The organism is Bradyrhizobium sp. HKCCYLRH3073 (genome assembly GCF_051167995.1).
GTDB lineage: Bacteria > Pseudomonadota > Alphaproteobacteria > Rhizobiales > Xanthobacteraceae > Bradyrhizobium.
In genome coordinates this window covers 106,584-164,254 of record NZ_JBNPUD010000009.1, presented here as the reverse complement: position 1 = coordinate 164,254, position 57,671 = coordinate 106,584, and the positions used below count along the sequence as shown (strand labels likewise).

The following is a 57,671-nucleotide window of genomic DNA, read 5'->3' as shown; positions in this document are numbered from 1 at the left end:
TGGTAGAGATGATCCACCCGCGCGGTATTGAAGGACGATGACCGCCGCTTGATGCCGTGCACAGTGTAGCCAAGGCCGAGCAGATATTCGGCCAGATAGGCGCCGTCCTGGCCCGTGACGCCCGTGATCAGGGCCACGCGGCCGCTGCAATCCTTCCCCGCCATACTCACTCCAACACCGTCGCGCCCCCTCGGGCCGAAGTTCCCGGCGAGCAGTCCACAGCCGAAGCCGCCGGTCAAGCTCGACGGAAAACAAGGCGTTGGATCAATCCCGTATCGGCGCGACGCAAGGCGGGATCTAGTCCCCGTAGCAGCGCAGCCGGTCGAGATCGAGCACGGTCACCCCGCCATATTCGACGCGCAGCAGGCCCTCCCGCTCCAGCGTCTTGAGGCATTGATTGGCGTTCTGCCGGGACAGGCCCGACAGCGCGCCGATCTCCTCCTGGGTGATCTCCAGGTGGCGGGTCGTATTCGGGTAGAGGATCGGATTGAACAGTGACGCGATGCTGCGGGCGAGCCGTGCCGTCGCATCCAGCGTGCGACCGACCTCCACCAGGCCGATGAACTGGCCGAGCCGCTCGTTGAGCTGGGTGACGAGGAAGCGATTGAAGCCGACGCTGTTCTCGAACAGCCACATGAAGGTCGGCCGCTCCATCAGCGCGACGCGCGTATCGCGCAGCGCCACGACGTCATAGCGGCGCGGCTCGTTCTTCAGCACGCTGCCCTCGCCGAACCAGGCGCCGGCCGACATGCCGGCGAATGTCGTCGCCTTGCCACCGCGCGACACCGTGCTCATGCGCGCCAGACCCGTGACGATCCCGGTCCAGTGGTCGAATTGGTCGCCGCGGACGAAGATGTGTTCGTTGGCCGCAAACGACCGCTCGACGACGCCGGCCGCGGCCGTGTCGATTTCCTCGGGCTTCAAATGGCGGGACCAGGGCGCGATGCGCAGAAGGGTATCGGGAGAGATCAAGCCGTCATCTCGTCTCGTCGAAGCTTGCGGCAGCCATATTGCATCGCAACAATCCAGCGGTGAATTTAGCCTGGGAAATGTCAGGCGCAAGACAGTTCCTGATAGCGCTTTCCCCTATCGAGGGCCACCGCCTTCGACTCGCGCCTCCGATGAGGTGCATCCGAGATGCGGCAAAATGCGCCCGCCCGGGTGGCCCGTCATTCGTCGGATGGCGCGGAACCGATGCCCGGGATAGGATTGCAGCCGACGCGACGAGCTCAACGTCGCGCGACACGATGCCTTGAAGAGCGCGCCAAGCGCCCAAGACAATTCGGGAGGACGACTTGGACTATACGTTGGAAGCGCGCGGAGTGTCGCTGCGTTTCGGTGGGGTGCGGGCCCTGACCGACGTCAGCTTCGGCGTGCGCGAGGGCGAGTTGTTCTCGATCATCGGCCCGAACGGTGCCGGCAAGACCTCGATCGTCAACTGCATCTCCGGCCGCTACAAGCCGACCGAGGGCCGCCTGCTCCATCGCGGCCGCGACATCACCGGCCTGCCGCCGAGCGCGCGCGCAAATATCGGCATCGGCCGCACCTTCCAGAACCTCGCCCTCTTCCACCACATGAGCGTGCTCGACAACATCATGGTCGGGCGCCATCACCTCTTGAAGAACAACTTCCTCACCGGCTCTCTGTATTGGCTCACCGGCGCGCGGCGCGAGGAGCTGAAGCACCGCGAGAAGGTCGAGCAGATCATCGACTTCCTCGACCTGCAGTCGGTGCGCAAGGCGCCGGCCGGCACGCTCTCCTATGGCCTGCGCAAGCGCGTCGAGCTCGCCCGAGCGATGGCGCTGGAGCCGCATCTCATTCTCCTCGACGAGCCGATGGCCGGCATGAACTTCGAGGAGAAGGAGGACATGGCGCGCTACATCGTCGACCTCAACGAGGAATACGGCATGACCGTCGTGATGATCGAGCACGACATGGGCGTGGTGATGGACATTTCCCACCGCGTCATGGTGCTGGATTTCGGCCGCAAGATCGCCGAGGGCGACCCGGCCGCGGTGCTCGCCGATCCCCACGTCAAGCGCGCCTATCTCGGCGAGGAGGACGAACTGCTGGTCGATCCCGACGAGGCGCCGTCCATCGCGGAGGACGCGGCATGATGGACTATGCGGGTCGCGTCCGGCAGGCCGACACCTATCCGAAGCTGCTGCGGCTGAACGCGAAAGAGCACGGGACGGAGATCGCGCTGCGCGAAAAGGATCTCGGGCTGTGGCGCACCTTCACCTGGGCCGACTACCAGGCGCGCGTGCGCGATTTCACGCTCGGCATGGTCGAGCTTGGGCTCGGCAAGGACGCCGTGATCGGCATCATCGGTGACAACCGGCCCGACTGGGTCGCGGCGGAGATCGCAACGCATGCGATCCGGGGCTACAGCCTCGGGCTCTATCGGGACGTGCTCGACGACGAGGCCGCCTACCTGCTCAATTACGGCGAGGCTCGGTTGGTGTTCGCCGAGGATGAGGAGCAGATCGACAAGCTGCTCAACCTCGCCGAGCGCGTGCCGGCGCTCGAGCATATCGTCTATTCCGATCCGCGCGGCATGCGGAAGTATGACGATCCCAGGCTGATGCCGGCGGACAAACTCGCTGAGCTCGGCCGCAATCGGGCCGCGCGCGAGCCGGATCTGTACGACCGCATGGTCGATGCGACCGTCGGCGACGACGTCGCCATTCTCTGCACCACCTCGGGCACGACCTCTCATCCGAAGCTCGCGATGCTCTCGGCCGCGCGCGTGCTCAAGCACTGCGCGACCTATCTCGCGTTCGATCCGAAGGGGCCGGAGGACGAATACGTTTCGGTGCTGCCGCTGCCCTGGATCATGGAACAGGTCTACGTGCTCGGCAAAGGACTGCTCTGCCGGATGAAGGTCAACTTCGTCGAAGAGCCCGACACGATGATGAACGACTTCCGCGAGATCGCGCCGACCTTCGTACTGTTTGCACCAAGGGTGTGGGAGCAGATCGCGGCCGACGTCCGTGCCGCCGTCATGGACGCCTCGCCGCTGAAGCAACGGCTCTACCATCTGGGCATGTCGACCGGCCTTGCGGCGCTGGAAAAGGGCCAGCATTCGAGCCTTGCCGACATGCTGCTGTTCCGTGCGCTGCGCGACCGGCTCGGCTTCACCCGGCTGCGCTCGGCTGCCACCGGCGGTGCCGCGCTCGGGCCCGATACGTTCAAGTTCTTTCGCGCCATGGGCGTGCCGCTGCGCACGCTCTACGGCCAGACCGAGCTGCTCGGGGCCTACACGCTGCATCCGGACGACAAGGTCGATCCCGACACGACCGGCGTGCCGATGGCTGACGACATCGAGATCAGGATCGACCAGCCCGACAGCCAGGGCATCGGCGAGATCCTGGTACGCCACCCGAACATGTTCCTGGGCTACTACAAGGCCCCGGAAGCCTCGACCGCCGACGTCAAGGACGGCTGGATGCATTCGGGCGACGCCGGCTATTTCAACGACGCGAAGCAGCTCGTCGTCATCGACCGCATCAAGGACCTCGCCGAGACCGCGCGCGGCGAGCGCTTCTCACCGCAATATATCGAGAACAAGCTGAAGTTCTCACCCTATATCGCCGAGGCCGTCGTGCTCGGCGCCGGCCGCGAGCACCTCGCCGCGATGATCTGCATCCGCTATTCGATCATCTCGAAATGGGCCGAGAAGAACCGCATCGCTTTCACCACCTATTCCGATCTCGCCTCGCGCAACGAGGTCTATGCGCTGCTGCAGAAAGAGGTCGAGACCGTCAATGCCCACCTGCCGCCGGCGCAGCGCATCTCCCGCTTCCTGCTGCTGTACAAGGAACTCGATGCCGACGACGGCGAGCTCACACGTACGCGCAAGGTGCGCCGCAGCGTCATCAACGAGAAGTACGCCGATATCATCGACGGCATCTATGGCGGCAAGCCGGCGATCCCCGTCGACACGGTCATCCGCTTCCAGGACGGCACCACCCAGCGCATCCGCACCACGCTGAAGGTGGTGGACCTGGACAGCCACGGCCCCATGGCGGAGGCCGCAGAGTGATGTGCTTATCGTCATATTCGGTCATCCTGCGCGGGCTTGACCCGCGCATCCATCTTCTTGCGAGAGCGATGGATCGCCGGGTCGAGCCCGGCGATGACGAGCAGCGGCTTGAGCCGCAGCGAAGGTTACTGCGCATGACTGCGCCCTCTCCCCTTGTGGGAGAGGGCATCTCGGCCGGTCAACGCAAACGCGGTCGGGTGAGGGGTCCCTCTCCTCTCGCTCGCCCGCGGAGAGAACCCCTCACCCGGCTGCGCTGCGCGCAGCCACCCTGTCCCACAAGGGGAGAGGGTAAGAGCCACGCCGGCTCGGCACACCCAATCGTCATGCGCGGGCTTGCCCCGCGCATCCATCCTCTTCCGACAAAGCTGGATCGCCGGGTCAAGCCCGGCGATGACGAGTGAGAACGATCATGAACACCGCCTTCCTCATCCAGCTCCTGGTCAACGGCCTCGTCGTCGGAACGCTCTATGGCGTGGTCGCGATGTCGTTCGTGCTCATCTACAAGGCGACCCAGGTCGTCAATTTCGCGCAAGGCGAGCTGCTCCTGATCGGCGCCTGGGTGTGCTGGGCATTGCTGACGAAATATCAGGTGCCGTTCTGGGTCGGCATGCCGCTGACGCTGGTCTTCATGTTCGCGTTCGGCATCGCGATCCAGGTTGTGATCCTCCGGCCGATGATCGGCGAGCCCATCATCTCCGTCATCATGGTCACGATCGGCCTGTCGACCGTGTTCCAGGCGGCGCTGAAATGGATGTTTGGCGTCAATCCGCAGCCGTTCCCGCCAGTGTTCGCAAGCACGTCCGTCGACCTGTTCGGACTGCAGATCCAGACGGTCTACGTCATGAGCCTCGTCGTGTCGCTGCTGATGATGCTCGGCATGGCCTGGTTCTTCAAGGCCTCCAAATATGGCCTCGCGATGCGCGCCACCGCCTTCAACCAGCAGGTCGCGCAATCGCTCGGCATCTCCGTCAAGAGCGTGTTCGCGATGGCCTGGGCGATCTCGGCGACCGTGTCCGCCGTGGCCGGCGTGGTCGTCGCCGTCGTCAACGGCGTGTCCTCGGGATTGTCGGCCTACGGCATCAAGGTGTTTCCGGCGGCGATCCTCGGAGGCCTCGACTCGGTCGGCGGTGCTGTGCTCGGCGGCATCATCATCGGCCTCCTGGAGAACATCGCGCAATATGTCGACAGCCAGTATCTGCACTGGGGCAATCTGTACGAGATCGCGCCGTTCTACGTCCTGATCATCATCCTGATGATCAAGCCCTACGGCCTGTTCGGCACCAAAGACATCGAGCGGATCTGAACCATGGTCGCACGTTCCACGATACCCGCCGGTGACTTCCGCACCTCCTACGCGGCCGACACCACGATCTTCCCGACCAGGACCAGCCGCAATTTCGCGATCGCCGGTGTCATCCTGCTGTGCTTCGCGCCGCAGGTGTTCTCCGAATACTGGCTGTCGGTTTCGATCCAGATCGGCATCTTCGCGATCGCGGCCCTCGGGCTGAACATCCTGGTCGGCTTCACCGGCCAGATCTCGATCGGCCAGGCCGGTTTCTTCCTGCTCGGCGCCTTCACCTCGGCCTACATCAACAACGCCTATGCCATCCCGGTGTTCTTCGCGATCCCGCTCGCCGGCGTGATCACGGCCCTCGTTGGTCTGGTCTTCGGCCTTCCGGCGGCGCGGCTGAAGGGGCTCTATCTCGTCATCGCCACCCTCGCTGCGCAATACATCCTGCTCGACTTCTTCTCCCGGGCCGAATGGTTCTCCGGCGGCTCGGTGCCGGCTTCGGCCAATCCGTTCTCGATTCTAGGCTACGCGCTGCGCGGCGACCGGCAGTATTTTTATGTCGTGCTGGCCTATGTGCTGGTCTGCTACCTCCTCGTCACCAACCTGATGCGCACCCGCGACGGCCGGGCGCTGATCGCGATCCGCGACCATTATCTCTCGGCCGAGATCATGGGCATCAACCTGACCAAATATCGCACGCTGTCGTTCGGCCTCGCCGCGTTCTTCGCCGGCATTGCAGGCGCCCTCTATGCGCACTACCAGCTGGTGATCTCGCAGGAAGGTTTCGGCATCGAGCGCTCGATCCTGTTCCTTGCGATGATCATCATCGGCGGCACCGGTTCGATCATGGGCACGCTGATGGGGACCGCCTTCGTCGTTCTGCTGCCGGAATCGATGGAGTGGCTCAGCCATCTCCTCAAGGGCGGCGCGATCGACAAGGCGCTCGCGCTCAACAACAACATCACCTTTCTGCGCGAGATCGCGATCGGCCTGATTATCATCGGCTTCCTGATGTTCGAGCCCGACGGGCTCGCGCATCGCTGGCGCCAGATCAAGACCTATTGGAAGCTCTATCCGTTCTCACATTGATTCCAACCAACAGGGACCGGCGGCAATCCGGCCCGAACCCACCACAGGAGGAAGCACTATGACGATCAAATCATGGCTCGGCTCGGCGGCACTGGCGCTCTTGGCGGGCGCATTCGCCCCGTCGGCGCAGGCGCAGCAGATCGCGATCGGCCATCTGCAGGATCTCTCAGGCGGCACGTCCGACGTCGGCACGCCCTACGGCCAGGGCGTCGCGGACACCTTCGCCTGGGTCAACAAGAACGGCGGCATCGGCGGCAAGCAGCTCGCAGTCGACAGCAACGATTATGGCTACCAGGTGCCGCGCGCGATCGCGTTGTACAAGAAGTGGTCGGCACCGGACAACAAGGTCGCGGCGATCATGGGCTGGGGCACCGCCGACACCGAGGCGTTGACCGGCTTCCTCGCCAACGACAAGATCCCGGACATGTCCGGCTCCTACGCCGCCGCGCTGACCGATCCGGAAGGCACCAGCGGCAAGGCGAAGCCGGCGCCGTACAACTTCTTCTACGGCCCGAGCTACTCGGATGCGCTGCGCGCCGAGCTGACCTGGGCGGCCGAGGACTGGAAGGCCAAGGGCAAGCCGGGCAAGCCGAAATTCGTCCACATGGGCGCCAACCACCCCTACCCCAACGCGCCGAAGGCGGCCGGCGAGGCGCTCGCCACCGAGCTCGGCTTCGAGGTGCTGCCGCCGCTGGTGTTCGCGCTGGCGCCGGGCGACTACAGCGCGCAGTGCCTGAGCCTGAAGAGCTCCGGCGCCAACTACGCCTATCTCGGCAACACCGCGGCTTCCAACATCTCGGTGATGAAGGCCTGCAAGAATGCCGGCGTCGACGTGCAGTTCCTGTCCAACGTCTGGGGCATGGACGAGAACGCCGCCAAGACCGCGGGCGCTGCCGCCGACGGCGTGATCTTCCCGCTGCGCACCTCGGTGGCCTGGGGTGGCGATGCGCCGGGCATGAAGACGGTGCAGGAGATCTCGAAGATGTCCGACCCGACCGGCAAGGTCTACCGCCCGGTGCACTACGTCGCCGCGGTCTGCTCCTCGCTCTACATGAAGGAGGCGATCGAGTGGGCTGCGAAGAACGGCGGTGCCACCGGCGAGAACGTTGCCAAGGGCTTCTATCAGAAGAAAGATTGGGTGCCGGCCGGGATGGAGGGCGTCTGCAGCCCGTCGACCTGGACGGACAAGGACCACCGCGGCACCATGAAGGTCGACCTCTATCGCGCCCGCGTGACGGGTCCGACCGATGGCGACCTCAACGACCTCATGGCCAAGGGCGTGATCAAGCTCGAGAAGGTCAAGACCATCGAGCTGCCGCGCAAGGCGGAATGGGCTGGTTGGTAAGTTGATCGGCGACGGTTGAGTGAACTCAGCAGTCGCCCCACACACGATCGTCATCCCCGCGAAAGCGGGGATCCAGTACGCCGCGGCTCATCGATCAAGCATCGGCGTCTCTGGAATACTGGGTCCCCCGCCTGCGCGGGGGACGACAGCGGTGGACAGCCACAATGACCGAAACACTCGACACTCCGCGAACCGGCGCAGCCAGCGCGACAGCAGCCCCCCTGCTCTCCGTCCGCAACATCGAGGTCGTCTATGACGACGTCATCCTGGTGCTGCGCGGGCTCAGCCTCGATGTGCCCAAGGGCGCGATCGTCGCGCTGCTCGGCGCCAACGGCGCCGGCAAGTCGACGACGCTAAAGGCGATCTCCGGCCTGTTGAAGACCGAGGACGGCGAGGTCACGCGCGGCGAGATCATGTTCGACGGCGCGCGCATCGACGGCATCGATCCGGAGAAGATCGTTCGCCGCGGCATCTTCCAGGTCATGGAGGGGCGCCGCATCGTCTCCGACATGACGTCGCTGGAGAACCTCAAGCTCGGCGCCTTCACGCGATCCGATCGCGAGGTCGCAAGCGACATCGAGATGGTGTTCAACTATTTCCCGCGGCTGAAGGAGCGCACCGGCCTCGCCGGCTATCTCTCCGGCGGCGAGCAGCAGATGCTGGCGATCGGGCGCGCGCTGATGGCGCGGCCGAAGATGATCCTGATGGACGAGCCGTCGATGGGACTGTCGCCGCTATTGGTCAAGGAAGTGTTCGCGATCATCAAGGAGATCAACCGCGATCTCGGCGTCACCATCCTGCTGGTCGAACAGAACGCGCGCGCGGCGCTGTCGGTGGCCAGCCACGGCTACATCATGGAGCAGGGAAAGGTGGTGCTCGACGGCACCGCCGAGAGCTTGCGCGACAACGAGGACGTCAAGGAATTCTACCTCGGCGGCGCCGGCGACCAGCGCAAGAGCTTCAAGAACCTGAAGAGCTTCAAACGGCGGAAGCGGTGGCTGTGAACGTCACACTCCGTCATTCCGGGGCGCGCGGCACGCGCGAACCCGGAATCTCGAGATTTCCGGGTTCGGTCCAGTGCGCCAAATGGCTTCGCCAGTTCGCGCAGCGAACCGTCCCGGAATGACGTGCCAGGACACGAGCAATGACCACCCACTACGACGCCCTCGAAACCCGTGATCCCGCAGCCCGCGAGCAGGAGCTGTTCGCCCGCCTGCCCGACGTGCTGCGTGCGGCGATGACGGCGCCGGCGTATGCGGCGCTGCTGCAGGGCATCGATCCCGGAGAAATCACGACCCGCGCCGCGCTGGCGCAGCTGCCGGTGCTGCGCAAATCCGAACTGCCTGCCCTGCACAAAGCGGCCCCGCCGTTTGGCGGCTTCGTCGCGCAGGCGCCCGGCGCGTTCTCGCGCCTGTTCACATCGCCCGGACCGATCTTCGAGCCGGAGGCAGCGCACAACGATCCCTGGCGCGGCGCCCGCGCGCTGTTCGCGTCGGGCTTGCGCAGTGGCGACGTCGTGCTCAACACCTTCAGCTATCATCTGACGCCGGGCGGCTTCATCTTCGATGCCTCGGCGCGCGCGCTCGGTTGCGCTGTCATTCCGGCGGGACCAGGGAACACCGAGGCGCAGTTCGAGCTGATCGAGGCCTATCGCCCGATCGGCTACAGCGGCACGCCCGACTTCCTCAAGATCCTGCTCGATGCCGCCGCCAGCGCCGGTCGCGACGTCTCCTCGCTCAAGCGCGCGCTGGTGTCGGGCGCGGCGTTCCCGCCGTCGCTGCAGGCCGAGATCAAGGCGCGCGGCATCGATGCCTATCAGGCGTTCGGCACCGCCGATCTCGGCATCATCGCCTATGAGACCGCAGCGCGCGACGGCATGGTCGTCAACGAGGACCTGATCTTCGAGATCGTCCGCCCCGGCACCGGCGATCCGGTGGCGCCAGGCGATGTCGGCGAGATCGTCGTGACCTCGCTCGATCCCCACCATCCCTGGATTCGCCTCGCCCTCGGCGACCTCACCGCCGCTCTGCCCGGCATCAGCGCCTGCGGCCGCACCAACATGCGCATCAAGGGCTGGATGGGCCGCGCCGACCAGACCACCAAGATCAAGGGCATGTTCGTGCGCCCCGAGCAGGTCGCCGAGATCGGCAAGCGCCATCCCGAGATCGGCCGCCTTCGTCTGGTCGTCACCCGCGCCGGCGAGACCGATGCGATGACGTTGAAGGCCGAATGCGCATCGCCGGCAGACAGCCTCTCCGAGGCCGTGACCGCCAGCCTGCGCAGCGTCACCAAGCTCGGCGGCAACGTTGAGATCGTCGCGCCGGGCACGCTGCCGAACGACGGCAAGGTGATCGCCGACGAGCGCTGAGGTCCTGCAACCGAGGCGAAGCCCTGCGGCGACGGCATGAGCCGCGCCCTGCGCACGTCCCATGCGCAATTGTCGCCTCACGCGCGCTCTCCTATACAGCCATGTCACGTTCCCTGGAGTTCGTCCGCATGGCCTTCCCGCGCGCGTCCAAAGCCCTGTCCCGCTTCACCGTGCTCGATCTGACACGGGTGCGCGCCGGCCCGACCTGCGCCCGGCAGTTCGCCGATTGGGGCGCCAATGTCATCAAGATCGACGCCATGATGGAGGACGGCGGCGAGGCGCTCGGCGGCCCGCGCCGCGGGTCCGACTTCCAGAACCTGCATCGCAACAAGCGCGCGATGACGCTCAACCTGAAGGACCCGAAGGGCGTCGACGTGTTCATGCGGCTCGCCAAGCAGGCCGACGTCGTGATCGAGAACTATCGTCCCGACGTGAAGACCAAGCTCGGCATCGACTACGAGGCCGTACGCAAGGTCAATCCGCGCATCGTCTATGGCAGCATCTCCGGCTTCGGCCAGGACGGCCCTTATTCCAAGCGACCGGGCTTCGACCAGATCGCGCAAGGAATGGGCGGGCTGATGTCGATCACCGGCGCGCCCGGCGAGGGGCCGATGCGCGCGGGCATCCCGATCGCCGATCTCTCCGCGGGCCTGTCCTGCGCGATGGGCATCCTCACCGCGCTGCTCGAGCGCGAGGTCTCCGGCGAGGGCCAGTGGGTCCAGACCTCGTTGTTGCAGGCGCAGATCTTCATGCTCGACTTCCAGGCCGCGCGCTGGCTGATGGAGAAGGAGGTCGCTCCTCAAGCCGGCAACAACCATCCGACCAGCATCCCGACAGGCGTGTTCAAGACTTCCGACGGCTACATCAACATCGCCGCCACGGGGGGACGGATCTGGGAGCGGCTGTGCCAGACGCTTGGCGCGCCCGAATGGATCGACAATCCGGACTACGCCACCGCGCCGGCGCGCTCGAAGAACCGCGATGCGCTCAACGCCGAGATCAACGCGCGCACGCTGGCAAAGACGAGCGAGCAATGGGTTGCCGAGCTCAACGCCGCTGGGGTGCCGTGCGGCCCGATCTATGCCATCGATCAGATGTTCGCAGACCCGCAGGTCCAGCATCTCGGCATGGCGCAGCAGGTCGCCAGCGACGACGGCCGCGACATCACGCTGGTGGCGCAGCCCTTCACCTTGTCGCGCACGCCGAGCCGGATGGCGGCGCGGCCGCCGGACTTCGGCGAGCAGACCGAGGAGATTCTCTCCGAGTTCGGCTTTACCGACGGAGAGATCGCCGATCTCCGGCTGCATCGCGTCGTGTGAGCAGGTGCAATATGACCAAGCCGCGGCATCCCGCCGCTGTGGCCCAGATGTCACCACGTTGGAACTTCGACCTGGGCGGGATTGAGGCCAGAGCGAGACCGCGTTAACCTCTTCTCATCAGTTGATCGCGGACCCCCGGGGCCCGCGGGCTTGAGGAGTAGCGGGTCATGAGCGCATCGGAATTGAACGAGTTTCTGTCGGCGATGGATATCGTCCGCGACGTCAACGCCGCCGCTCTGAATCACGACGGCGCGCTGCCCTTCGATGAGACGATGCTGGACAACGAGTCCGACTGGTACCACATGCCGGTCGCGGAGAAGGCCAACTGAGGCTGACCTGCCTCGGGTTCGCGTCCTCGCTGACCTACATCACCTTTGCTCGAAGCCTTCGTTCCGAAAAGCCGGACGGAGGCTTTTTCCTTTCGAGGGTGACGGGATGAGCTGCGAACCCTGATCCACCGAATGCAAAAAAAAGCCCGACGCACGCGCCGGGCAAGGTGATCGTCTCGGGAGGAAACATCAGGGCGCGATGACCAAAGATCAGGCACCGCGCGTGAGCAGCACGACGTCTGCCCATGAATGAAGCCTACCACTGTGCTGCCTAAAATGCTGTCATCGCAAAGACACAACCTCTGGAGAAGCGCGGAAGCGATTCGAACAACGGTCCGTCGCTGCCGATCCGGCCTCTCGTAAACGTGTCGGCGGTGCCACAGTCCGATTACGATCTGCACTGCCGCTCAATTCACCCAAAAAGTCACAATTCCCGCCCCCGCAAATTTGCGTGCTTTGGACGACGGCCTGCGTCCGTCGATCGGCACCGGCCTGATATCGAGTCGCGCGAAGGGCTGAAGTGCTGATCCCAGGCAGATTGAAGAACGAGACATCGGCCGATTCACTCCGACGTACTCAGTTGCGTTGGCTGGCAGCGACGACAGCGCTACTCACCGTCATGCTCGCCAGCCCAGTCCTCGCCCAGGCGACGAGTGGCGGCGACGGCGGCGCAGCGACTGGGAATGGCGGCACGAGTTCGGCCACTGGTTCGGGCGGCGATGGCGGTGCCGGAGCCAACATTGCGCAAGGAGGCGGCGGCGGCGGCGCGGGTGTGAACGGCGGCAACGGCGGAGGTGACAGCACGGGCCAGACCCTGGGGGGCCAAGGCGGCATCGGCGCGGGCGAGCGGGGACATGCCGGCGAAAGCGGCAGCGGGAGCACCGGCGGCGGCGGTGGCGGTGGTGGCGCTCATGGCGCGGTGGTCATCACGAACGACGTCAATTCGACAACCGTAACCGGCGGCAATGGCGGACGGGGCGGCTCGACCAGCCTCAGCTTCGGAGCCGGCGGCGGTGGAGCGGGCGGCTACGGGGTGGTCGTGGATGGCAGCGGCCTGACGTACACGAACGTTGGGGTGATCACTGCTGGTGGCGGCGGTCCCGGCGGCGTCGCCAACGGCACTGGTCGTGGAGGCGACGGCGGCGATGGTGGTTACGGCGTCTATCTGACCGGCACCAGTATCCTGGTCAATTCTGGCGCGATTTTCGGTGGCGTAGGCGGCGATGGCGGCAACACCGCCAACAGCATCCAATTCCACGCCGGTGGCGATGGCGGCAATGGCGGTGCAGGCGCGGTCTTCGCAGCCGGTGGAACCTTGATCAACTCCGGGAGCATCAGCGGTGGCGCTTCAGGAAACAAGGGCGTTGGCCCAAATGCGAACGACGGCGACTACCGTCCGGCCGGGGCCGGCGTCACCGGCGCCAATCTCACCATCATCAACAGCGGCACGATCTCGGCCGGGTTCAATACCGGCGGCGTCGCCGTGACCAGCGCCAACGCAATCACCTTCACCGGCGGCAGCAACACGCTGGAGATCTGGGCGAGCTCGATCATCAACGGCAACGTGGTCGGCACCGGCAGCGACACCTTCCGGCTCGGCGGCGCTGTGAACGGCACCTTCGACGCGTCCACGATCGGCGCCTCGGCGCAGTATCAAGGCTTCTCGAGCTTCGTGAAGACCGGCACGAGCACCTGGACGTTGACCGGCACCACGACCGCCGTCACGCCCTGGGCCATCAACCAGGGTGCGCTCGCGGTCTCCTCCGACGCCAGCCTCGGCGCGGCCTCCGGCGGGCTCTCGTTCGGCGGCGGCACGTTGCAATATCTCGCGGGCTTCAGCTCCAGCCGCAACATCACGCTCAATGCCGGCGGCGGCAGCTTCGACACCAACGGCAACAACGCCACGCTCAGCGGCACGATCACCGGCAGCGGCGGACTGACCAAGCTCGGCGCTGGCACCCTGACGCTGACCGGGACGACCACTTTTGCCGGCGACACCGTCATCAGCGGCGGCACCCTGCGGACCGGTGCGTCCGGCGTTCTCTCGGTCGCCAGCAGCTACATGATCGCGAGCGGTGCGACGCTCGACATCGATGGCACGGGCCAGACCATCGGCGGACTTGGCGGCAGCGGCAGCGTCCTCCTCGGAACCAACGGGTCGCTGGCGATCGGCGACAATGGCGGCGCCACCGTGTTCTCGGGCACGATCTCGGGCAGTGGCACCTTCGTCAAGAGCGGCCCGGGCGTGCTCACACTCGGCGGCCCCAACACCTACACCGGGGCGACCATCGTCGATGGCGGCACGCTGCGCGCCGGCGCGGCCGGCGCCTTCGCCCCCTCGAGCTCCATCGAGGTCGACAATGGCGGCACTCTCGATCTCAACGGCTTCAATCAGACGATCGCCTCGCTGACGGGCGGCGGCGCCGTGCTGCTCGGCGCGGGCACGCTGACGTCAGGCGGCGACAACGCCAGCACGAGCTACACCGGCACGATCTCCGGCAGCGGCGGCTTCACCAAGGTCGGCACCGGCACGATGCGGTTCGACGGGCCGACCAGCTACACCGGCGCGACCACGATCGGCGCCGGCACCTTGCAGGCCGGCGCCTCCGGCGTGCTCGCCTCGGCCAGCGCGTTCATGATCGCGCCGGGTGCGACGCTCGATCTCAACGGCTTCGATCAGAGCATCGGCTCGCTGGCGGGGAGCGGAAGCGTCCTGCTCGGCGCGGCGACGCTGACGGCGGGCGGCAACAACGGCAATACGACCTTCTCAGGCACGATCTCCGGCAGCGGCGGTTTCACCAAGGCCGGCAGCGGCCGGATGACTCTCACCGGCGCCAGCAGCTACACCGGTGCGACCACCATCAACGGCGGCGTGCTCGACGTCGAGGGCGCGATCACCAATACCTCGGGTGTGACCGTCAATGCCGGCGGCACGCTGATGGGCGCGGGCCTGGTCGATCCGCCGATGACCGTCGGCATCAACGATGGCGGCACGCTGGCGCCTGGCAATGGCGCAGCCGGCTCGTCGATGACCATCGTCGGCAACCTCGCGTTCCAGTCCGGCGCCTTCTATCTGGTGCAGCTCGATCCGACGACGGCCACGTTCGCGAGCGTGACCGGATCGGCCACGCTCGGCGGCGCGACGGTGAACGCGGCGTTCGCCGGCGGTGGCTATGTCGACAAGCGCTACACCATCCTGACGACGAGCGGCGGCGTCTCCGGCCGCTTCGGCGCGGTGGTGAAGACCAACCTGCCCTCCGGCTTCAAGACCAGCCTGAGCTACGATGCCAACAACGTCTATCTCGACCTGATCCTCGCCTTCGCCCTGCCTGGCGGACTCAACGGCAATCAGAAGGCGGTCGGCGACACGCTCTCGGTCTTCTTCGACCGAACCGGCGACATTCCGGTCGTGCTCGGCAAGATGAATCAAGCCGGGCTCACACAGGCGTCCGGTGAGAGCGCGACGGGGAGCCAGCAGACGACGTTCAACGCGATGAGCCAGTTCGCGGGACTGCTGACCGATCCCTTCGCACAGCGTGCTGGCCGCGGTACCGGCAGTGGCAGCGCGAGCAGCTATGCGGACCCGACGCGCAAGCGCACCAATGCCTTTGCGATGCTGACCGAGGACAGGCCGGCGGACTTCGCGCAGCGCTGGAATATATGGGCGGCCGGCTTCGGTGGCTCACAATCGACCAGCGGCAATGCGGGCGTCGGCTCCAGCGACACCACCAGCCGCATCGCCGGCACCGCTGTCGGCGCCGATTACCGGATCGCGCCGCAGACCATTGCAGGCTTCGCGCTCGGCGGCGGCGGCACCAACTTCAGCGTCGGCGGCCTCGGCTCCGGCCGTTCCGACCTATTCCAAGCCGGCGCCTATCTGCATCATCATATCGGCCCGAGCTATCTCAGAGCCGCCCTGGCCTATGGCTGGCAGGACGTTACCACCGACCGTGCCGTCACCATCGCCGGCGCCGACCGGCTGCGCGCGACCTATCAGGCCCACGCCTGGACCGGCCGCATCGAGGGCGGCACCCGCTTCCTTGCGCCGGTCGGCGGCATCGGATTGACGCCGTACGCAGCGGCGCAGGTCACGAGCCTGCGGCTGCCCGGTTACGTCGAGCAAGCCGTCGCCGGGGCCTCGACGTTCGCGCTGAGCTACAACGGCAAGACGGTCGCTGATACGCGCACTGAGCTCGGCCTGCGGACTGACAAGTCCTATGCCTTGAGCGATGGCACTCTCACCTTGCGCGGCCGACTCGCCTGGGCGCACGACTTCAATCCCGATCGTTCAGTCGCCGCGACCTTCCAGACGCTGCCGGGCGCGAGCTTCGTCGTGAACGGCGCAGCGCAGGCGCGCGATTCCGCGCTAGCGACCACATCGATCGAGATGAATTGGCTGAACGGCTGGAGCGCAATGGCCACACTGGAGAGCGAGCTCTCGAACGTCACGCGCTCCTATGCAGGCAAAGGGACCGTGCGATACGCGTGGTGAGAGCTGGCGCGGCGCTCACCTCTCCCGCGCCCGTCCTTCGAGACGCCCGCCAAGGGGCGGGCTCCTCAGGACGAGGTCTGAATCCGCGGCGCGATCAAGATCCTCTCCATGAATACGCGGTCGGCGTGTTCATGGCCTCGTGTAAGGCGGCCGCTCGGTCCCTAGCCCGTCATGGTGAGGAGCGCCGCGCCCAGACCAACGAAAATGGCAACGGTCGAGCGCGGCGCGTCTCGAATTATGAGGCCCAATACGTCGCAGCCAGCTTGCCCTACGCCTCGGCCTTCGCCGCAGGCGCGCTGGACTTGCCGAAGCTCGCCACCAGCCGATCGATCAGCGGCCAGAACAGCAGCAGGATCGCCAGCGTCGTGATGGTGCCGACGAGACCGTTGGCCCAGAACACCTTCATGTTGCCGCCGGAGATGATCATCGACTGCCGGAATGCATCCTCGGCACGGCTACCGAGCACCAGCGCCAAGGTGAACGGCGCCAGCGGGATCTTGATCTTCTTGAAGACATAGCCGACGACGCCGAAGCCGAGCATCAGCCACACGTCGAACATCGCGTTCTGGATGGCGTAGGCGCCGATCGCGCAGGACACCACGATCATCGGCGCCACCGCCGCGAACGGCACGCGCAGGATCGAGGCGAAGATCGGCACGGTCGAGAGCACCAGCACGAGGCCGACGACATTGCCGAGATACATCGAGGCGATCAGGCCCCAGACGAAGTCCTTGTGCTCCACGAACAGCAGCGGGCCGGGATTGAGGCCCCACACCATCAGGCCACCGAGCAGGATCGCCGCGGTACCCGAGCCGGGAATGCCGAGCGCCAGCATCGGCAACAGCGCCGCGGTGCCCGAGGCATGCGCTGCGGTCTCGGGTGCGAACACGCCCTCGATACGGCCCTTGCCGAAACTATCCTGGTTCTTGGAGAAGCGCTTGGCGAGGTTGTAGCCCATGAAGGAGGCCGCAATCGCGCCGCCCGGCGTGATGCCGAGCCAGCAGCCGATCACTGAGGAACGCAGCAGCGTCATCCAGTATTTCGGCAGGTCCTTCCAGACGGCGAGCACCGTGCGCAAGGAGATCGCGGCGGCGTGACCGCGCAGCGCCAGGCGTTCCTCCATCGTCAGCAGGATCTCGCTGATGCCGAACAGGCCGATGACCGCGACCAGGAAGTTGATGCCGCGCAACAGATCGGTCGAGCCAAAGGTCATCCGCAACTGACCGGACACGGTGTCCATGCCGACGCCGGCAAGCAGCAGACCGAGCGCCATCGCAATGACCGTCTTGTGCTTGTCCTCGCGTCCCAGGCCCACGAACGAGCAAAAGGTCAGGAGATACACGGCGAAGAATTCAGGCGGACCGAACTTCAGCGCAAACGACGAGATCCAGGGTGCCAGGAAGGTGATCAGTATCACCGCGACCAGCGAGCCGATGAACGACGAGGTGAAGGCGGCGGTCAGCGCTTCCGCTGCTTTGCCCTGCTGCGCCATCGGATAGCCGTCGAAGGTGGTCGCGACCGACCACGCCTCGCCGGGAATGTTGAACAGGATCGAGGTGATGGCGCCGCCGAACAGCGCGCCCCAGTAGATGCAGGACAGCATCACGATGGCCGAGGTCGGGTCCATCGAGAAGGTCAGCGGCAGCAGGATGGCGACGCCGTTGGGGCCGCCCAGCCCGGGCAGCACGCCGACGAAGACGCCGAGCACCAGCCCGACCATCATCAAGAGCAGCGTCTTCCAGGTCAGGAGGACCGCGAACCCGTGCAGCAGCAGACCCAAGGCTTCCATGATTCCATTCCAGCTATTTTGCCGTCATTGCGAGCGCAGCGAAGCAATCCAGAGTCGAATGCGCAGCCCTGGATTGCTTCGTCGCTTCGCTCCTCGCAATGACGGGGAGAGACCGGTATCAGTACCCGAACGCCGCTTCGAGCGGGCCCTTCGGCATGATCACGTCGAACACGACATCGAACGTCACGAACATCACGGCGCTGAACAGGAACGCCGTGAGCAGCGATTTCCAGATCGCGATCTTGCCGACGAGGCGCATGAACCCGGCGATGAGCAGGAAGCTCGCGACATAGATGCCGAGGAACTGCATCGCGATGCAGAACAACAAGGTCGGCACGAACACGGCCATCACGCGGCGCAGTTGCGCGCGCGTCACGAAGGTCTCGACTGCTTCCTTGCTCGACAGGAAGGCGGCGCCGATCCCGTAAAGGCTGGCGCCGCCGAGGATCACCGACAGATAGAACGGAAAGTAGCCGGGCTCCGGACCGGTCGAGTCCCAGGACGCACCGGTCCGCCAATTGTCCCAGGCGAGCACGACCGCGAGCGCGAGCAGCAGCAGCGACACCGCGACGTCGACGGTCCCGGTGGAGGTGACGGCCGGAGAATTCTCCTCCGGCGCGGTCGGATCGTCGACGGCAATCTCGAGCTCAGCGTTGGACATCGATCCTCCTCATCCCCTCGCCCCGTCCAGCCTTACTTGGCGACGAAGCCCGCTTCCGTCATCAGCTGCTTGTTGAGCGAGCCATCCTCTTCGAGGAACTGCAGCATGTCCTTGCCAGTGAGGAAGATCGGCTTCAGCGCCTGCTTCTCCATGTAGTCCTTGTACTCCGATGTCTGCACCAGCTTGCTGAACAGGTCGATGTAGAACTCCTGCTGTTCCTGCGTCACCTTGCCCGGCAGGAACATGCCGCGCAGCATCAGGTACTGCACGTCGAGCCCCTGCTCCTTGCAGGTCGGAATGTCGTTCCAGGACTGCGTTTCGGTGACCTTCGTCGTGTAGGAGATGCGCTCCTTGTCGAATACGCACAGCGGACGCACCTGGCCGGCGCGCCAGACTTCGAGATTTTCCGACGGATTGTTGACGTTGGATTCGGTGTGACCGCCGACCAGCTGGGTCGCGGCCTCGCCCCCCGACTTGTAAGGCAGATAGGAGAACTTGGCGCCGGTCTTCTTCTCCATGAAGACGGTCAGCACGTGGTCCTCTCGCTTGGAGCCGGTACCGCCCATCTTGAACGGCGAGGCCGACGTCTTGGCGGCATCGATGAACTCCTTCACCGTCTTTGGGCCGTTGACGTTGTCCCACAGCACGAACTGGTCGAGTGCGATCACCGCAACCGGCGACAGCTCGTGCCAGTCGAACGGCAGCTTGGCCGACAGCGGCAGCATGTAGATCAGCGAATAGGCGATCAGGATCTTGTTCGGATCGCCGTCGCTGGACTTCATGTACATCAGGGCTTCGGCGCCCGACGCGCCGCCCTTCAGCGACACGACAACCGGCTGCTTCAGAAGATTGTTCTTCTGAATGGCAGCCTGCATCATCCGCGCCATCTGGTCGGATGCACCGCCGGCGCCCGCGGCGACGACGATCTCGACCGGCTTGGTCGGCTCCCAGCCGGCAAAGGCCGGAGCGCTTGTGAAAATGGCCGCCGTCGCGGCCGCGATCTTGATCAGTTTGCGCACGTGTTTTCTTCCCCGTTCGAAACGCCAGCTTGCATCCTACCAGGATACTGCTGGCTTATTGTGGTCAGTTCAAGAACACAAGCACGATGCGGCCTCATGTTCCTCGGCATAAGGTCGCAAGCACGGCATCGGACTACTTGCCTTTCCAGTTCGGCGTCCGCTTGTTGAGGAACGCCTCCATGCCCTCGCGGAAATCCTCACTCATATAGGCGCGCAGGATCAAATCCTCGCCCTCGTCCCGCGACAGGGTCCGGCGGATGCGGCGCACCGCCTCCTTGGTCACCTCGAGGGTGATCGGCGCGTGCGAGGCGATGAGCTTCGCGGTCTCCAGCGCGCGTGTCTGCAGCGTCTCGACGTCGGGCACGATCTCGTTGAGCAGACCGAGCGCCAGCGCCTCGGGCGCCTCGACCAGCCGCGCCTTGAAGATGAGATCTTTGGTGCGCGCAGGCCCAATCAGCGAGACCACGCGCGAAATGTTCGACATCGACAGGCAGTTGCCGAGCGTACGCGCGATCGGAAAACCGATGCGCGTGGTCTCGGTGCCGATACGGATGTCGCAGCAGGCGGCGATGCCGGCGCCGCCGCCGGTGCAGGCGCCCGCGATCGCCGCAATCACCGGCACACGGCACAGTTCCAGCGTGCCGAGCACGCGGTCGATCCGCGCCTCATAGTCGAGCGCATCCTGCGCGGTCTTGAAGGCGCGGAACTGTGAGATGTCGGTGCCGGAAGCGAAGGCCTTGTCGCCGGCCCCGGTCAGGATCAGCGCCTTGATCGACCGATCGCCATTGATGGCCTCGCAGATCGAGGCCATCTGGTCGTACATCGCGAACGTCATCGCGTTGCGCGCCTGCGGCCGGTTGAAGGTGATCTTGGCGATGCCGTCGTCGACGGCATAGATGAGATCGTCGGAGCCGGTCACAGGTGCGGTCATCAGGCCACCTTCGGAATCGGCGCGGCCTCGCGCGCCTTGAGAACATCCATCGCCGCAAGCACGCCCCCGGCACGATGCGGCACGTTGGCGAGCGCCAGGCCCATCTCGACGCCGGAGAGCGTGCCCATCAGCATCAGGTCGTTGAAATGACCGATATGGCCGATGCGGAAGACCTTGCCCTTGATCTTGTTGAGGCCGGTGCCGAGCGACATGTCGAAGTTTTCCAGCACCGTCTTGCGGAACTGATCGGCATCATGGCCGTCGGGCATGACGACGCCGGTCAGCGCCGGCGAATGCGCCTGCGGATCGGCGCATTGCGTGTCGAGGCCCCACGCCTTCACAGCGGCGCGCGTCGCAAGGCTGTGGCGGCGGTGGCGGGCGAACACATTCTCGTGGCCCTCCTCCTCCAGCATCTTCAGCGCCTCGTTGAGGCCCATCAGCAGATTGCAGGCCGGCGTATAGGGAAAGGTGCCGAGCTTGTTGAAGGTGATGATCTCCTGCCAGTCCCAGTAGGAGCGCATGCCGGGATTGGCCTTGGCGGCGGCCAGCGCCTTCTCCGAGATGGCGTTGAAGCCGAGGCCCGGCGGCAGCATCAGGCCCTTCTGCGAGCCCGCGACGGAGACGTCGATGCCCCACGCGTCGTGCTCATACTCCATCGAGCCGAGGCCGGAGATGGTGTCGACCATCAGCAACGCCGGGTGGCCGGACCGGTCGAGCGCCTTGCGCACCTCGAGCGGCGGCGTCAGGCAGCCGGTCGAGGTCTCATTGTGCACGACGCAAACGGCCTTGATCTTGTGCGCCTTGTCGTCGACCAGACGCTGCTCGATCGCCGCGATGTCGGCGCCATGACGCCAGTCGCCGGGGATGAAGTCGACGTCGAGCTTGAACTTGTCGGCGATGCCCCGCCACAGCACAGCGAACTGGCCGGTCTCAACCATCAGCACCTTGTCGCCGGGCGCGAGCGTGTTGACGATCGCGGCTTCCCACGCGCCGGTTCCCGACGACGGATAGATGATCACCGGCTGCTTGGTGCGGAAGATGCGCTGGCTGGCCGCCAGCACCCCGAAGCCGAGCTCGGCGAACTCAGGACCGCGATGGTCCAAGGTCGGCATGTCCATCGCGCGCAGCACGCGGTCGGGTACGTTGGTCGGCCCCGGAATCTGAAGAAAATGCCGTCCCGTGTGCACAGTCATTGGCGTCCATCCCCGGTCATTTGGTTGGTGCGCGGACGTGGCATGCCACGCGCTCGCCGCGCTTTTCTCCCGCCAGACCGCTGGCGTCAATAAAGAAGACGCAAGCACCGATCGCTCCGGGCTGACATCCCTCAGATGCACACAAATCCCCTTCTTCTGTGCAGTGCGGCATAGCGGGGCACCCCGGCTTGCGGCACGCGATTTGGCCTCATGTCACCGCCGCAAGATGACTCGGCGCATTGCCCTGCGATGGCTCGTCGAGCAGGGCCATCGCGGCATCGACACCGCCGGCGCGATGCGGCACGCCGGCCGCGCGCAGCCCCATCTCGACACCGCTCAGCGCAGCCATCAAGGTCAGCGCGTTGCACTCGCCGAGATGGCCGATGCGGAACACCTTGCCCGCGACCTTGGACAGGCCCGAGCCGAGCGACATGTTGTACTTATCGAGCACGACCTGGCGGAACTGATCGGCGTCATGGCCCGGCGGCATGAGCACGGCGGTCAGCACCGGCGAAAAATCCTTTGGCTCCTGGCACAGCACCTCGAGGCCCCAATGCTCGACCGCGGCGCGGGTCGCGGCCGCAAGGCGCTGGTGGCGCGCGAACACCTGATCGAGCCCCTCCTCGAGCAGCACGGCAATCGCTTCGCGCAGGCCATAGAGCAGGTTCGTCGCCGGGGTATAGGGGAAGAAGCCATTCGCGTTCAGCTTCAGCATGTCCTCCCAGTCCCAGAACGAGCGCGGCATCTTGTTGCCCTTGGCAACAAGGCGCGCCTTGTCCGAGATGGCGTTGAAGCCGAGCCCCGGCGGCAGCATGAAACCCTTCTGCGAGCAGGATACGGCGACATCAACCTTCCACTCGTCGAAGCGGAAGTCGGCCGAGGCGAGACCAGAGATGGTGTCGACCATCAGCAGCGCCGGATGTTTGGCGCGGTCCATGGCGGCACGCACCTCGCCGACCCGGCTGGTCGCGCCGGTCGAGGTCTCGTTGTGCACGACCATCACCGCCTTGAGCCGATGGCCGGCATCGGCGACCAGCTTTTCCTCGATGACAGAGGGATCGACGCCACGGCGCCAGTCGCCAGGAATGAAGTCGACCTCGATGCCCCACCGCGCCGCCATCTGCCGCCACAGCGTGGCGAAGTGGCCGGTCTCGACCATCAGCACCCTGTCGCCCGGCGACAACGTGTTGACGATGGCAGCCTCCCAGGCACCGGTGCCCGAGGACGGGTAGATGATCACCGGGCTCGTGGTCTTGAAGATTGTCTGCGAGCCGCTGAGCACGGCCCTCCCCAGCTCGGCGAACTCGGCGCTGCGGTGATCGATCACCGGCATGTCCATGGCCCGCAGCACCCGCTCGGGCACCGGACTTGGGCCCGGAATATGCAGGAAATGACGGCCTTGGGGACGGGTCACGGCAGAACTCCAGGGAGACGACGGCATTCTGGCACCCATGATTGCATTCAATTTCTTGTTGTGCAAGAGCTTAAACGTATTCACGGATGAGGTCGACCACATCTGTAACTACCGCTACAATGGGTAAGATGAATTCCACGATTCCCGATATCGAGACGCCACCCTTGGCAGGGCCAAGCGGTCGATCCGTGCCTGCGCGGGACGAGACCTCGCTGCATGATGAGATCCTGGCACGGTTGCGCGACTACATCGTCGAGGGCCACGTCGCCGACGGCGGACGCCTGTCCGAGCGCCAGCTTTGCGAAATGCTGGGGGTGTCCCGCACGCCCTTGCGCGAGGCGCTCAAGGTGCTCGCGGCTGAGGGCCTCGTCGAACTGCTGCCCAATCGTGGCGCCCGAGTGCGCCCTCTCAGCGCCGCGGACATCCATGAACTGTTCGACCTGATGGGAGGCCTGGAGGGCCTCGCCGGACGCCTCGCCTGCGAGAAGATTACGGATGAAGCGATCGCCGAAATCGAGCAATTTCATCATGATATGTACGGATTCTACATGCGGCAGGACATGCAGGGCTATTTCCGCATGAACCAGTTGATCCACCGTGCGATCGTCGACGCCGCCGCCAATGCCACCCTGCATGCGACCTATGACAGCCTGGCGGGCCGCATCCGCCGGGTGCGCTTCTCCGCCAATTTCGCCCGCAAGCGCGAGCGCTGGAGCGAGGCCATGCGCGAGCATGAGCTGATCCTCGATGCGCTGCGCCGCCGCGCCGGAAGCGAGCTGTCGGACATCCTGTTCCAGCATCTGCGCAACAAGGGCGCGGCTGCGATCGCCTACTTCGCAGAGGGCCAGCCGCCGCTGGCGGGAGCCAAGCCGGACAAGGTCGAATAACGCCCGGGATTGCGCAAATTTGCATGCAATCAGATTGACGCATTTGCGGAAATGAATGACACCGGGCGGAACAGCGCCCGCCGGACGACAGCCGGGCCCGACCAGGGATCACCATGCCGAACGCCAAAGCCGGTCCGTCCAGGCTCGAACAGAAGCTCCGCGCCGAGATCTCAGGCAACGTCTTCTTCGACCGCTTCAACCGCGGCCGCTACGCCACCGACGCCTCGTTCTACCAGGTCATCCCGGCGGCCGTGGTCGTGCCGCGCACGATGGACGAGGCGCTGCGTGCGCTCGCCATCGCCCGCGACGACGGCCGCATCGTCACCGCGCGCGGCGGCGGCACCTCGCAATGCGGCCAGACCGTCAACGAGGGGATCGTCGTCGACTTCTCCAAGCACCTGAACCGCATCGTCTCGCTCGACGTCGAGGGCCGGACCTGCGTGGTCGAGCCGGGCATCGTGCTCGACGATCTCAACCGCCAGCTTAAAAAGCACGGCCTGTGGTTTCCGGTCGACGTCTCCACGGCGTCGCGCGCCACGATCGGCGGCATGGCCGGCAACAATTCCTGCGGCGGGCGCTCGCTGCGCTACGGCACCATGCGCGACAACACCATCGCGATCGATGCCGCGCTGGCCGACGGCACGCTGGCGCATTTCGGGGAGGTGCCGCGCGACCTTCGTGACGTCAGCGCGCCCGACGGCGCCCGCGCGCTGTTCCGCGACATGCTGGCGCTAGGCGAGCGCGAGGCGGCTGAGATCGCCGAAAAGTTTCCCAAGGTGCAGCGCCGCGTCGGCGGCTACAATCTCGACGCGCTGACGCCGCGCAACGCCGCCAACAACATGGCCCACCTGCTGGTCGGCTCGGAAGGCACACTCGCCTTCTCCACCCGGATCGAGCTGAAGCTGTGGCCCCTGATCGGCACCAAGGTGCTCGGCGTCTGCCATTTCGGCAGCTTCTATCAGGCGATGGACGCCGCCCAGCACCTCGTGAAGCTGAAGCCGATCGCGGTCGAACTGGTCGACCGCACCATGATCGGGCTCGGCCGCGACATCGCGATGTTCCAGCCGGTGATCGCGGCGGCCGTGCGCGGCGACCCCGACGCGATCCTTGTTGTCGAGTTCGCGGAGGAGACAAAGGACGAGAACCTCGCCAAGCTGAAACAGCTCTCCGAGCTGATGGGCGATCTCGGCTTCTCCTGGAGCAACGAGATCAGCAAATGGGGCGGCGTGGTCGAGATCTCCGACCCTGCGCTGCAGACCGCGGTCGCCGACTTCCGCGCCGCCGGCCTCAACGTGATGATGTCGATGAAGGAGGCCGGCAAGCCGGTGTCGTTCGTCGAGGACTGCGCGGTGCCGCTGCCGCATCTCGCCGACTACACCGCACGGCTCAACGAGGTCTTCGCCAGGCACGGCACGCGCGGCACGATGTATGCGCACGCCTCCGAGGGCTGCCTGCATGTCCGTCCGGTGCTGAACCTGAAGCTCGAGAAGGACGTGAAGGCGATGCGCGCGATCGCCGAGGAAGCGTTCGCCATGGTGCGCGAGTACAAGGGCTCGCATTCCGGCGAGCATGGCGACGGCATCGTGCGCTCGGAATTCCATGAGCAGATGTTCGGCAGCCGCATCCTCGCCGACTTCAAGGAAGTGAAGCGGCGCTTCGACCCGGCGAACGTGCTCAATCCCGGCCGCATCGTCGATCCGCCCAGGATGGACGACCGCTCGCTGTTCCGCTATCCGCCGGACTACCGCGTCGACGACATCAAGACAGTACTCGACTGGTCGGCCTATCCCGGCGCCGCCGGCGGTTTCCAGGGCGCGGTCGAGATGTGCAACAACAACGGCGCCTGCCGCAAGCTCGACGGCGGCGTGATGTGCCCGTCCTACCGCGCCACCCGCGACGAGAAGGATGTCACGCGCGGCCGCGCCAACACCTTGCGACTCGCGATTTCCGGCCAGCTCGGTCGCGGCGCGCTGTCGTCCGACGAGATGATGGAGACGCTGAAGCTCTGCGTGTCCTGCAAGGCCTGCCGCCGCGAGTGCCCGACCGGCGTCGACATGGCCAAGATGAAGATCGAGGTGCTGGCGGCCCGCGCGACCACGCATGGCCTCACCTTGCGCGACCGGCTCGTCGCCTATCTGCCGCGCTATGCCGATATGGCTGCCCGCTTCGCGCCGCTCGTGAACCTGCGCAATCACGTCGCGCCCCTGCGCGCACTGATGGAGCGCGTCGCGGGCATCAGCGCCAGGCGCAAGCTGCCGGCCTTCCGCAGCGACACCTTCCGTGTCGACGCCGACGCGTTCGGTCCGGCTGATGGCCGCGAGGTCGTGCTGTTCGGCGACACCTTCAACCGCGTCTATGAGCGCGAAAACCTCGACGCCGCGCTGCGCGTGCTGATCGCCGGCCGCTATCGCGTGCATGTGCCGAAGCCGACGGATGGTGGCCGCCCGCTGTGCTGCGGCCGCACTTTTCTCTCCGCCGGCCTCGTCGACGAAGCCAAGTCCGAGCTGCAGCGCCTGGTCGAAACCTACGCGCCGTTCGCATCGCGCGGCGTGCCGATCATCGGCCTGGAACCGAGCTGCCTGCTGACGCTCCGCGACGAGCTGCTGTCGCTGCGCAACGACGCGACCGCGAAAACGATCAGCGCACATGCGCTGCTGCTGGAGGAGTTTCTGGCGCGCGAGGCCGAGAGCGGCCGGCTCGCGCTGCCGCTCGCCCCCCTGCCCGGCAAGGCGCTGCTGCACGGCCATTGCCACCAAAAGTCCTTCGCCGCCTTCAAGCCGGTCGAGCAGGTGCTGCGGCTCATTCCGGAGCTCGAGATCGAGACCATCGAATCCTCCTGCTGCGGCATGGCCGGCGCCTTCGGCTACGGCGCGGAGACCTACGAGGTCTCGCTGCAAATGGCGGAAGCGTCGCTGCTACCAGCCGTGCGCAAGGCCGACGCTGCAACGTTCATCGTCGCCGACGGCACCTCCTGCCGCCACCAGATCCAGGACGGCGCCAATCGTGGCGCCGTTCACGCCGCGCAGCTCCTGGCGATGAGCCTGGAGCGAGGGCGAGCATCTACGTAGTCCGTAGGGTGGGCAAAAGCGAAGCGTGCCCACCGCGGACCTTCCGCTTCGCAAGATGGTGGGCACGCTACGCTTTGCCCACCCTACGCAGCTTCGTTTGAGTTAATGACACAGGGACTCACAGACATGGCCGACCTCTCTCTCGACACCGCCCGCAAGATCCTCGATGCCACCCTCGCCAAAGGCCTTGAAAAGAAGCTCAAGCCGCTCGCCGTGATGGTGCTCGACGCCCGCGGCTGCCTGAAAGCGGCCGCCGCGCAGGACGGCACCAGCCTGATGCGGGCCGAGGTCGCGCACGGCAAGGCTTATGGGGCGCTCGCGCTCGGCCTCGGCTCCCGCGCCCTGTTCCAGCGCGCGCAGGAGCAGGCCTATTTCATCGACGCCGTGAACACGCTGGCCCAGGGCCGCATGGTCCCGGTGCCCGGCGGCGTGCTGATCATGGACGGCACCACGCTCGTCGGCGCCGTCGGCGTCTCCGGCGATACCTCCGATAATGACGAGATCTGCGCGGTCGCCGGCATCGAAGCCGCCGGCCTCAAGGCCAATGCGGGCTGAGCTCGGTCGCACAGCAAAGCTCTGCGAATTCTACCGTTCCAACGATCTCGAGGGGACTGGCGTGCCCTCTCGGAGTTCGGTGGATCGCGCGTCGAACTCCCCGGCGCCGTCAAAAGCTGACGGAGAATTCATTCGGCCGGCTTGACCGGCCCGAAACATTGCCGGCCGCCGCACGTTTGTACCAAGGGGCGCGTGGAGAAACCGGACATGCCTCGCAGACGAACTCGCACCATCATCATCACTGGCGCCTCCGCAGGCGTCGGCCGTGCCATCGCGAAGCGTTTCGGCGAGGCCGGCGATCGCATCGGCCTGATCGCGCGCGACGAGGAAGCGCTGCGCGACGTCCAGCGCGAGCTGCAGGCGCGGTTTGCCCATGCCGAATACGAGGCCGTCGATGTGGCCGATGCGCAGGCCCTGTTCGACGCGGCCGAGCGGCTCGAGCAGCGCCTGGGTCCGGTCGACATCTGGATCAATGACGCCATGGAGACGGTGTTCTCGACCGTAGCGGACATCACGCCGGAAGAATTCCGCCGCGTCACCGAGGTCACCTATCTCGGCTTCGTGCACGGCACGATGGCGGCGCTGCGCTCGATGCGCCGGCGCAGCGAAGGCCGCATCATTCAGATCGGTTCGGCGCTCGCCTATCGCGGCATTCCGCTGCAGGCGGCCTATTGCGGCGCCAAACATGCGATCCGGGGCTTCACCGACTCGCTGCGTGCCGAGCTGATGCACGAGCGCTCGGGCATCACGCTCAGCATCGTCGATCTGCCCGCGGTGAACACACCGCAATTCGACTGGGCCCGCGCGCACCTTGCGCATACGCCACGCCCGATGGGCCGGCCGGTGGAGCCCGAGGTGATCGCGGACGCCGTCTATCGCGTTGCCGACGGCGGCTTCCGCGAATATTGGATCGGCTGGCCGACACTGCTCACGATCCTCGGTAACGCCGTCGCGCCGGCTTTGCTCGACCGCTACCTCGCAGCCAAGGCGATCGCCGGGCAACAGACCGATGTGCCGCTGGTGCCCGACCGCACCGACAATCTCGATCACCCGGTGACGCGCCTGCACCGCACCCGCGGTTCGTTCAGCCGCGGCGCGGCCCAGCAGACCCTGCTGGTGCCCGGTGATGTCGCGCGCGCGATGACGGTCGCGCTCGGCGCCGCGGTCTTTATTGCGTTGGGAGCGGCAATGAGCCGGCGGCGCTGGCGATGAGCCGCGACGCTGCCCTTGCCTGACACCGGCAGGATACGCTTTCCTGCAACGCGGCTTCCACTAGGGCTCGGAGCGCCTTCATGACCATCGAGAGCATCAGCGCGATCACCATCGCCACCCACGACATGGCGCGTGCCGTCGCCTTCTATCGCGCGCTCGGCTTCGACAACATCGCTCATGGCGGCGCCCACACGCCGTTCACGAGTTTCAGGGTCGGCTTCGGCTTTCTCAACCTGATCGCCATGCCCAAGGACAAGCAATGGAGCTGGTGGGGCCGCATCATCTTCCATGTCGCCGACGTCGACGCCGTCTACGCGAAGGCGCTCGGCGCCGGCTTCACGCCCTCGACCGAGCCGCGCGACGCCGAATGGGGTGAGCGCTATTTCCACCTCACCGATCCCGACGGTCATGAACTGAGCTTCGCGCGGCCGCTGGGCTAACCGAGCTCGAAGGTGGTGACGCCGAACACCCGCTCGATCCGTAGCGGCGGGATCGGCCCGGTGTACATCCGCGCGGTCTCGAACACCGGCTTGAGGCCGAGGCTCTCGGCGAGCGCCACCGCCGCGGAATTGATCGCGGGCACGTCGAGGAACACCTCGGCTTCGCCGGCCGTGCTCAACAGAGCCGCGATTACGGCCTCGGCATCATCGCGCCTCTCGGCAACCAGCGGACCGATCTTGTAGCCGATGCGGCACGGACGGATCACACCCCAGGCGGCTAGCGTATCGTCGCGGATCAGCGCCCGGCCGACATGACCGGGCGTGTCGATCCAGGCCCGCAGGAATGCACGGCGCGGGGCAGGAAACACGGTCGCGTCTGACGCTTCGATATCGGCGAACGACACATCGCCCAGAGTGACGACACCTGATCGCTCCACCGACTGCGGCAGGGCTACGGGTCGCCCGCCGTAGCGGATATTGGCATACGCATAGCTGAAGCCGGATTTCCGGTAGTTGTCCTGCTGCGCGACCACGCCGTCGAGCCCGACGACCCGCGAACCCGCATGGGCCATCGCCGCCTGCCAGAGCCGCAAGCCGTAGCCGTGCCCGCGCAGCTCGGAACGGACGATGTAGAAGCCGAGAAAGGCGAAGCGGTCGTCGTAGTTCACGCAGGACACGGTTGCGACCGGCACGCCCTCACGCTCGGCAATCAGAAAGCCGCCGGGATCGACCACGGCGAAACAGGCCGCATCCGACCGGCCGGGATTCCAGCCCTCGGCCGCCGCCCAATCGATGGCGAGCGAAATCTCGTCCGGGCGCATCGGCCGGATGCGCAGGCCGTCAGCGTTGGGATGTCCGGCCGATGGCGTCATGTTCTCCTCGATCCGAATGCCGCAGCATCTATCAATCATGACGCCGTGCGAAGCTCGGAGCAACCTGCGTAGCCAATTCTGCTGTAAGGTTTCAGTCGCAAACGAAGATCATCCAAGCTCATTGTTCATCTGCGGCAAGGACAAAACCAGGCAACGCTCGAAAGTGTGCTGCGCAGTCGCGGGCAAATCGTAGGCACGTCTCGATAAGATGCCGAATCGCCTCGTGCATCGCTCCGAATATCTTTTGCCGGATAGAGCTAGAATTGAATTTTGATGTGCCCCTCGACCGAATGATCCTGGGTGCTGGTCGAAAGATTGCCGCGATAGGACAATCCTATGACAGTATTGGCGCCTGTGCGCAGATCAAGCGCGGTTTGCACCAGGGCGGAATCGCGGGCGAGCGGCACCCCGGCGATGTCGAATCGAGCGCCCGTGCTTCTGAAAAGCAGGTAGTCTTCCGGCTTAAGCTGGCCGAACCCGTGTTGCCAAGCGAGCGATGCTGAAGGTTTGAGCGCCATTCCGCCCGACAATCCAATCACCGCCGACGCGCGCGACCCGATCGCGGTATAACCCACGTCCTCCTCGCGCGATGCGACGGAAAGTGCGGCAACGTCACCGGCCTCATCGAAGCCATTGGTATGGAGATGGATCCAGGACCAACCTGTGAATGGCTCCACAACAGCATTCGCGAGGTTTAGATCATACCCAATCTCACCAAATAATTGTGAGCTGCACGCGCCATAGCGCCCGGTCGCCCGTTCGAGAAAACCGGGATAGCTGATCGAGCGAGCGCTCCCAATCGTGCTGAAACTCAGAAGTGCCCCCGAGCGGACGTTCCAGGCACCCACGCCCAACCCTGTATAGACGCCGAAAAATGCGCTCTCGATATCGGCCGAGCTCGCACGGGCATCGATGCTCATCCTCGAATTGGTGTAGCCGAGTGCAACGCCTGCCCGCCAGTTGTCTCCCAGCCGCCCGTCTACTCCGCTGAAGAAGCCGCTCAGGCGTCTGCTCATACCAGCAGCACTCCCGTCACCATGAACCGTGCCCCAAGCCCCCACTCCCTGAGCCCACCAGGCAATATTCCGCGATGTGGATGCGTTGGCCGACAAAGGAATGCTGCCAGCGCGGAAAATGTGCCTGCCCGTATCGACATAGGCCAGGTGCTTCGGCGGGGATCGATCGGCATCACCGTAGATCACGGCCGGACCTTCGGAGCCAAAACCCGCAAAGGCCCCAAAACGGTCCTCAAACGAAGTTTGACGCAAGCGTCCGAGGACGGCATCCCGGGCGTAATGGCCGTCTTCAACAATGGACGTCCGTGCGCTGGCATGAAGTTCGCCCGATAGCGCGTCGAACGCCTGCTGCGCGCCGGCCGCCGTCTGGAAGATCACGCTGCCGAAAAGCCGGCTGTCCGGCGAGCTTTCCTGGAGAGCGGTGGCTACGGCCAGCTGGTTTGCCGTCCGCGCGACGCTCGGAAAGAAGGTCGACTGGGTCAGCGAGAGGAACACGTTGTGGGCATCATAAGTCAGGCTGGGAAACAGGAACGCAGAGTTGCTGCTCACCCCAGAGAAGGCACCAATGACGCCATCGGTGGCATTGAGAATATTGTAGGTCGTACGGAAGCCATAGGCACCGCTTTGCGGCAGGACAACAACATTGCCATTGAGTCTCGCCGTGCCGGTCGCCACGATCCGGTCTGCGGCCCCGGTCGTGTTGGTCTCGACTTCGTAGGCGGAGCCAGGGGCGAAGGATAGGTCGCCGGAGACATTAAGCGTCCCGATCGAATTGCCTGGCGCAACGACTCCGCTGCTCGCAACACCGAGCCCCCCGATCGTGCCATTGCCCGTGAGCCGGGCCCCGGAGTTGACGAACACGGTCGATGCAAGCGTCCCCGTGACGTCCAGTATCCCGCCGTTGACGAACGTCGGGCCGGTATAGCTGCTGTCCCCGCTCAGGACGAGCGTGCCACTGCCGTTCTGCTCGAGGGTACCAGAGCCCGAGATCGTTCCACCGAAGGTGTAATTGTCGGAATGATTGAAGGCCAAGATTCCATTGTTGATCACGTCGCCGACGATCGAGCCGCTGGTGCCGCCATTCCCGAGTTGCAGCGTGCCGGCGCTGACGGTGGTGCCGCCGGTATAAGTGTTCGCGCCAGAGAAGATGGTCGTGCCGGAGCCAAGCTGTTGGAATGTCCCGGTGCCGGAAATGATGCCACCGAACGTGTAGCTGTCGGAACGATTGATCGCGAAGATGCCATTGTCGTTGACGTTGCCGCCAATCGAACCGCCGCTGCCGCCATTCCCGAGTTGCAGTGCGCCACTGTTCACCGTGATCGAGGTGTTTGGCATGCTTCCGTCGACCTCGAGCAGGCCGCCATTCACGGCAAAGCTGGAGATGAGCGGAGTGGTGCCCGTAAGCGTCCAGTGGCTGCTGCCTTCCTTGAGAAACGTCCCGAAGCCCTGGTATTGCAGGCCTGCACCGACAGTTGCGACGTTGAAGCTCGCTGTACCAGTGCCGCCTAGTGCAAGGGTGTCGCTGCCGCCGCCGAAGACGTTGCCGTTGATCACAGCGGTTGGATGAAGCTCAAGCCGGTTCGCCGAACCATGAAATCGCACCGCGCCGCCTGCACCGCCGTTTAGCGTGCCGGCCACAGTGAGAGTCGTGGGGCTTACGACGAGGCTCGATGTATCAATGGCGAAACCAGCCGCCCCCGTACCATTCGAGGTCACGTGGCTTCCGGCACCGATCGCAATCGCAATCGATCCGCTCGTTCCGCTTCTGGCATATATGCCCGTCGTATTGGTTCCTGTGACGTCGCCAGCGACGGTAATCTCTACGGCGCCATTGCCATCGCTCCGCGCAAATATGCCACTCTCCTGGCCGCTCACGGCGGTTCCGGCGGTCGTGGTCACCGTGACATCCGCGTTCCCTCTCGCGAGAAGGGCGACATCGCTGCCGGTCGTGCCGGCGGCCGTGACGTCACCATTGACGGTTACGGTCGTCGATCCAGTGCCGTAGTTGCGGCTCAGAATTCCATAGCGCGCGCCACTAACGTTGGAGCCCGCGCCGGTTGTCACGGTCAGATCAGTGCCGAAATTGATCGCCACGATTCCCCGCGATACCGCGGTTGTGCCCGTGCTGACGACGTCGCCATTGGTCGTGATGTTGAGCGCGCCGGTGCCCTGGTTGCGGCCCCGAATGCCGTAGTTGAGGGCGGTGATGTCGCCGTTGGTATTGACCGTGATGCTGCCCGGAACGCTGGCCGTTGTCGTCATATTGAGTCCGTTACCGGCGCTCGCGGTAAACGGAGAGGAGTTCGTATCGGTGTATGAAAGGTCGCCAGCGCCGGTGATCGTGAGGGCATTCGCGGAGACGGTGGTAATGCGGAATCCCGATAGCGCAGTCACGTGCGCGTTGGCGCCCGAAATCGTCTGGGCGGTGCTGGCCCCCGAGCATTCCCAATTGGAACCGCCCACATTGGCGCAAGCAGAGTAGGCCCGGCGGCTATAGCCGGAAACAGCACCCACCAGCATCGAAGACGACAGCACCAGCTGCCGGCATAGAGACCTGTCGGACAAGCGCCCCCTCCTTGGGCTGGGAAATTCAACCTTTATATGTCAAAAATCACTCGACAACCAGGAGATGCCGCACTTCGATCACAAAGTCGTAGGTCGATCCCGTCTTTCGAGGCGCTCTCCTGGGCCGCGCTGAAGAGGCGCGGCCTCTTGTCGGGTCCACCGCCGTTTGGGGAAGCATCCATGTGCTGTCGTGACGATGTGCCGACATTCGAATCAAACGAGATTTTGCCCGCCGATCAAACTGGCCTGCGCCTTCCCGCGGAACAGGTCGGCCAAGCCGGCGGGGAGGCGCTTCGGTACTCCATGTCCCCCGGACTGCCCGAGTTTCTTGGTTCTCAGCGCATCGCCATCGTGGGTTCGTCCTATCAATCCGGCAAACTCTATTTCCTCGGTCAGAACGTCGATGGCGGGCTCTTGGTCCACGAGCGCCTCTTTCACAAGGCTATGGGACTCTGCGTCGTGGACAGAGACACGATTCTGCTCGCCACGATGTTCCAAATCCTGAAATTCAGGAACGTGCTTGCGCCCGGCCAGCGGATCAACGATCTGCACGATGCCTGTTATGTCCCGCGCCAGATATTCACCACCGGCGAGCTCGATGTTCACGACGTCGGGGTGCTGAGCGATGGCCGCATCGTCTTCGTCAACACGCTTTACAATTGTCTTGCTTCAATATCGGAACGGCACAGCTTCACGCCGCTGTGGAAGCCTTCATTCATTTCGAAGATCGTCAAGGAGGACCGATGTCACCTGAACGGACTTGCCATCGAAGACGGCACCCCTCGCTACGTTACCGCGATCAGCAAATCGGATACCGTCGATGGCTGGCGCGACCGTCGCTCCGATGGCGGCATCGTCGTCGACGTGCACTCCAACGAGATAGTGATCGGCGGTCTCTCGATGCCTCATTCCCCCCGACTCTATCGCGGGAGATTGTGGGTGCTTAACTCGGGCACAGGGGAGATCGGGTGGATCGCGCATTCAGCAGCCGGCGCGACGTTCCAGGTTTTGGCCTTCTGTCCCGGCTTCGTGCGCGGGCTCGCGTTTTTCGGCAACCATGCCTTCGTTGGCTTGTCGAAACCTCGCTATGAGCGGTTCGAGGGTCTCGCACTGGATCGCCGGTTAGCCGAAACCGATTCCGAACCGTGGTGCGGAATCCAATTAATCAATCTCGATACCGGTGTCTGCGAAAACTGGTTTCGGATCGACGGGGCGGTAACCGAATTCTACGATCTGGGCGTGGTGGCAGACGTGGTGCGCCCCATGGCGATCGGCTTCGCCAACAACGAGATCCTTGATCTCGTCACCCATGATCCGATTGATGCCGCTCAGAGCGCTTGGCCTGTGCAGAAACGAGCGCCGGGAGTGGGGTCCCCGTGGCGGGCGTAGAGTTGCACGCTAGCCGAGGAACAAGTGCTCCTCAAAGACGGCAGGCCGCACGCACGTGACGGTGACCCGAAAGCCCGGGGCACCAGAGAGATCACGTATAAGCCGATTCACCTGCCCTGCGCCCTCTTCATCTCTGAGTGCTGAGACCAGAACGGGACTCGGGCGCACGGCGCCGCGAGATTGCTGACGAATATATTCTGTTGCTCGACGATGGCGACGATGTTGAGAACGCGCGCACGTCTCCACCAGCGTTATTCCGGACCGCGCCTGCAAGGCGTGGGCACGGAATCCATAACCGCCATCGGGAGTATGGATTCCGGGCTCGCCCTACGCGCGCCCCGGAATGACGACCTCATCATACGAGCGAAATCATTTCCCCGGCCACACCGGCTTGCGCTTCTCGGCAAATGCCTTCAGGCCTTCCTTGGCGTCCTCGGTCATCGCCAGCAGCGCGATCTGGCTTTCGAGATAGGCGATGGACTCGTCGAACGACATCGAGGCGATGGCGCGCATGGCGTATTTGCCGCGGCGGATGGCTGTCGGCGACTTGTCGACGAGGCGGCCGATCAGCCAGTCGATCTTGCCGTCGAGCTCGGCCGCCGGCACGACGTGGTTGAGCAACCCGGCGGCCTGTGCAGCCTTGGCGTCGAACGGCTCGCCCGTGAGCGCCCATTCGTTGACGAGACGCGGCGGCGCGATGCTCTGCAAGAGGCTCAGGACCTGCATCGGGAACACGCCGACCTTCACCTCCGGAAGGCCGAAGAGGACGTGGTCGGCCGCGACCGCCATGTCGGTCATGCACAGCAGGCCCATGCCGCCGGCCATGCAGACGCCGCCGACCCGCGCGATCGCCGGCTTGGTGGCATTCTGCGACAGCCTGAGCAGATCGGCATAGTCGACATTGGGACGGGAGAAATCCATCGCGAACGCCGCGCCGGAGTTCTGCAGGTCGGCGCCCGCGCAGAACGCCTTGTCGCCCGCCCCCGTCAGCACGATCACGCGCACCCCGGGATCGTCATGCGCTTGGCGATAGCCGCGCGAGATGCCGGCGATGACGTCGCCATTCAGCGCGTTGCGCTTCTCCGGACGATTGATGGTGATCCAGAGGGCCTGCCCGCGCTTGTCGAGAATCACGCTGTCGTCGGTCATCGCCTTGCCTGTCGCTTGCTGTCGGATGCGAGATTGTCGCGGGATAGCCGCGAGGAGCAAGGAAAACTTGCGTCAGGAGGCCGCGCGGCGGCCGATCTCATCGATGACGCCGCGCAGCAGCGGACGCGCAGGCTCGAACTGGCCGGTACGCAGGAACGCGATGGTCTGCCGGAACGACGTCGGATGCACCAGCAGTCCCACGTGCGAGGCCTTGACGGTCGTGTAGTCCGTCATCCCGACGAGCTTGCAGCTCTCGACCGAGACGCGGCCGTCGTTCGGCCATGGCAGCAGGAACAGCCCGGCGATCGGGTCGAGGAAACGGTTGCCGGCGATCACGCCGATCTCGTAGTCGGCGGCCGGCAAGGAGGCGAGCGTGACGTCTTTCGTGGTCACCAGTTGCAGGCCTGCCGGCCCGAAATAGGCGCGATACAGCCCGACGTTCTGCAGCCGGTCGGCGAGCTCGCTGCCGCCATTGGGCGTTCCCAGCATGACGACACGGCCGAGCCGCGCCGGCCGATGCTTCGCGATCGCGACCCGTGCCAGCAGCCCGCCCATCGAGTGGGTGACGAAATGGACCGGACCGTCGATCCCGGCGGCGAAATCGGCGATCGCCGGGCGGATGTCGTCAGCAAGAAACTCGAGCGGCTTCTTGCGGCTCTCATAGTCGAGGTTCAGCGTCGCAAAACCTGCGCGCTGCAACCGCTTTTCCAGCGGACGCAGCATCAATGACCGGCCGGCGATGCCATGCAGCAGCACAACCCCCGCGTCGCGGGGGCCACTGTGCTGAGAACGCCGGCGCAGCGATGCGATCACGCGACTTCCCGCTCCTCCGGCTCGCGCTCCGTCGTAGCGGTTGCCGCACTCGCCTCGGCAAGCGCCTTGGCGCCGACATAGTCGGTCTTGCCCGAGCCGAGCAGCGGGATCTTGTCGACCACCATCACGACGGCCGGCACCGCAAGCTCCGGCGCGCCTTGCGCCTTGGCCTGACGCTGTATCGCGGAGCGTTCGGCATCCTTCTGCGTCGTGATCAGCACGATGCGCTCGCCCTTGCGCTGGTCGGGGATCGACACCGCGACCGAGGCTGCCTGCGGCCACAAAGCCGCGGCGATCTGCTCGACCACCGTCAGCGACACCATCTCGCCGGCGATCTTGGCAAAGCGCTTGGCGCGGCCCTTGATCGTGATGAAGCCCTGCGCGTCGATGGTGACGATGTCGCCGGTGTCGTGCCAGCCCTCCGGCAGTGCCTCGAGCACGCCGGGATTTTCGGCCCTGACATAGCCGAGCATGACGTTGGGGCCGCGGACCGAAAGCCGTCCGCCCTCCTCGATGCCCGGCACCTTGTCGAGTCGGTACTCCATCAGCGGCGACAGGCGGCCGACGGTGCCGACACGGTTGGCCATCGGCGTGTTCATCGCCAGCACCGGCGCAGTCTCGGTGACACCATAGCCTTCGAGAACGCGGATGCCATAACGCTCCATGTAGATCTGCCGTGTCCGATCCTTGACCGGCTCGGCGCCGGCAATGACCAGCCGCAGGGTGCGGAAATCGTAGGCATGAGCGGAGCGCGCGTAGCCGGTCAGGAAGGTGTCGGTGCCGAACAAGATCGTGGCGCCGGTCTGGTAGATCAGTTCGGGCACGATCCGGTAATGCAGCGGCGACGGGTACATGTAGATCGGGATGCCCGCCAACATGGGCATCATCATGCCGCCAGTGAGGCCGAAGGAGTGAAAGACCGGCAAAACATTGAACACAAGATCGTTAGCGTTGGCATCGACCCTCGCCAATGCCTGCGCGGCATTCGCGAGAATGTTGCGATGGGACAGGACGACGCCCTTCGGGGTGCCTTCGGAGCCGGACGTGAACAGAATCACCGCCGGATGGTCGGCATTGCGGGCGACGCGCGGCTTGGTGCCGTCGATCATCCCCTTGATCTTGTCGGCCAGGCTGACGGAGGCCTTGACGTCCTCGAGATAGACCAGGCGGGCCTGTCCTTCGATCGCCGCGATCAGCTTGTCGAGCTTGCCCTTCTCGATGAAGGCCCGCGACGTCAGAACGGTCGTGACCTGCGCCGCCTTCATTGCCGCCAGCACATTCACCGGGCCGGCGGAGAAATTCAGCATTGCCGGCACGCGGCCGATCGACTGCAGCGCCATGAACACCACGGCGACGCCGGCGGAGTTCGGCAGCAACAGGCCGATGTTCTCGCCCACCATCGTGCCCTGCTCGAGCTTGCGGCTGAGCACCTGCGAGCCGAGCAGCAGCTTGCGATAGGTCAGCTTGGTGCCGAGCGGATCCTCGATCATCACCTTGCCGGTGTCGTGGTCGCGATGGGCATGGGCGAGCGCCTCGAACAGCGTCCGATCCAGCATGGCGTTCTTGACCATGGCGTCGATCATCACGTCCTGCAGCGCCGCGCCGGCCGCATTGCGGCGGGTCTTGCCCTTGAGAGCCGCATCGATGGTGAGCTTCACCGGCGGCAGGATCGTCACCGTCACCTTGGGAAACCAGGAGCGCTTGATCTGGCCATCCTTGAGATAGCTGAGATGCGAGCGCTGCGCGCCCTCGATGCGAACGGGCACCACGATGGCGTCGGCCTTGTCGGCGATCATTGCGGTGCCGTCATAGACCTTCATCAGCGAGCCCGACACCGTGATGCGGCCCTCGGGGAAGATCACCACCGGCTCCTGGCTGGCGACCAGCTTGATCAGGTCGCGAGCACCGAGCGGCTTGGTCGGGTCGATCGTGATGTGGCTCACCAGCTTCAGGAAGACCTTCGCCCACCAGGCCTTGGAGATCCCGGTGTCGACGGCGAAGGTCGCATCGATCGGCAGCACCGCGTGCAGCAGCGGACCGTCGATCAGGCTGACATGGTTCGGCGCGATCAGCATGCGGGTGCCGGCTGGCGGCAGGTTCTCCAGGCCGCGCACTTCGGTGCGGAACAGAGCACGGAACAGCATCGCGCCGAAATCGCGCACGCCCTCCCTGCCCCATTTGTTGAGCACGAACCAGACGGCGCCGAAGCTGGCCAAAGCCAGACCGAAGAAGATCCAGGCGATCGAGACGCCCGCGGCCTGCAGGCCGGCTACGCCCAGCGAGCCGACCACCATGAAGGCGGCCTGCAGCACATTGCCGGCAGCGATGACCCGGGCGCGCTCGGTCGGCTCCGACCAGGCCTGCACGGCGGCGAACGCCGGAACCACGAACAGGCCGCCGCCAAAGGCGAAAACGGCGAAATCGATCAGCATGCGCGCGCCCGCCCAAGAGCCGACGAAGGCGAGCGGCGTGAGGCCCTTTGCGGCCTCGGTCGTCCCGATCGCCCAGGACAGATCGAGGCCGAGCACGCCCATGAGGATGGCGCCGATCGGCACCAGCGCGAGATTCGGCCTGACGTGGCTGAGATGCGCTGCGAACAGCGAGCCGATGGCAATGCCAATCGCGAAGATGGCGAGGCACAGAGTGACCACGCCCTCGGTGCCGCCGACGACATCCTTGACCAGCGCCGGCAGCAGCGACAGCACGACGGCGCCGACCAGCCAGAACCAAGACACGATCACCATGCCGTCCCACAGCCGCGGCGCGGCGTACAGCGACTTGAGAAGGTGCGAGGTCGAGGTCCAGGGATTGGCCGTGATGCGCAGATCGGGGGCCGACGGCGACGTGTGCGGAATGCGCGAGGCCGACGCCCAGGAGATCACCGCGAGGCCGATGACGGCGAGAGCGACCCATCCCATGTGCGACGAGCCGGAGACGAGTTGGCCGCCGGCGATGGTGCCGATCAGGATGGCCATGAAGGTCGCGCCTTCGACCAGCGCGTTGCCGGTTGCGAGCTCACCGACCGTCAGTTGATCGGGCAGCATGGCGTATTTCACGGGACCGAACAGCGCGGCAATGACACCGAACATGCCGAGGGCGACGAACAGCAGCGGGATCGAATGCAGAAAGAAGCCCAGCGCCGCAAAGGTTGCGGCGAAGATCTCCGCGAATTTGAGCCGGCGCGCCACGATTCCCTTAACATATCGATCCGCCAGCTCGCCGCCGAGCCCGGACAGGATGAAGAACGGAAAGATGAAGACGGCGCCCGCCACGGTCACAAGCGCGTCGCCATGCGTTGCCACGGCGCCATAGAGCAGCATGATGACCAGCGCATTCTTCAGGACGTTGTCGTTCAGCGCCGAGGAGAATTGAGCCCAGAACAGCGGGGCAAAACGGCGCGACGACATCAACTGCTTGATCATGATCGATTCCTGGTGTGCTGCAGCGGCTTGGCCGCAAGGATCGCAAGAGTCTTGAAGGTTGGTGATGAAATGAGGCGGAGCCGGCGATGCATCCCGTTAGACGCGGTCATGCGGTTAGGCGTTCTGTTGTTGGTCGCCGACCAGGACGGAAAATAGCGCGAAGGTCGTGTGCAAAAGGCTTATCCAGACCGATGGCAACGGGACGGAGGGGGTGGGACGCGAGGACATGGTGACCGCTTCGTTGCGCATCAGATCGGGATTTGAGACGAGGTCAGGTCAGTTCGCTCAGGTAGTGGAAGCAGCCGAACAGGCCGCCACGGCGCAGCCGGTGCCCTTCGCGCCCGGCGGCACGAAACAGACGTTGTCCCGCCAGCCGCCTCGTTCGCCGCGCAGCCAGCAGACCGGCAACATCACAAGCATTTGCGATCCGCTCGACGCGCGCCGTCAAAAGGTGAGACGCGAACCGCGCGAGACCGTTCAGTCCTGTCGGCGCATTGGTCGAAAAAAAATGGGGAGCGCGAGAGTCGAGAACCTGCATGAGACTTCTCCATATTTTGAGCAACGCTCAAAATATATATCGCACTTTTGAGCGGCGCTCAAGAAGAGAATGTGAAACGTCAAGAAGGGTAAAATGATCCTGCGAGCCCCGCCTCTCCGGGTGAGGGGCGAATAAGGCCCTCGAATCAGAAGGGATTTTCGATAACTCGGCTTGCCCCAGTGGGTCAGCCTGCCGATTTGCGCAGCCAGACCTTGTTGTCGTGGAAGGCCGCGCCCCCGATCGGGGCGACGGTGTCGGCGGCGGTGAGCACGTTGATGCCGCGTCCCCCGACATGGGCGCGATTGGGATGGATCGATTCGGCGATCAACACTCCGCGCCGGACTCCGTCGAACAGCCGGGCCGCAAGCGAGGTCTGTCCGCGCTCATTGCCGAGCGTGACGATGTCGCCGTCGACGATGCCGAGCGGGGCTGCATCCAGCGGATGGATCATGACGGAGGGGGCCCCTTCCCGCGCCTGCGACGATGGCGTCTCGTTGAAGGAGGTGTTGAGGAACGAGCGTGCGGGACTGGTTGCAAGCCGGAACGGATGCTGCTGATCGACCTCTTCGGTCACCGCCCAATGGTCGGGCAATGACGGCATGCGCTCCGGATTGCCCATGACGCGTCCGAATGGCGGATGAGCCCAGTCGGCCTTGAAGTGGAATTTGCCGTCCCTGTGCGCGAAGCCGTCGAGATAGTGCGACGTGCGGAAGTCCGGCTGAAGGTCACGCCAGACATCGGCCTCGAGCCCGGCGATATCGCCATGGCCGCTCTTCTTCAACGTCGCATCGATCAGCTCGCGCGGCGACATCTCGAAGCCCGGATGCACAGCCCGCAGCCGCCGCGCCAGGCCTTGCAGCACCTCGTGGTTGGAGCGGCACTCACCCGGTGGATCAATCAGCTTCGGTCCGACCGAGATGTGCTGATGGCCGCCGCCGTAATAGAGATCGTCATGCTCCATGAACATCGTGGCGGGCAGCACGATGTCCGCCATCTGCGCCGTCTCGGTCATGAACTGCTCGTGGACGGCGACGAAAAGGTCTTCGCGCGCAAATCCGTTGCGAACCAGCTCCTGCTCGGGCGCCACCGTCATCGGGTTGGTGTTCTGGATCAGCATCGCCTTGACTGGCGGGCCTCCACAGAGGGCCACCGCGTCTCCCGTCAGGATGCGCCCGATCTGGGACTGATCGAGGAAGCGGGTGGAATGATCCACGGCGTCATGGCCCTCGATGATCGACTCATCGAAGTGCCAAAGCGCGGCGTTGTTGAAGAAGGCCCCGCCTCCTTCGTACTGCCAGGCGCCCGTCACCGCGGGAATGCAGGATGCCGCATGCATCTGCGTGGCACCGTTCCTGCTACGGGTGAAGCCGTAACCCAGCCGGAAGAAGGTGCGCTTCGTCTCTCCGACCAGACGGGCGAACGCCTCGATCTCGGCCACGGGAACGCCAGAGATTTGCGATGCCCATTGCGGCGTCCGCGTCTGCAGATGCGCTTCGAGTTCCGCAGGGCAGTCCGTGTACTTCTCCATATAGGCGCGGTCGGCAAAGCCGTCGCGAAACAGCACGTGCATCACGCCGCAGGCAAAGGCGCCGTCGGTGCCCGGGCGCAGGATGATCTTGATGTCGGCCTGCTTCATCGTCTCATTGTCGTAGACATCGATCGCGGCGATCTTGGCGCCCCGCTCTTTTCGGGCGCGCGCGGCATGAGTCATGACATTGACCTGCGTGTTCACCGGGTTCGTGCCCCAGATCACGACCAGGTCCGAGAGCGCCATTTCCCGCGGATCGACGCCGGCGATCTTCCCGGTGCCGATGGCAAAGCCGATACGCGCGACATTGGCGCAGATCGTCGAGTAGAATCGCGAATACTTCTTCACATGGGTGAGACGATTGAGGCCGTCGCGCATCACGAGACCCATCGTGCCCGCGTAATAATACGGCCATACCGACTGAGCGCCAAAATCCCGCTCCGCCTGGAGAAACCGCTCCGCGATCTCGTCCAATGCCTCGTCCCAGGAGATGCGTGCAAAATGCCCTGATCCTTTCGGACCGACGCGACGCATCGGATGCATCAGCCTTTCAGGATGATGAATCCGCTCGGCATATCTCGCGACCTTGGCGCAAACCACGCCAGCCGTATAGGTCTGCCGTTTCGAGCCGCGAACGCGGCCGATCGTCTTCCGATCGAGCACTTCGACGTCGAGCGCGCAGGCGGACGGACAATCGTGCGGGCAGGTGGAATGGCGGATATCGACGCGGGTCTGCTGGTTCATGCCCGATTGGTAGCATCAAAGAATGCATCCGCCGAGAGCATTCGCGAGGCATTCGCATGAACAAGATTCGTACGTGTCTGCATCACCGCAGATCTGGTTCTGGACGCGCACAAGTCGCCGCCGACGACGGCTGATCCGCCGTTAGGGGCGAGATGAAGACGGCAAGAAAAGACGATAGGCTTTGTTGCGCGCTCGTGTTTGCTGCCTGCGACGGTCTACATCGCAGCGCACCATCACGAGCCCTCAGCTGACGGCAATTTCAATTGCAAAGCGATTTTCATATATTAATATATCAGGTGAGGAAACGAAAATGTCCGGTCGCCCCCCGAGGAAATTGGCCGCAGCGCCACGGCCCGTGGTGGCCCGCATGCGCCGCAATGGTCGACCCCGCGGCGCGACAGCAGCGTCACGCATCTACACCGATCTCAGGTCGGAACTCGTGTCGCTCGTGCGCCTGCCGGGCGAACCGATTTCGGAAGCGCAGATCGCGACGGCCTATGGCGTCAGCAGGACACCGGTCCGCGAGGCCATTCTGAAGCTCTCGGACGAAGGGCTGGTCGAGATCTTTCCGCAGTCCGGCATCTTCGTCTCGCGCATTCCGGTCGCAGCACTCCCCGAGACCATCATCATCCGAAAGTCTCTCGAAGAGACCACCGCACGGCTGGCGGCCGAGCATGCAACATCGAGCCAGTTGCTCAACCTGCATGCGACCCTCGAACGTCAGCGCGAGGCCTGCGCCGCAAAGGATCGCGAAGCCTTCCACCAGGCCGACGAGATGTTTCACGCTGGCATCGCCGAGGTCGCCGGCTATCCCGGTATCTGGAAGCTGATCGTTCAGGTCAAGGTTCACGTCGACCGCTATCGCCGCCTGACCTTGCCGCAGATCGGACGGATGGCCGAAGTGATCGCAGAGCACGAACCAATCCTTCAGGCCATCGAACGGCGCGATCCGGATCGTGCCCGGGCTGCCATGGCGAGTCATCTGGAACGCCTGCTCGACGACATCTCTGAAATTCAGACCAAGAATCCAGAGTATTTCGATCAACCAAGCTAGCGAGATGATCGCATCGAACCTTGCGGCGACACGATCACTTCGGCGGAGAGACGCCATGAAAAGACGCGATTTCATCAGACTGAGCGTGGGCTTTGCGGGCGTTGCAACGCTGCCGCCGATCTCGGCCGCCCTTGCGCAATCGAAGGCGGTGTTCAAGGCATCCGACGTTCAGCCGCCGGGGTATCCGACGGTTGCAGCAACAGAAAACCTCGGCAAGAAGCTTGCGGCGGCCACCAGCGGCAGGCTGTCGATCCAGATGTATCCGTCCGCTCAGCTCGGCGGCGAGAAAGAGACCATCGAGCAGACCCAGATCGGGGCGATCCAGATGCTGCGGGTCAGCGCCGGCGCGCTCGGCCCGATCGTCGATGACGTCAACGTCGTCAACATGCCCTTCCTGTTCAAGAGCATCGAACATTCGGAAAAGATGATGGACGGTCCGATCGGTCAGGACCTTCTGGACCGCGTCAGCGCCAATGCCAGCGCAAATCTCGTCGCACTCTGCTGGATGAATTCGGGTGCGCGCAGCATCTACAATACCAAGAAGCCCATCAGGACGGTGGAGGACGTGAAGGGGCTGAAGATTCGCGTGATCGGCAATCCCATCTTCATCGACATGATGAACGCGCTCGGCGGCAACGGCGTCGCGATGGGGTACGATCAGGTCTTCAGCGCGCTGCAGACCGGCGTGATCGACGGGGCCGAGAACAATCTACCGAGCTACGTCTTCAGCAGTCACTACACGGCCGCGAAGTACTATTCGCTCACCCAGCATCTCGTCATTCCAGAAGTCCTCGCGTTCTCGAAGCGCGCCTGGGCGAACCTGTCGACCGACGACCAGACCTTGATCAAGAAGTTCGCACGCGAAGCACAGATGGAGGAACGCGAACTCTGGAAGGTCTACGAGCGGGAAGCGATGGAGAAGGCCAGGGCCGCCGGCTCCGAAATCGTCGAAATCGCCGACAAGGCGCCGTTCCAGAAGGCCGTAAAGCCGGTCTGGGACAAATACGGTCCGAAGCACCAAGAACTGATTAAGCGCATTCAGGACATCGCGTAGACCGCGCGCTCGGTTCGGACGATCGGGAGGCTTACGATGGCCGGACTCCATCTCCGGCGATGGATGCGCTGCATCTCGCCTGCGTCATCGCGGGCGTGACGGCGCTCGTGCTGATCTCAGCCCTCATCCTTTGGGCGGTCTTCACGCGCCTACGTCCTGAACAGCGCGACCTTCTGGCCCGAACCGATGGCCGTCCTGTTGTACTGGCGCCACCAAGCCACAACGCCGTCCTGTACTCGCGCGCGACCGGTGGGGCGTTCTCGATCAGCGCGCTGCTCATGGCGGGTATATTCCCGGGACTGCTGCTCGGCTTCTCGCGGATCCTGCTCTGTACCGTGTTCGCCTATCGCGAAGACCATCCCCACAGCCGGCAGGTTCCAGCCAAGGATGCGGTCAAGATCACGATCGATCGCTGGCCGGATGCGGCCATCATCGGTTCAGCAGGACGCCGGAAAATGCCTCTCGGCCCCTACTCGTCCTCGTCTTGACCGGTCTCTGCCAATCCGCGTAGCGGCTCGGGATTCAGAAGAACGATCGCCCCGTGCTCGAGGCGGACCCAGTCCCGCGCGGCCCACGCACGCAATTGCTTGTTGATGCTCTCCCGCGTCATGCCGACCATTTCGCTGATCTCCTGCTGAGTGATGGCAATGGTGCGGCTCGCGGCATCCAGCTTGCGCTTGTCGGTCAGGCCGAGCAGTGCACTGGCAAGGCGGCGAGGAAGATCCTGAAGGATGACCTGCTCGACCTGGTCGCTGGTCCAGCGCAGCCGATCGCAAAGCAGCTCGATGAATTTCATTGCCAGCACCGGTTGGCTCTTCACGAACGGCAGGAATTCGCGCCGATCGATGACCAGTATCTCGCAATTCGTGTTGGCCGTTGCATCGGCTGTGCGTTCTCGTCCGTCGAGCACGGCGACCTCGCCGAATATCTCACCCGCGCTGATCAGGTTCAGGATGGCATTGCGGCCGTCGGGCGACGAGACACTGATTTTGACGGTGCCACTGATCACGGCATATAAGCTCGAGCCAGGATCGCCTTTTGAGAAGATGGTTGCACCGCGCTTGAGCGATGTCGGCTTGGCGTAGCGGCAGAGCTGATCGACCGCATCAGCCTCGAGCTCACGAAAAATCGGATGCTGACGCAGCACCGACAGTTTGCCGTTATTGGTAGGTCGGACGCTCGCCCGCTTTTCCTCAGTCACACCGCATCTCCCAGGCGTCCGAATACCGCCGCCCAAGGGAAATGTCCAAAGCTGGTGGCCAAGGCCCCGCGGATATCAGGGGACTATGGACACGCCTACAGCCACCAGCAAAAACGATCCCTCGGACTTGCGACCACCGATCCTCGATTTCATTGCATCTCGGAATACGGCAGATCGGCGGATTGTCCAGGAAAATGCGGCGAACGCTCAACGGCGAAGCCATGTGCCAATCGACGCCGGAGGCGTTTACGCCGCCGGGACGGGCCCTGCATACATTGTGCAACGCGTGAGAGTCGTCCAGCCGCCCCGTCGGACCGGCAGCGCTACTCTTCTGAGCGCAAGATGCCGCAGCCCAAGGGCAGCCTGTACCTCACACCCGATGCCTTGTCTGTGAATCAGCCCAAAGCAGGACCGCAGCGAACCCGACAAAAACCCCCACAACTGCAAAGCTGACCATCATAGCGTCCAGCGGCATGTCTCTCTCCCCCTGTTCGAGTTTGAGACACAGTTCCCTATCGGCTGCGCGACAGTCCTTGATCCAGATCAATGCAATACGGATTTCGCCCGCGATGTCAGGCAGCAGCCATTGCTTCAGCTCGCGCCGAGTCCCGAAGCGAGACGCCCCCGGGCAGGATCGCGATGATGCCCTCCCGTTCGAGCTTCGTGAACGTTCGACTGACGGTCTCGATGGTGAGCCCGAGATAGTCGGCGATATCCTGCCGACTCATCGGCAACGGTACCATGTTAGAGGCCCCCCGAAGCTCCACCAGCCGATCCCTCCAGCCAACGAGGAATGTCGCGACCTTCTCCTCGGCTGATCGGCGTCCGAGAAGTACCATGTGATCACGCGCCTGATTCAGCTCCTGCACGGCCAGTTCGTTCATCCGGCGCAGCAGATTCGGCTTGTCCTCGGCAAAGCGTCCGAACGGTCCCTTCGCGAACTGGCAGACGGTGACGGGACCGATCGCGTCAGCCGAAAATCCGTGCCGTTCCTCCGTCGTCATGCCGACGAAGTCGCCGGGCAGCGCAAATCCGACGATCTGCCTGCGTCCGTCGGGGAGAAGCTTGTAGAGCCTCATGACCCCATCCAATAAATTGTAGAAGCAGGACGATGTATCTTCTTGCGCGAAAACCGTCTCGCAGGTCGCAAAATGGGCTCGGCGGCTGAGGTGCTCGAATTCGCGCATCTCAAACTGGTCGAGCGACGCACAGACACTGAATCCCCGCACGGCACAATCGGCACAGGCCTGCCCGTGGAAATCGATTGCAACAAGAGACGTCTTCATACGAGGGCTCCGGTGGGCCAAGCGCAAAGCGAATGGTTGCATTCTAACGGACGCTCGAAGTTCCGATTGATTCAAATCAAACGAACCAACAATCCGGGCCCTATCGTGGCCGCCACTCCCAACACCAATGGATATCGTGAATGCAGCGGCTTGTTCTGTGCCACCTTCTCGCCGCCACGATGTTGGCGACACCGTCATACGCAGCGTCGACAGCAGAGCAACGCGGACAGGCTTTCGCGAAGGCCCACTGCGCACGATGTCACGCCATCGGTCGAACGGGAGAGAGCCCCTTCGAACCGGCCCCTCCGTTCCGCAGCCTACATCTCCGCTACCCGATCGAATCGTTGGGCGAAGCGCTCGCGGAGGGGATCATGACTGGTCACCCGGCCATGCCCCAGTTCCAGCTCGCGCCGCCGCAGATCCACGATCTGCTCTCGTATTTGAAGAGCTTGGAATAGCCCCGTCGATTCAGAGCGCCTGTATCGTCCAGGTCAAAATCGATTTGGCGATCCGGCCGAAGGCCTCGTCGAAGGCGGACACGGCATCAGCAGGATCAAGCCGGGCAACGGGCTGGTTTTCGTCAAACAGCCGAGACGCGATGGCCTTGCCGTTCTTGTCGACGAGGCGAGCCGACAGGCCGATCTCCACCGCGGCGGTATCGGCATTGATCCGGAAACGGCGGACATCAATCAGCAGCTGAAAATCCGGCTGGCCCAGATCGGATGTCCGCAGCGGAGCGTGGGCCACATCGTAATTCTCGAAGGCATCGATCAGACGTGATTGCAACAACTTGGGGATGCTGTCAGCCCACAGGAAATCACCGAACCCCGGGTAATCCTTTGTTGGCGTGAATAGCATGCGCTGAGTCTGCAGCATCGCCACGGCCGTGGGCTCAGGTATCGCAAGCTGCCCCTTGATGGTCTTGTTGACCGGCCCCAGTTCTCGCGGCGCGCTCAGATCATAGGTGACTTTCTGTGCTGGAGCACCGCCTCCCGTCATTTTCTCCAGACCCGAGACGATTCCATCGAGCTTGCCGGTATTCCGCGCAAGGCCGTCTGAGAATGTCTTGAGGTTGGCGATCGTATCTTTGAGCGGCCCTGCATTCTCCGCAAGAACTGCATCGACACGCCGCAGGGCGTCCCGGGCGGCCTGCGTCATGCTTTGTCCGGCGCCCGGTTCTGCAATCAAGGTCGATACGGCACTCGCCGCTCCTGCCGACGCGCCACCCTCCAGCGCGATCACCGGCACTCCTGTCAGCCCCTGAAATTCCAACCCTACTTTGGTGTCGGCGCGCACGGGAGTCGTCGACGCCACGGAAATCGTTGCGTTGACCCGACGCGGATCGTTCGCCGCCAGACCGAGCTCGGTCACCTCGCCGACCCGGATTCCATTGAACAGAACGGCAGCCCCGACCAGCAGGCCGGGCACCGAGCCCTCGAACTGCACGTGATAGGTCGTGCGAGGACCGAGTCCTCCGGTGTTGTTGAGCCAGTAAACGAAGCCAAAGATTGCGACGATGGCCGCCAGCACGAAGCCGCCGATGACAGCGAAGGGTGCACGGGTTTCCATCTTTCAACTCGCTTTTGGTTGCAGCATCTGGGATCGCTTGCCGTGAAAATAGGCTTTGACCCATGGATGTTCTGATCGGAGGAGGTCGCTCATAGGACCAATCGCCACGATCCTGCCATCGGCCAACGCAGCGACACGGTCGCAGACCGTGTTGAGGCTGGCGAGGTCATGGGTCACCATAAACACCGTCAATCCCAACGTCAGCTGGAGCGTCTTGATCAGGGCATCGAAGTCGCCGGCGGAAATCGGATCGAGGCCGGAGGTCGGCTCGTCAAGAAATACGATCGCCGGATCGAGAGCGAGGGCGCGCGCCAGCGCCGCGCGCTTCGTCATGCCACCGGATAGCTCGGCTGGGAATTTATCACCGTCCTCTGCGCGAAGGCCGACCATTTCGAGCTTGGCTATCGCGATCTCATCCATCAACTCCTGCGACATCTGCAGGCTCTCGCGCAGCGGAAACTGAACGTTCTGCTTGACCGTCAGTGACGAGAACAGAGCTCCCTGCTGGAACAGAATTCCCCAGCGCTTCGCTGCCGCCTGCGTCGTCCGCTCCTCGGCGCTCCCAAGGGTTGTCCCCATGACCTCGATAGACCCGCTGCGCCGAGGAATGAGCCCGATGATCGTCCGCATCAGGACGGATTTTCCGCCGCCTGACGCGCCTACCAACCCGAGAATCTCACCGCGACGAACGTCGAGCGAAAGATCGTTCAGAACGAGCTGCCGGCCGAACCCGACAACGAGATCGGTCACGCGGATCGCGCTGGACACGCCAAGATCATCCATTGCTACATTCCAATGGACGCAAAGAACACGGCGAAAAGACCATCGAGCACGATGACCAGGAAAATGGACTTCACCACGGATGTCGTAGTCTGTTGCCCCAGCGATTCGGCACTACCTTTCACACGAAGTCCCTCACTGCAGGCGACAATGCCGATCACCAAGGCCATGAACGGCGCCTTCAATATTCCCACTTCGAAGTGCGTCACCGAGATGGCATCGTGTAGCCGGGCGATGAAGATTGCCGGTCCCATGCCGCCATAGAGCTGGGCCACCAGCCCTCCTCCATACAGGCCAGCCATCGAGCCAATGAAGGCGAGAATTGGCAAGGTCAAGATCAACGCAACGATACGGGGCAGGATCAGCACCTCGACAGGATCAAGTCCCATCGTCACCAGCGCATCGATCTCCTCGCGCATCTTCATCGATCCAAGCTCGGCCGTGTAGGCGCTTCCCGACCGTCCTGCCACCATGATCGCGACGATCAGAACGCCAAGCTCGCGCAGGACCAGAATTCCGACCATGTCGACGACGTAAGACTCGGCACCGAAACGTCGAAAATGGAAGATCCCCTGCTGGGCAATGATGGCGCCGATCAGGAAAGTGATCAACACCACGATTGGAATGGCCTGCCATCCGATGCGGTACATCTGATAGACGAGGGAGGTCACGCGCAGAGATCGCGGCCGGCGCAGCGTCCGCAGCAGCGCAAAGAACAGCGCGGCCAACATGTCCAGAAACACCTTGATATCCTGGGCGGCCCCCAGACTCGAACGACCGAGGTCGGTGAGTTTGGCAAGGATCGGGTTCAGTCTCGGTGCCGGCGCGACGGCTCGTCGATTGACCTGCCGGACCTCCTCGACGAGGCCGATGTAGTTTTCTGCCACCCCGGTCGTCTCGACCCGCCGACCGCCAACAGCAGCCCGGCGGCCGAGCTTCTCAAGCAACCAAGCACCCACGGTATCGATTTCGCTGACGGCTCCAAGATCAAGCTTCACCGCAGTCGCGCTGTTGATGCTGTTGCCGACAGAGCTGGTCAAGCTCTCGAGCTCTGCCACGTTCAGGGACACCCATGATCCGCTCGGACGAAGCTCGAGCACATCCTCCGTCGTCGCGGCGGTCAGTCCCGGATGAGCACGCAATTGGATGTCTCCCTCAGTCGGCGTGCCGAGGCACACCCGTTCCTAAATCGCGCCGATCTGCCTCGCTTGATCTGCGTCAATCCCGTCAGCGCAACGGGTTGAGCGAAATCAAGCATCGTGCCGAGCTACGTTCTACAGTGATTTTGACCCGAGGACAAAACATGGCCATCGACCCGACGACGCTCCGGACCGAGTTGGAGAGCCTGACGCGCGAGCTAAGCCAGCTGTTGCGGGGCGCGGGTGCGCCGCGTGACAACCCGGACGCGCAACCAGCTGCCGGAATGCTCGCTGCAGCGATCGAGGGGCTAGACATGCGTCTAAGTGAGACCGACGTTCAGGTGGAGCGGATGATCAGGGATCGTCCGATCGCGGCGACAGCTTCGGCCTTCGCCTTCGGGCTCGCGGTTGGCCTCCTGCTGCGGAGAACTTAAGTGGATACCGAAAATGTCGTTAAACATTTGCGCCTTCTCTGGCGGACGGACCGGGTCATTGCCGACATCAGGCTCCGGCATCTGCTCGTCGGACTCGGCCTCCGGGCCTTTGCGGCGCTGATCGCCGTCTTTGGCCTCCTGATGTTCGAGCTGGCGGCCTACCTTGCGTTGGTCCAGATCACCTCTGCGGTCGTGGCAGCCGCAGCACTCGGAGCCTGCAATATCGCGATTGCGGCGATCCTCCTGATCATCGCATCCCGTGCACCGTCCGGCCGGGAACTCGAACTAGCCAACGAGATTCACTCCTCGGCGATGGACTCGCTGCAGTTGGAAGCACGAGCTTTGCAGTCCCGGATCTCGAGCGTGGTCAACCATCCGATCAACAGCCTCATTCCGCTGCTCATCGTTCCCATTGCGACGATGATCATCAGAACTCTCCGCTCGCATGGCGCCTCCGAAGGCGAGGCGGCGAGGCCACCGTCCAATGACGACCACCATCCGACCTGAACCGATGGATCCGGTGAGAGGACACCAAACACCTAAGCTTAGAGCCTGAGTTTGACATTGCAAAGGTCGCGCTCGGTTGGATCGGTTCTGACCTCGAAACCGAGGTTCCTACACATCTCCAGCATGACGACATTCTCCTGCAGGACGTCACCGGAGATCATCTTCAGGCCCTCCGACTTGGCATATTCGATGATCAGCTGCATCAATGCCCAGCCGAGTCCGCGTCCCTTGAGATCCGACCGCAACAGGATTGCGTACTCCCCGCTCTCGTAAACCGAGTCGGAGTGAATCCTCACGACGCCGACCAGTTCGTTTGTCGCTTCATCGAGCGCCACAAAAGCCATCGCGCGCGCATAGTCGAGCTGCGTCAGGCGCGCGATGAACTCGTGCGTGAACTCCTTCATGGGGGCAAAGAATCGAAGACGCAGGTCTTCCGGAGTGACATGCTTGAGGAACTCATGAATGGTTGGCTCATCCTCGGGTCGGATCGGCCGCGCAAGGATCCGCCAGCCGTCCTTGACCTGGAGATGCCGTTCCCATTGGCTGGGATAGGGCCGAACGGCGAAATTCGACGGACCAGAGCCTTTGAATTTCGGCGGAACCCTGCCGACGGCGACGCGCGCATCGACGGCCATGACGCCGCTCTCGTCGGCGAGCAGCGGATTGATATCGAGTTCGCGAATCTCGGGAACGTCTGCTGCAAGCTGCGCAAGCTTGACCAGCACCAGTGCGACTGCATCGGGCTTGACCGCGGGGACATCACGATAAGCGCGCAGCAATCGTGAGACGCGCGTCCGCTCGATGAGGTTTCGCGCCAGATGGAGATCGAGCGGAGGCAGACCGAGCGCCTTGTCGTTGATGATCTCGACGGCGGTACCGCCCCTGCCGAACACGATCACGGTTCCGAAGATCGGATCGTCGGCAATGCCCATGATCAGCTCCCGCGCCTTGGCGCGGACGATCATGGCTTGCACGATCACGCCGGAAATCCGTGCGTCGGGCCGAAGGGCCTTCGCGCGGGCCATGATCTCGTTCGCCGCGTTACGCACGGCCTCGGCCGTGGTGAGATTGAGCACGACACCGCCGACGTCGGATTTGTGAATGATATCTCTCGACAGAATCTTGAGAACGACAGTTGTGCCTTGAGCGAACAACTGTTCCGCATACCCGACCGCCTCGTCGACCGACGACGCAGCGAACGTCGGCACCATCGCAATATCGTAAGCCTCCAGCAGGCGACTGATCTCGACCGGATCGAGCCAGGTCCGCCCGTCGGCGAGGGCTGTCGCTATAATTCCGCGGGCTGCGTCGACGTCGGGCGCAAAAGAGCTCGGCATGGCCGGCGGGACAGCGGCAAGCGATTCGACCACCTCCCGATGACGAACGAGATGCATGAAGCCGCGAACGGCATCATCCTCGGTTGGATAGTTCGGAATTCCTGCCCCGCTCAAGGTCTCGATGACCGGCTGCTCCGCGCCGACCCATGCCGCCAGAACCGGCTTTGCCCAGCGCCGGTGCTGCTTTCGATAGGTACTGACGAACTCGGTGACAGCCGTGGCGATGGCGCTCGCGGATGCAATCGCGGTCTGAACATTCATGACGAGAATTGCATCGTTGGCTTGATCGGCGAGCAGCGCTTCGAGCGCGAGCGTGTAGCGTGCGGCATCGGCATCGCCGACGATGTCGACCGGGTTGGATCCGGACCAGGTCGGCGGCAGGATGGCGTCAAGTTTGTCGTGTACGACCGGCGAAAGTGCGGCAGGCACGCCTCCGAGCTCGACCAGTCGATCCACGGCGAGCACGCCGATCCCGCCGCCATTCGTGAGAATGGCGAGCCTCTTGCCCATGGGCGACTCCACCCGCCCCAGCGTTTCGGCGCAGTCGAACAACTCGCGCAGATCGGAGACCCGCAGAACGCCGGCCCGGCGAAAAGCCGCATCATAGACGGCATCGGCTCCCGCCAGCGCGCCCGTATGTGTCGCCGCAGCTTGCGCACCGACGGCACCGCGGCCCGACTTTACGACCACAACCGGCTTGACCCTTGCCGCCCCTCGCGCCGCGGACATGAACTTTCGCGCGTCCTTGACGGCTTCGATGTAGAGCAGGATCGCGCGGGTCCCACCGTCCAACGCGAAGTGGTCCAGAAGATCTGCGAGATCGACGTCCAACTGATCGCCGATCGAGACGATTCCAGAAAACCCAACACCGCGCTGAGCAGCCCAATCTACCATCCCCGCCGCGATAGCGCCGGACTGGGAAATGAGCGCCAAGCTTCCTGCAACCGGCATGTGTGCCGAAAAGCTCGCATTGAGCTTGATGGTAGGCATCATGATTCCGAGACAGTTCGGCCCGATGAGACGCATGCCGTATTTCTGCGCCGCCTTCTCGGCCTGGTCGGCGAGCGACCCCTCTCCGTGCCCGAGACCCGAGGTAATGATCAAAGCCCCTGCCGTCCCCAACGCGCCTGCGCGATGAATGAGATCCGGGATCGAAGGGGGGGGCGTCGTGATCACCACCAGTTCCGGCACAAACGCCAGTTCGGCGAGGCTGCCAACGGCTGCGATATTGGATATTTCCCGATAGCGAGAATTGACCAGGCCAAGCTTGCCCTCGAACCGCGCCTTGACGATATTGTCGAGAATGGCCTTCCCTACCGAGTTCGGTCGCGGACTTCCTCCGATCAGAGCGATGGAGCGTGGCAAAAGCAGGTTCCGCATTCGGTAGGTCGACATTTGCACGTCCAACATCAGTCGGTGAAAGGCGGGTGAATCCCGGAGACTGATCTTAGTTTCAATCCGCAGCCGGTCTAGCGCGACTTATCATCCCAGCATGGTGACGGATGCAACCCCGCTCCGTTCCCTGACTGCGCCTGCCGGTTCTGCTCGGTAGGCCGCAGTATTCGGACCAAGTCCTTGATGAGCATCAAACGATTGCCGGGCTGATTATCTTATTACCCTGCAAATTCGTCCGGGAGGCTCTCCGATGCGAGCGATGGTTCTGCGAAAGCCTGGAGCGCCTCTGCAGCCCGAGACACTCGCGGACCCCGATCCTGGTCCCGGTGAGATCCGGGTCAAGATCAGGGCATGCGGCGTGTGTCGCACTGACCTGCATGTGTACGACGGTGAGCTTCCCGACATCCGGTATCCGCTCATCCCCGGACACGAGATCGTCGGTCATGTCGATCAGATTGGTCCTGGTGTGACGACGCACAGGCTCGGCGAACGCGTCGGAATTCCATGGCTGGGGCATACATGCGGCCATTGCGCGTTCTGCGCACGTGGTATGGAAAATCTCTGCGACCAGCCGACGTTTACCGGCTATACGCGCGATGGCGGCTATGCGACCCACACCGTCGTCGACGCAAATTATGCATTCCCGCTCGATGGTCTGGAGGATGACATCGCCACCGCACCTCTGTTGTGCGCCGGCCTGATCGGCTGGCGATCCCTGGTCATGGCAGGGGAAGCCGAGAGGCTTGGCATCTACGGATTCGGCGCGGCCGGTCACATCGTTGCCCAGGTGGCCCGCTGGCAGGGGCGTCAGATCTATGCGTTCACCCGCGAGCACGACGAGGCTGCGCAGGATCTGGCTCGCCAACTTGGCGCCACATGGGCCGGAGCGGCGGGCCAGCGTCCCGATGTTGCTCTGGACGCGGCCATCATCTACGCGCCAGCTGGCGAGCTTGTTCCGGCCGCTCTGCGGGCTGTTCGGAAGGGTGGCCGGGTGGTCTGCGCAGGTATCCATATGAGCGACATTCCGACGTTTCCCTATTCCCTTCTCTGGGGAGAACGCCAAGTGGTGTCCGTCGCCAACCTGACGCGACAGGACGGTCTCGATTTCCTGCAGGTCGCGCAGCAGGCTCAGATACGGACCCATACGACGCCCTATCCGCTGTCCGACGCAAATGACGTTCTGGCCCGCCTGAGGCGGGGTGACGTCGTCGGCGCGGCGGTGCTTATCCCGGACTTTTGAAGTGAATGTGGTAACCCCGCCCATGGCATCACCATCCGATCAGGAACTGGTCTTCTCCTTCTTGGGCAATACCACCCGACATCCAGGTGTCCGCCGGATCGACACGCACGCGGCTTCAGTGTTTCTGATCGGCGACCGCGCTCTGAAGATCAAGCGCGCCGTTCGGCTGCCATTTCTGGACTATTCGACGCTCGATTGGCGCAAGGCAGCGTGCGCGAAGGAAATGGAGATGAATCACCCGTTTGCTCCAGACATCTATCGGCGTGTCGTCGCCATCACCAAGGCGCCAGACGGATCATTCGAAGTCGATGGATCCGGCACTCCGGTCGAATATGCCGTCGAGATGCGTCGCTTCGATGACAGCCGGACACTCGATCACCTCGCTCGCCACCAGCAATTGGAGATCGGCTTGGGCGAACGTCTGGCGGAGACGATCGCGGCGTCGCATGCCGTGGCCACCCGGATGCCGTCCAACGCGTGGACGCAGTCGCTTCCAGTCTGGATCGACGCGTTCGTCGCCAGCTTTCGAAACGTCCCACTATTTGACGCTACGCAGATCGAAGAACTCCGCGCTCTTTGCCACTCGGCCTTCACACGGCTCTGTCCCCTGCTCGAGCAACGCGCAAAAGAGGGGCACGTGAAGCGCTGCCACGGCGACCTCCATCTCGCAAATATCGTTCTCATCGACGACAAGCCGGTGCTGTTTGACGCCATCGAGTTCGACGACCGGATAGCCACGATCGACGTCCTCTACGATCTCGCGTTTCCATTGATGGACCTCTTGCACTTCGGGCAGTCGATCGCCGCCAACCATCTCTTGAATCGCTACCTCTCGATCGCTGCGCCCGACCAGACCGGTGGATTGGCTGCTCTGCCTCTGTTCATGGCGATCCGGGCCGCTATCCGTGCGCAAGTCTTTCTTGCAAGGCTCGACCGCAGTGATGCCGAACACTCGGAGGCAGACCGCTCTGCGACCATCGGGATCGCAGAGAGCTACTTCCAACTTGCGCGCAGCCTCATTCGGCCGGCGGAGCCGAGGGTGGTCGCCGTCGGCGGATTATCGGGAACGGGAAAATCTGCGCTCGCCCGGGCTCTGGCTCCCCTCTTGGCTCCTCCACCGGGAGCAATCGTGTTGCGCAGCGACGTGCTGCGCAAGCAACTATCCGGCGTGAAGGAAACCGAACGCCTCCCA

The 57,671-nt window shown here is 64.0% G+C and carries 45 protein-coding genes (2 of these 45 cut by a window edge); 24 read left to right on the top strand and 21 right to left on the bottom strand.

Annotated features, from left to right (window positions below):
* Positions 1–137: the beginning of a GDP-mannose 4,6-dehydratase gene (gmd, locus tag ACQR1X_RS21760; RefSeq protein WP_434899531.1), read on the bottom strand. The gene continues 919 nt to the left of window position 1, outside the view; the window shows 137 of its 1,056 coding nt (coding positions 1–137); its start codon is at positions 135–137; its stop codon lies beyond the left edge, outside the window.
* Between the two features lie 160 nt (positions 138–297).
* Positions 298–972, bottom strand: a complete 675-nt coding sequence (locus ACQR1X_RS21755) for a Crp/Fnr family transcriptional regulator (protein WP_434899530.1) — start codon at positions 970–972, stop codon at positions 298–300.
* 323 nt (positions 973–1,295) lie between these two features.
* On the opposite strand from ACQR1X_RS21755, the gene ACQR1X_RS21750 reads away from it, so the two are divergent.
* The 10 genes from ACQR1X_RS21750 (at position 1,296) to ACQR1X_RS21705 (ending at position 16,278) form a co-directional block, all read left to right on the top strand.
* On the top strand, positions 1,296–2,117 hold the full coding sequence (locus ACQR1X_RS21750; protein ID WP_434899529.1) for an ABC transporter ATP-binding protein: 822 nt from the start codon (positions 1,296–1,298) through the stop codon (positions 2,115–2,117).
* On the top strand, positions 2,114–4,045 hold the full coding sequence (locus tag ACQR1X_RS21745) for a long-chain fatty acid--CoA ligase (RefSeq protein WP_434899528.1): 1,932 nt from the start codon (positions 2,114–2,116) through the stop codon (positions 4,043–4,045). The genes ACQR1X_RS21750 and ACQR1X_RS21745 overlap by 4 nt, the downstream gene beginning before the upstream one ends.
* A 409-nt stretch (positions 4,046–4,454) precedes the next feature.
* The gene (locus ACQR1X_RS21740; protein WP_315803557.1) at positions 4,455–5,348 is read left to right on the top strand and encodes a branched-chain amino acid ABC transporter permease; all 894 of its coding nucleotides are present in this window, start codon (positions 4,455–4,457) and stop codon (positions 5,346–5,348) included.
* 3 nt (positions 5,349–5,351) lie between these two features.
* Positions 5,352–6,425 (top strand): branched-chain amino acid ABC transporter permease, encoded by a 1,074-nt coding sequence (locus tag ACQR1X_RS21735; RefSeq protein WP_434899527.1) that lies wholly within the window; start codon positions 5,352–5,354, stop codon positions 6,423–6,425.
* A gap of 58 nt (positions 6,426–6,483) precedes the next feature.
* On the top strand, positions 6,484–7,770 hold the full coding sequence (locus tag ACQR1X_RS21730) for an ABC transporter substrate-binding protein (RefSeq protein ID WP_315803559.1): 1,287 nt from the start codon (positions 6,484–6,486) through the stop codon (positions 7,768–7,770).
* 164 nt (positions 7,771–7,934) lie between these two features.
* Positions 7,935–8,774 (top strand): ABC transporter ATP-binding protein, encoded by an 840-nt coding sequence (locus ACQR1X_RS21725; RefSeq protein WP_315803560.1) that lies wholly within the window; start codon positions 7,935–7,937, stop codon positions 8,772–8,774.
* A gap of 140 nt (positions 8,775–8,914) precedes the next feature.
* Complete coding sequence (locus ACQR1X_RS21720) at positions 8,915–10,138, top strand: phenylacetate--CoA ligase family protein (protein ID WP_434899526.1); 1,224 nt, start codon at positions 8,915–8,917, stop codon at positions 10,136–10,138.
* 128 nt (positions 10,139–10,266) lie between these two features.
* A complete protein-coding gene (locus ACQR1X_RS21715) occupies positions 10,267–11,457 on the top strand; it encodes a CaiB/BaiF CoA transferase family protein (RefSeq protein WP_434899525.1) in 1,191 nt (396 codons plus the stop codon).
* A 167-nt stretch (positions 11,458–11,624) separates the two neighbouring features.
* Positions 11,625–11,786 (top strand): hypothetical protein, encoded by a 162-nt coding sequence (locus tag ACQR1X_RS21710; RefSeq protein ID WP_315803563.1) that lies wholly within the window; start codon positions 11,625–11,627, stop codon positions 11,784–11,786.
* A gap of 580 nt (positions 11,787–12,366) precedes the next feature.
* Positions 12,367–16,278 (top strand): autotransporter domain-containing protein, encoded by a 3,912-nt coding sequence (locus ACQR1X_RS21705; RefSeq protein WP_434899524.1) that lies wholly within the window; start codon positions 12,367–12,369, stop codon positions 16,276–16,278.
* Positions 16,279–16,546: 268 nt separating this feature from the next.
* On the opposite strand, the gene ACQR1X_RS21700 is transcribed toward ACQR1X_RS21705, so the two are convergent.
* The 6 genes from ACQR1X_RS21700 to ACQR1X_RS21675 form a co-directional block, all read right to left on the bottom strand.
* On the bottom strand, positions 16,547–18,067 hold the full coding sequence (locus ACQR1X_RS21700) for a tripartite tricarboxylate transporter permease (protein WP_434899523.1): 1,521 nt from the start codon (positions 18,065–18,067) through the stop codon (positions 16,547–16,549).
* Between the two features lie 118 nt (positions 18,068–18,185).
* The gene (locus tag ACQR1X_RS21695; protein WP_315803566.1) at positions 18,186–18,728 is read right to left on the bottom strand and encodes a tripartite tricarboxylate transporter TctB family protein; all 543 of its coding nucleotides are present in this window, start codon (positions 18,726–18,728) and stop codon (positions 18,186–18,188) included.
* Between the two features lie 32 nt (positions 18,729–18,760).
* On the bottom strand, positions 18,761–19,747 hold the full coding sequence (locus ACQR1X_RS21690) for a Bug family tripartite tricarboxylate transporter substrate binding protein (protein ID WP_315803567.1): 987 nt from the start codon (positions 19,745–19,747) through the stop codon (positions 18,761–18,763).
* A gap of 133 nt (positions 19,748–19,880) precedes the next feature.
* Positions 19,881–20,678 carry an enoyl-CoA hydratase/isomerase family protein gene (locus ACQR1X_RS21685; RefSeq protein WP_315803568.1) on the bottom strand — a complete coding sequence of 266 codons (798 nt, stop codon included), beginning with the start codon at positions 20,676–20,678 and terminating at the stop codon, positions 19,881–19,883.
* A complete protein-coding gene (locus ACQR1X_RS21680; protein ID WP_434899522.1) occupies positions 20,678–21,871 on the bottom strand; it encodes a pyridoxal-phosphate-dependent aminotransferase family protein in 1,194 nt (397 codons plus the stop codon). The genes ACQR1X_RS21685 and ACQR1X_RS21680 overlap by 1 nt, the downstream gene beginning before the upstream one ends.
* A gap of 208 nt (positions 21,872–22,079) precedes the next feature.
* On the bottom strand, positions 22,080–23,285 hold the full coding sequence (locus ACQR1X_RS21675) for a pyridoxal-phosphate-dependent aminotransferase family protein (RefSeq protein WP_315803570.1): 1,206 nt from the start codon (positions 23,283–23,285) through the stop codon (positions 22,080–22,082).
* A 128-nt stretch (positions 23,286–23,413) separates the two neighbouring features.
* On the opposite strand from ACQR1X_RS21675, the gene ACQR1X_RS21670 reads away from it, so the two are divergent.
* The 5 genes from ACQR1X_RS21670 to ACQR1X_RS21650 all read left to right on the top strand — a co-directional run bounded on the left by ACQR1X_RS21670 (position 23,414) and on the right by ACQR1X_RS21650 (position 29,447).
* Positions 23,414–24,172: a GntR family transcriptional regulator gene (locus ACQR1X_RS21670; RefSeq protein WP_434899521.1), complete on the top strand. Its 759-nt coding sequence runs from the start codon at positions 23,414–23,416 to the stop codon at positions 24,170–24,172.
* Positions 24,173–24,285: 113 nt separating this feature from the next.
* Positions 24,286–27,240 carry an FAD-binding and (Fe-S)-binding domain-containing protein gene (locus ACQR1X_RS21665; protein WP_434899520.1) on the top strand — a complete coding sequence of 985 codons (2,955 nt, stop codon included), beginning with the start codon at positions 24,286–24,288 and terminating at the stop codon, positions 27,238–27,240.
* Between the two features lie 126 nt (positions 27,241–27,366).
* Positions 27,367–27,795 (top strand): GlcG/HbpS family heme-binding protein, encoded by a 429-nt coding sequence (locus ACQR1X_RS21660; RefSeq protein WP_315803573.1) that lies wholly within the window; start codon positions 27,367–27,369, stop codon positions 27,793–27,795.
* 207 nt (positions 27,796–28,002) lie between these two features.
* A complete protein-coding gene (locus ACQR1X_RS21655; RefSeq protein WP_315803574.1) occupies positions 28,003–29,007 on the top strand; it encodes an SDR family oxidoreductase in 1,005 nt (334 codons plus the stop codon).
* 80 nt (positions 29,008–29,087) lie between these two features.
* Complete coding sequence (locus ACQR1X_RS21650) at positions 29,088–29,447, top strand: VOC family protein (RefSeq protein WP_315803575.1); 360 nt, start codon at positions 29,088–29,090, stop codon at positions 29,445–29,447.
* Here ACQR1X_RS21650 and ACQR1X_RS21645 read toward each other — a convergent pair.
* Entirely contained in the window at positions 29,444–30,319 is an 876-nt protein-coding gene (locus ACQR1X_RS21645; protein ID WP_434847646.1) for a GNAT family N-acetyltransferase, read from the bottom strand. The genes ACQR1X_RS21650 and ACQR1X_RS21645 overlap by 4 nt on opposite strands.
* A 257-nt stretch (positions 30,320–30,576) precedes the next feature.
* Positions 30,577–33,900 carry an autotransporter outer membrane beta-barrel domain-containing protein gene (locus ACQR1X_RS21640; RefSeq protein ID WP_434899519.1) on the bottom strand — a complete coding sequence of 1,108 codons (3,324 nt, stop codon included), beginning with the start codon at positions 33,898–33,900 and terminating at the stop codon, positions 30,577–30,579.
* Positions 33,901–34,080: 180 nt separating this feature from the next.
* Between ACQR1X_RS21640 and ACQR1X_RS21635 the strand changes: the two genes are divergently transcribed.
* A complete protein-coding gene (locus ACQR1X_RS21635) occupies positions 34,081–35,289 on the top strand; it encodes a TIGR03032 family protein (protein WP_316216917.1) in 1,209 nt (402 codons plus the stop codon).
* 369 nt (positions 35,290–35,658) lie between these two features.
* Here ACQR1X_RS21635 and ACQR1X_RS21630 read toward each other — a convergent pair whose 3' ends face one another.
* The 5 genes from ACQR1X_RS21630 to ACQR1X_RS21610 all read right to left on the bottom strand — a co-directional run bounded on the left by ACQR1X_RS21630 (position 35,659) and on the right by ACQR1X_RS21610 (position 43,483).
* Positions 35,659–36,438, bottom strand: coding sequence for an enoyl-CoA hydratase/isomerase family protein (locus tag ACQR1X_RS21630; RefSeq protein WP_434837785.1), 780 nt, complete (start codon positions 36,436–36,438; stop codon positions 35,659–35,661).
* Between the two features lie 72 nt (positions 36,439–36,510).
* The gene (locus ACQR1X_RS21625) at positions 36,511–37,248 is read right to left on the bottom strand and encodes an esterase/lipase family protein (RefSeq protein ID WP_315803791.1); all 738 of its coding nucleotides are present in this window, start codon (positions 37,246–37,248) and stop codon (positions 36,511–36,513) included.
* Positions 37,248–40,673, bottom strand: a complete 3,426-nt coding sequence (locus ACQR1X_RS21620; RefSeq protein ID WP_434899518.1) for an acyl-[ACP]--phospholipid O-acyltransferase — start codon at positions 40,671–40,673, stop codon at positions 37,248–37,250. The genes ACQR1X_RS21625 and ACQR1X_RS21620 overlap by 1 nt, the downstream gene beginning before the upstream one ends.
* A 271-nt stretch (positions 40,674–40,944) precedes the next feature.
* Positions 40,945–41,211, bottom strand: a complete 267-nt coding sequence (locus ACQR1X_RS21615) for a hypothetical protein (protein ID WP_315803580.1) — start codon at positions 41,209–41,211, stop codon at positions 40,945–40,947.
* Between the two features lie 184 nt (positions 41,212–41,395).
* Positions 41,396–43,483: a molybdopterin oxidoreductase family protein gene (locus ACQR1X_RS21610; RefSeq protein ID WP_315803581.1), complete on the bottom strand. Its 2,088-nt coding sequence runs from the start codon at positions 43,481–43,483 to the stop codon at positions 41,396–41,398.
* A gap of 367 nt (positions 43,484–43,850) precedes the next feature.
* Between ACQR1X_RS21610 and ACQR1X_RS21605 the strand changes: the two genes are divergently transcribed.
* The 3 genes from ACQR1X_RS21605 to ACQR1X_RS21595 are packed head-to-tail and all read left to right on the top strand — an operon-like array spanning position 43,851 to position 46,079.
* The gene (locus ACQR1X_RS21605) at positions 43,851–44,537 is read left to right on the top strand and encodes a GntR family transcriptional regulator (protein ID WP_409997950.1); all 687 of its coding nucleotides are present in this window, start codon (positions 43,851–43,853) and stop codon (positions 44,535–44,537) included.
* Between the two features lie 55 nt (positions 44,538–44,592).
* Entirely contained in the window at positions 44,593–45,591 is a 999-nt protein-coding gene (locus ACQR1X_RS21600) for a TRAP transporter substrate-binding protein (RefSeq protein WP_315803583.1), read from the top strand.
* A gap of 59 nt (positions 45,592–45,650) precedes the next feature.
* Positions 45,651–46,079 (top strand): TRAP transporter large permease subunit, encoded by a 429-nt coding sequence (locus ACQR1X_RS21595; RefSeq protein WP_315803584.1) that lies wholly within the window; start codon positions 45,651–45,653, stop codon positions 46,077–46,079.
* Here ACQR1X_RS21595 and ACQR1X_RS21590 read toward each other — a convergent pair.
* A complete protein-coding gene (locus ACQR1X_RS21590) occupies positions 46,061–46,792 on the bottom strand; it encodes a Crp/Fnr family transcriptional regulator (RefSeq protein ID WP_315803585.1) in 732 nt (243 codons plus the stop codon). The two genes, ACQR1X_RS21595 and ACQR1X_RS21590, sit on opposite strands and share 19 nt — an antisense overlap.
* 572 nt (positions 46,793–47,364) lie before the next feature.
* Positions 47,365–48,078 carry a helix-turn-helix domain-containing protein gene (locus ACQR1X_RS21585; RefSeq protein ID WP_315803586.1) on the bottom strand — a complete coding sequence of 238 codons (714 nt, stop codon included), beginning with the start codon at positions 48,076–48,078 and terminating at the stop codon, positions 47,365–47,367.
* Between the two features lie 140 nt (positions 48,079–48,218).
* Here ACQR1X_RS21585 and ACQR1X_RS21580 point away from each other — a divergent pair, with 140 nt between their 5' ends.
* Positions 48,219–48,536 carry a c-type cytochrome gene (locus ACQR1X_RS21580; protein WP_315803587.1) on the top strand — a complete coding sequence of 106 codons (318 nt, stop codon included), beginning with the start codon at positions 48,219–48,221 and terminating at the stop codon, positions 48,534–48,536.
* 10 nt (positions 48,537–48,546) lie between these two features.
* Here ACQR1X_RS21580 and ACQR1X_RS21575 read toward each other — a convergent pair whose 3' ends face one another.
* The 3 genes from ACQR1X_RS21575 to ACQR1X_RS21565 are packed head-to-tail and all read right to left on the bottom strand — an operon-like array spanning position 48,547 to position 51,569.
* A complete protein-coding gene (locus ACQR1X_RS21575) occupies positions 48,547–49,647 on the bottom strand; it encodes an ABC-type transport auxiliary lipoprotein family protein (protein ID WP_316180045.1) in 1,101 nt (366 codons plus the stop codon).
* Positions 49,648–49,650: 3 nt separating this feature from the next.
* Complete coding sequence (locus ACQR1X_RS21570) at positions 49,651–50,430, bottom strand: ABC transporter ATP-binding protein (protein ID WP_315803589.1); 780 nt, start codon at positions 50,428–50,430, stop codon at positions 49,651–49,653.
* Positions 50,431–50,432: 2 nt separating this feature from the next.
* Positions 50,433–51,569: an MlaE family ABC transporter permease gene (locus ACQR1X_RS21565; RefSeq protein ID WP_315803590.1), complete on the bottom strand. Its 1,137-nt coding sequence runs from the start codon at positions 51,567–51,569 to the stop codon at positions 50,433–50,435.
* Between the two features lie 161 nt (positions 51,570–51,730).
* Here ACQR1X_RS21565 and ACQR1X_RS21560 point away from each other — a divergent pair, with 161 nt between their 5' ends.
* Together ACQR1X_RS21560 and ACQR1X_RS21555 are read left to right on the top strand one after the other, a co-directional pair.
* Complete coding sequence (locus ACQR1X_RS21560) at positions 51,731–52,000, top strand: hypothetical protein (protein WP_315803591.1); 270 nt, start codon at positions 51,731–51,733, stop codon at positions 51,998–52,000.
* Complete coding sequence (locus ACQR1X_RS21555) at positions 52,001–52,507, top strand: phage holin family protein (protein ID WP_434872603.1); 507 nt, start codon at positions 52,001–52,003, stop codon at positions 52,505–52,507.
* Positions 52,508–52,545: 38 nt separating this feature from the next.
* On the opposite strand, the gene ACQR1X_RS21550 is transcribed toward ACQR1X_RS21555, so the two are convergent.
* Positions 52,546–55,239: a bifunctional acetate--CoA ligase family protein/GNAT family N-acetyltransferase gene (locus ACQR1X_RS21550; protein WP_316180043.1), complete on the bottom strand. Its 2,694-nt coding sequence runs from the start codon at positions 55,237–55,239 to the stop codon at positions 52,546–52,548.
* Positions 55,240–55,489: 250 nt separating this feature from the next.
* Between ACQR1X_RS21550 and ACQR1X_RS21545 the strand changes: the two genes are divergently transcribed.
* Both ACQR1X_RS21545 and ACQR1X_RS21540 read left to right on the top strand, forming a co-directional pair.
* Positions 55,490–56,479: a zinc-dependent alcohol dehydrogenase family protein gene (locus ACQR1X_RS21545; RefSeq protein WP_315803594.1), complete on the top strand. Its 990-nt coding sequence runs from the start codon at positions 55,490–55,492 to the stop codon at positions 56,477–56,479.
* Positions 56,480–56,501: 22 nt separating this feature from the next.
* On the top strand, positions 56,502–57,671 hold the 5' portion of the coding sequence (locus ACQR1X_RS21540) for an AAA family ATPase (protein WP_434899517.1). Its footprint extends 375 nt past the window's final position; only the first 1,170 of its 1,545 coding nucleotides appear in the window; it begins with the start codon at positions 56,502–56,504; the stop codon falls past the right edge of the window.

Bases quoted from the DNA above. Each gene is read 5' to 3' on its own strand.
- ACQR1X_RS21615 (WP_315803580.1), bottom strand. From the start codon at position 41,211: ATGCAGGTTCTCGACTCTCGCGCTCCCCATTTTTTTTCGACCAATGCG.
- ACQR1X_RS21745 (WP_434899528.1), top strand. From the start codon at position 2,114: ATGATGGACTATGCGGGTCGCGTCCGGCAGGCCGACACCTATCCGAAG.
- ACQR1X_RS21605 (WP_409997950.1), top strand. From the start codon at position 43,851: ATGCGCCGCAATGGTCGACCCCGCGGCGCGACAGCAGCGTCACGCATC.
- ACQR1X_RS21740 (WP_315803557.1), top strand. From the start codon at position 4,455: ATGAACACCGCCTTCCTCATCCAGCTCCTGGTCAACGGCCTCGTCGTC.
- ACQR1X_RS21655 (WP_315803574.1), top strand. From the start codon at position 28,003: ATGCCTCGCAGACGAACTCGCACCATCATCATCACTGGCGCCTCCGCA.
- ACQR1X_RS21560 (WP_315803591.1), top strand. From the start codon at position 51,731: ATGGCCATCGACCCGACGACGCTCCGGACCGAGTTGGAGAGCCTGACG.
- ACQR1X_RS21735 (WP_434899527.1), top strand. From the start codon at position 5,352: ATGGTCGCACGTTCCACGATACCCGCCGGTGACTTCCGCACCTCCTAC.
- ACQR1X_RS21575 (WP_316180045.1), bottom strand. From the start codon at position 49,647: ATGGAAACCCGTGCACCCTTCGCTGTCATCGGCGGCTTCGTGCTGGCG.
- ACQR1X_RS21600 (WP_315803583.1), top strand. From the start codon at position 44,593: ATGAAAAGACGCGATTTCATCAGACTGAGCGTGGGCTTTGCGGGCGTT.
- ACQR1X_RS21710 (WP_315803563.1), top strand. From the start codon at position 11,625: ATGAGCGCATCGGAATTGAACGAGTTTCTGTCGGCGATGGATATCGTC.
- ACQR1X_RS21665 (WP_434899520.1), top strand. From the start codon at position 24,286: ATGCCGAACGCCAAAGCCGGTCCGTCCAGGCTCGAACAGAAGCTCCGC.
- ACQR1X_RS21630 (WP_434837785.1), bottom strand. From the start codon at position 36,438: ATGACCGACGACAGCGTGATTCTCGACAAGCGCGGGCAGGCCCTCTGG.
- ACQR1X_RS21550 (WP_316180043.1), bottom strand. From the start codon at position 55,239: ATGTCGACCTACCGAATGCGGAACCTGCTTTTGCCACGCTCCATCGCT.
- ACQR1X_RS21545 (WP_315803594.1), top strand. From the start codon at position 55,490: ATGCGAGCGATGGTTCTGCGAAAGCCTGGAGCGCCTCTGCAGCCCGAG.
- ACQR1X_RS21585 (WP_315803586.1), bottom strand. From the start codon at position 48,078: ATGAAGACGTCTCTTGTTGCAATCGATTTCCACGGGCAGGCCTGTGCC.
- ACQR1X_RS21670 (WP_434899521.1), top strand. From the start codon at position 23,414: ATGAATTCCACGATTCCCGATATCGAGACGCCACCCTTGGCAGGGCCA.
- ACQR1X_RS21680 (WP_434899522.1), bottom strand. From the start codon at position 21,871: ATGACTGTGCACACGGGACGGCATTTTCTTCAGATTCCGGGGCCGACC.
- ACQR1X_RS21635 (WP_316216917.1), top strand. From the start codon at position 34,081: ATGTGCTGTCGTGACGATGTGCCGACATTCGAATCAAACGAGATTTTG.
- ACQR1X_RS21725 (WP_315803560.1), top strand. From the start codon at position 7,935: ATGACCGAAACACTCGACACTCCGCGAACCGGCGCAGCCAGCGCGACA.
- ACQR1X_RS21700 (WP_434899523.1), bottom strand. From the start codon at position 18,067: ATGGAAGCCTTGGGTCTGCTGCTGCACGGGTTCGCGGTCCTCCTGACC.
- ACQR1X_RS21715 (WP_434899525.1), top strand. From the start codon at position 10,267: ATGGCCTTCCCGCGCGCGTCCAAAGCCCTGTCCCGCTTCACCGTGCTC.
- ACQR1X_RS21580 (WP_315803587.1), top strand. From the start codon at position 48,219: ATGCAGCGGCTTGTTCTGTGCCACCTTCTCGCCGCCACGATGTTGGCG.
- ACQR1X_RS21570 (WP_315803589.1), bottom strand. From the start codon at position 50,430: ATGGATGATCTTGGCGTGTCCAGCGCGATCCGCGTGACCGATCTCGTT.
- ACQR1X_RS21660 (WP_315803573.1), top strand. From the start codon at position 27,367: ATGGCCGACCTCTCTCTCGACACCGCCCGCAAGATCCTCGATGCCACC.
- ACQR1X_RS21720 (WP_434899526.1), top strand. From the start codon at position 8,915: ATGACCACCCACTACGACGCCCTCGAAACCCGTGATCCCGCAGCCCGC.
- ACQR1X_RS21620 (WP_434899518.1), bottom strand. From the start codon at position 40,673: ATGATCAAGCAGTTGATGTCGTCGCGCCGTTTTGCCCCGCTGTTCTGG.
- ACQR1X_RS21645 (WP_434847646.1), bottom strand. From the start codon at position 30,319: ATGACGCCATCGGCCGGACATCCCAACGCTGACGGCCTGCGCATCCGG.
- ACQR1X_RS21695 (WP_315803566.1), bottom strand. From the start codon at position 18,728: ATGTCCAACGCTGAGCTCGAGATTGCCGTCGACGATCCGACCGCGCCG.
- ACQR1X_RS21595 (WP_315803584.1), top strand. From the start codon at position 45,651: ATGGATGCGCTGCATCTCGCCTGCGTCATCGCGGGCGTGACGGCGCTC.
- ACQR1X_RS21685 (WP_315803568.1), bottom strand. From the start codon at position 20,678: ATGACCGCACCTGTGACCGGCTCCGACGATCTCATCTATGCCGTCGAC.
- ACQR1X_RS21730 (WP_315803559.1), top strand. From the start codon at position 6,484: ATGACGATCAAATCATGGCTCGGCTCGGCGGCACTGGCGCTCTTGGCG.
- ACQR1X_RS21650 (WP_315803575.1), top strand. From the start codon at position 29,088: ATGACCATCGAGAGCATCAGCGCGATCACCATCGCCACCCACGACATG.
- ACQR1X_RS21610 (WP_315803581.1), bottom strand. From the start codon at position 43,483: ATGAACCAGCAGACCCGCGTCGATATCCGCCATTCCACCTGCCCGCAC.